At 62.9% G+C, this 55,221-nt stretch carries 57 protein-coding genes (2 of these 57 cut by a window edge); 41 read left to right on the top strand and 16 right to left on the bottom strand.

All coding sequences use genetic code 11. The annotated features are described in order from the left end of the window. The 5 genes in view from tsaD to ACVTFQ_RS16365 are tightly spaced (at most 10 nt apart) and all read left to right on the top strand, a layout consistent with a single transcriptional unit that may run on beyond the window. Positions 1–622: the 3' portion of a tRNA (adenosine(37)-N6)-threonylcarbamoyltransferase complex transferase subunit TsaD gene (gene tsaD / locus ACVTFQ_RS16385; protein WP_111562574.1), read on the top strand. It extends 473 nt beyond the left edge of the window; 622 of the gene's 1,095 nt are visible here — the last part of the coding sequence; the start codon falls outside the window, past its left edge; the stop codon is at positions 620–622. Continuing rightward, positions 619–1,611 (top strand): NAD(P)H-dependent glycerol-3-phosphate dehydrogenase, encoded by a 993-nt coding sequence (locus ACVTFQ_RS16380; RefSeq protein ID WP_111562573.1) that lies wholly within the window; start codon positions 619–621, stop codon positions 1,609–1,611. Before tsaD ends, ACVTFQ_RS16380 begins: the two co-directional genes overlap by 4 nt. Before the next feature lie 10 nt (positions 1,612–1,621). Beyond that, positions 1,622–1,915, top strand: coding sequence for a YciI-like protein (locus ACVTFQ_RS16375; protein WP_111562572.1), 294 nt, complete (start codon positions 1,622–1,624; stop codon positions 1,913–1,915). 4 nt (positions 1,916–1,919) lie between these two features. Then, on the top strand, positions 1,920–2,351 hold the full coding sequence (locus tag ACVTFQ_RS16370) for an EVE domain-containing protein (RefSeq protein WP_111562571.1): 432 nt from the start codon (positions 1,920–1,922) through the stop codon (positions 2,349–2,351). 4 nt (positions 2,352–2,355) lie between these two features. Further along, positions 2,356–3,003, top strand: a complete 648-nt coding sequence (locus ACVTFQ_RS16365) for a class I SAM-dependent methyltransferase (protein ID WP_111562570.1) — start codon at positions 2,356–2,358, stop codon at positions 3,001–3,003. A 9-nt stretch (positions 3,004–3,012) separates the two neighbouring features. Here the strand turns inward: ACVTFQ_RS16365 and ACVTFQ_RS16360 are convergent, their stop codons facing one another. Continuing rightward, on the bottom strand, positions 3,013–3,597 hold the full coding sequence (locus ACVTFQ_RS16360) for a hypothetical protein (protein ID WP_111562569.1): 585 nt from the start codon (positions 3,595–3,597) through the stop codon (positions 3,013–3,015). Between the two features lie 314 nt (positions 3,598–3,911). Here ACVTFQ_RS16360 and sdhC point away from each other — a divergent pair, with 314 nt between their 5' ends. The 18 genes from sdhC (at position 3,912) to ACVTFQ_RS16270 (ending at position 21,992) form a co-directional block, all read left to right on the top strand. Further along, positions 3,912–4,307: a succinate dehydrogenase, cytochrome b556 subunit gene (gene sdhC / locus ACVTFQ_RS16355; RefSeq protein WP_026283703.1), complete on the top strand. Its 396-nt coding sequence runs from the start codon at positions 3,912–3,914 to the stop codon at positions 4,305–4,307. An 11-nt stretch (positions 4,308–4,318) separates the two neighbouring features. Further along, positions 4,319–4,699, top strand: coding sequence for a succinate dehydrogenase, hydrophobic membrane anchor protein (sdhD, locus tag ACVTFQ_RS16350; protein WP_047508738.1), 381 nt, complete (start codon positions 4,319–4,321; stop codon positions 4,697–4,699). An 8-nt stretch (positions 4,700–4,707) separates the two neighbouring features. Beyond that, positions 4,708–6,564 (top strand): succinate dehydrogenase flavoprotein subunit, encoded by a 1,857-nt coding sequence (gene sdhA, locus ACVTFQ_RS16345; RefSeq protein WP_047508736.1) that lies wholly within the window; start codon positions 4,708–4,710, stop codon positions 6,562–6,564. 51 nt (positions 6,565–6,615) lie between these two features. After that, complete coding sequence (locus tag ACVTFQ_RS16340; RefSeq protein WP_111562568.1) at positions 6,616–6,849, top strand: hypothetical protein; 234 nt, start codon at positions 6,616–6,618, stop codon at positions 6,847–6,849. Continuing rightward, on the top strand, positions 6,849–7,304 hold the full coding sequence (locus ACVTFQ_RS16335; RefSeq protein ID WP_111562567.1) for a type II toxin-antitoxin system VapC family toxin: 456 nt from the start codon (positions 6,849–6,851) through the stop codon (positions 7,302–7,304). The genes ACVTFQ_RS16340 and ACVTFQ_RS16335 overlap by 1 nt, the downstream gene beginning before the upstream one ends. After that, positions 7,297–8,076 (top strand): succinate dehydrogenase iron-sulfur subunit, encoded by a 780-nt coding sequence (locus tag ACVTFQ_RS16330; RefSeq protein WP_018902314.1) that lies wholly within the window; start codon positions 7,297–7,299, stop codon positions 8,074–8,076. The genes ACVTFQ_RS16335 and ACVTFQ_RS16330 overlap by 8 nt, the downstream gene beginning before the upstream one ends. Positions 8,077–8,380: 304 nt before the next feature. Then, positions 8,381–8,902 (top strand): protease inhibitor Inh/omp19 family protein, encoded by a 522-nt coding sequence (locus ACVTFQ_RS16325; RefSeq protein ID WP_111562566.1) that lies wholly within the window; start codon positions 8,381–8,383, stop codon positions 8,900–8,902. Positions 8,903–8,950: 48 nt separating this feature from the next. Further along, a complete protein-coding gene (zapE, locus tag ACVTFQ_RS16320; protein WP_111562565.1) occupies positions 8,951–10,114 on the top strand; it encodes a cell division protein ZapE in 1,164 nt (387 codons plus the stop codon). Between the two features lie 180 nt (positions 10,115–10,294). Next, the gene (mdh, locus tag ACVTFQ_RS16315) at positions 10,295–11,257 is read left to right on the top strand and encodes a malate dehydrogenase (protein ID WP_112950619.1); all 963 of its coding nucleotides are present in this window, start codon (positions 10,295–10,297) and stop codon (positions 11,255–11,257) included. 39 nt (positions 11,258–11,296) lie between these two features. After that, positions 11,297–12,490, top strand: coding sequence for an ADP-forming succinate--CoA ligase subunit beta (sucC, locus tag ACVTFQ_RS16310; RefSeq protein WP_111562564.1), 1,194 nt, complete (start codon positions 11,297–11,299; stop codon positions 12,488–12,490). A 240-nt stretch (positions 12,491–12,730) separates the two neighbouring features. Further along, a complete protein-coding gene (gene sucD / locus ACVTFQ_RS16305; RefSeq protein WP_018902319.1) occupies positions 12,731–13,633 on the top strand; it encodes a succinate--CoA ligase subunit alpha in 903 nt (300 codons plus the stop codon). A gap of 159 nt (positions 13,634–13,792) precedes the next feature. Then, on the top strand, positions 13,793–16,777 hold the full coding sequence (locus ACVTFQ_RS16300) for a 2-oxoglutarate dehydrogenase E1 component (RefSeq protein ID WP_047508723.1): 2,985 nt from the start codon (positions 13,793–13,795) through the stop codon (positions 16,775–16,777). Between the two features lie 118 nt (positions 16,778–16,895). Further along, positions 16,896–18,149 (top strand): 2-oxoglutarate dehydrogenase complex dihydrolipoyllysine-residue succinyltransferase, encoded by a 1,254-nt coding sequence (gene odhB / locus ACVTFQ_RS16295; protein ID WP_111562562.1) that lies wholly within the window; start codon positions 16,896–16,898, stop codon positions 18,147–18,149. 165 nt (positions 18,150–18,314) lie between these two features. Then, positions 18,315–18,758 carry a hypothetical protein gene (locus ACVTFQ_RS16290; protein WP_313760726.1) on the top strand — a complete coding sequence of 148 codons (444 nt, stop codon included), beginning with the start codon at positions 18,315–18,317 and terminating at the stop codon, positions 18,756–18,758. Continuing rightward, complete coding sequence (locus ACVTFQ_RS16285; RefSeq protein WP_111562560.1) at positions 18,755–19,507, top strand: SDR family oxidoreductase; 753 nt, start codon at positions 18,755–18,757, stop codon at positions 19,505–19,507. Before ACVTFQ_RS16290 ends, ACVTFQ_RS16285 begins: the two co-directional genes overlap by 4 nt. 31 nt (positions 19,508–19,538) lie before the next feature. After that, positions 19,539–20,177: a LysE family translocator gene (locus tag ACVTFQ_RS16280; RefSeq protein WP_047509208.1), complete on the top strand. Its 639-nt coding sequence runs from the start codon at positions 19,539–19,541 to the stop codon at positions 20,175–20,177. A 26-nt stretch (positions 20,178–20,203) separates the two neighbouring features. Continuing rightward, the gene (lpdA, locus tag ACVTFQ_RS16275; protein WP_111562559.1) at positions 20,204–21,610 is read left to right on the top strand and encodes a dihydrolipoyl dehydrogenase; all 1,407 of its coding nucleotides are present in this window, start codon (positions 20,204–20,206) and stop codon (positions 21,608–21,610) included. A gap of 121 nt (positions 21,611–21,731) precedes the next feature. Beyond that, positions 21,732–21,992 carry a type II toxin-antitoxin system ParD family antitoxin gene (locus tag ACVTFQ_RS16270; RefSeq protein WP_181459260.1) on the top strand — a complete coding sequence of 87 codons (261 nt, stop codon included), beginning with the start codon at positions 21,732–21,734 and terminating at the stop codon, positions 21,990–21,992. Between the two features lie 302 nt (positions 21,993–22,294). Here ACVTFQ_RS16270 and ACVTFQ_RS16265 read toward each other — a convergent pair whose 3' ends face one another. The 3 genes from ACVTFQ_RS16265 to ACVTFQ_RS16255 all read right to left on the bottom strand — a co-directional run bounded on the left by ACVTFQ_RS16265 (position 22,295) and on the right by ACVTFQ_RS16255 (position 25,590). Next, complete coding sequence (locus tag ACVTFQ_RS16265) at positions 22,295–23,362, bottom strand: IS5 family transposase (protein ID WP_162718251.1); 1,068 nt, start codon at positions 23,360–23,362, stop codon at positions 22,295–22,297. Between the two features lie 117 nt (positions 23,363–23,479). After that, complete coding sequence (locus ACVTFQ_RS16260) at positions 23,480–24,568, bottom strand: TraB/GumN family protein (RefSeq protein ID WP_111565149.1); 1,089 nt, start codon at positions 24,566–24,568, stop codon at positions 23,480–23,482. A gap of 86 nt (positions 24,569–24,654) precedes the next feature. Next, complete coding sequence (locus ACVTFQ_RS16255) at positions 24,655–25,590, bottom strand: tyrosine recombinase XerC (RefSeq protein ID WP_112437162.1); 936 nt, start codon at positions 25,588–25,590, stop codon at positions 24,655–24,657. Positions 25,591–25,732: 142 nt separating this feature from the next. On the opposite strand from ACVTFQ_RS16255, the gene ACVTFQ_RS16250 reads away from it, so the two are divergent. The 11 genes from ACVTFQ_RS16250 (at position 25,733) to ACVTFQ_RS16200 (ending at position 37,199) form a co-directional block, all read left to right on the top strand. Continuing rightward, entirely contained in the window at positions 25,733–26,680 is a 948-nt protein-coding gene (locus ACVTFQ_RS16250) for a GNAT family N-acetyltransferase (protein WP_111565147.1), read from the top strand. A gap of 22 nt (positions 26,681–26,702) precedes the next feature. Next, positions 26,703–27,848, top strand: a complete 1,146-nt coding sequence (locus ACVTFQ_RS16245) for an AAA family ATPase (RefSeq protein ID WP_111565146.1) — start codon at positions 26,703–26,705, stop codon at positions 27,846–27,848. Positions 27,849–27,902: 54 nt separating this feature from the next. Continuing rightward, the gene (locus ACVTFQ_RS16240) at positions 27,903–30,116 is read left to right on the top strand and encodes a primosomal protein N' (RefSeq protein ID WP_111565145.1); all 2,214 of its coding nucleotides are present in this window, start codon (positions 27,903–27,905) and stop codon (positions 30,114–30,116) included. Positions 30,117–30,196: 80 nt separating this feature from the next. After that, positions 30,197–30,586 (top strand): AGROH133_08824 family phage infection protein, encoded by a 390-nt coding sequence (locus ACVTFQ_RS16235; protein ID WP_111565144.1) that lies wholly within the window; start codon positions 30,197–30,199, stop codon positions 30,584–30,586. A gap of 254 nt (positions 30,587–30,840) precedes the next feature. Further along, positions 30,841–31,407, top strand: coding sequence for a F0F1 ATP synthase subunit delta (locus ACVTFQ_RS16230; RefSeq protein ID WP_026283540.1), 567 nt, complete (start codon positions 30,841–30,843; stop codon positions 31,405–31,407). Further along, complete coding sequence (gene atpA / locus ACVTFQ_RS16225; protein ID WP_018901475.1) at positions 31,407–32,936, top strand: F0F1 ATP synthase subunit alpha; 1,530 nt, start codon at positions 31,407–31,409, stop codon at positions 32,934–32,936. Before ACVTFQ_RS16230 ends, atpA begins: the two co-directional genes overlap by 1 nt. 26 nt (positions 32,937–32,962) lie before the next feature. Next, positions 32,963–33,847, top strand: coding sequence for a F0F1 ATP synthase subunit gamma (locus ACVTFQ_RS16220; protein WP_018901476.1), 885 nt, complete (start codon positions 32,963–32,965; stop codon positions 33,845–33,847). A 23-nt stretch (positions 33,848–33,870) separates the two neighbouring features. Beyond that, on the top strand, positions 33,871–35,319 hold the full coding sequence (gene atpD / locus ACVTFQ_RS16215; RefSeq protein WP_018901477.1) for a F0F1 ATP synthase subunit beta: 1,449 nt from the start codon (positions 33,871–33,873) through the stop codon (positions 35,317–35,319). Positions 35,320–35,396: 77 nt separating this feature from the next. Then, entirely contained in the window at positions 35,397–35,804 is a 408-nt protein-coding gene (locus tag ACVTFQ_RS16210) for a F0F1 ATP synthase subunit epsilon (protein ID WP_018901478.1), read from the top strand. 172 nt (positions 35,805–35,976) lie between these two features. Continuing rightward, complete coding sequence (locus ACVTFQ_RS16205) at positions 35,977–36,747, top strand: SDR family NAD(P)-dependent oxidoreductase (protein WP_112437161.1); 771 nt, start codon at positions 35,977–35,979, stop codon at positions 36,745–36,747. Between the two features lie 104 nt (positions 36,748–36,851). Next, positions 36,852–37,199, top strand: coding sequence for an ArsR/SmtB family transcription factor (locus ACVTFQ_RS16200; protein ID WP_111565142.1), 348 nt, complete (start codon positions 36,852–36,854; stop codon positions 37,197–37,199). Positions 37,200–37,206: 7 nt separating this feature from the next. Here the strand turns inward: ACVTFQ_RS16200 and ACVTFQ_RS16195 are convergent, their stop codons facing one another. Next, the gene (locus ACVTFQ_RS16195) at positions 37,207–37,629 is read right to left on the bottom strand and encodes a cupin domain-containing protein (RefSeq protein WP_111565152.1); all 423 of its coding nucleotides are present in this window, start codon (positions 37,627–37,629) and stop codon (positions 37,207–37,209) included. Between the two features lie 14 nt (positions 37,630–37,643). Continuing rightward, the gene (gene gloB, locus ACVTFQ_RS16190) at positions 37,644–38,414 is read right to left on the bottom strand and encodes a hydroxyacylglutathione hydrolase (RefSeq protein WP_026283543.1); all 771 of its coding nucleotides are present in this window, start codon (positions 38,412–38,414) and stop codon (positions 37,644–37,646) included. A 53-nt stretch (positions 38,415–38,467) separates the two neighbouring features. On the opposite strand from gloB, the gene ACVTFQ_RS16185 reads away from it, so the two are divergent. The 3 genes from ACVTFQ_RS16185 to ACVTFQ_RS16175 all read left to right on the top strand — a co-directional run bounded on the left by ACVTFQ_RS16185 (position 38,468) and on the right by ACVTFQ_RS16175 (position 41,573). After that, on the top strand, positions 38,468–39,244 hold the full coding sequence (locus ACVTFQ_RS16185) for a class I SAM-dependent methyltransferase (protein WP_026283544.1): 777 nt from the start codon (positions 38,468–38,470) through the stop codon (positions 39,242–39,244). Between the two features lie 293 nt (positions 39,245–39,537). Continuing rightward, entirely contained in the window at positions 39,538–40,647 is a 1,110-nt protein-coding gene (hisC, locus tag ACVTFQ_RS16180; RefSeq protein ID WP_111565141.1) for a histidinol-phosphate transaminase, read from the top strand. Then, entirely contained in the window at positions 40,644–41,573 is a 930-nt protein-coding gene (locus ACVTFQ_RS16175) for a prephenate/arogenate dehydrogenase family protein (RefSeq protein WP_047508689.1), read from the top strand. Before hisC ends, ACVTFQ_RS16175 begins: the two co-directional genes overlap by 4 nt. 277 nt (positions 41,574–41,850) lie before the next feature. Here the strand turns inward: ACVTFQ_RS16175 and ACVTFQ_RS16170 are convergent, their stop codons facing one another. Next, positions 41,851–42,852, bottom strand: coding sequence for a DUF2125 domain-containing protein (locus ACVTFQ_RS16170; protein ID WP_111565140.1), 1,002 nt, complete (start codon positions 42,850–42,852; stop codon positions 41,851–41,853). Positions 42,853–42,903: 51 nt separating this feature from the next. Here ACVTFQ_RS16170 and ACVTFQ_RS16165 point away from each other — a divergent pair, with 51 nt between their 5' ends. Next, positions 42,904–43,434, top strand: coding sequence for a gamma-glutamylcyclotransferase (locus tag ACVTFQ_RS16165; protein ID WP_111565139.1), 531 nt, complete (start codon positions 42,904–42,906; stop codon positions 43,432–43,434). Positions 43,435–43,488: 54 nt separating this feature from the next. On the opposite strand, the gene ACVTFQ_RS16160 is transcribed toward ACVTFQ_RS16165, so the two are convergent. The 4 genes from ACVTFQ_RS16160 to ftsE form a co-directional block, all read right to left on the bottom strand. Then, on the bottom strand, positions 43,489–44,289 hold the full coding sequence (locus tag ACVTFQ_RS16160; RefSeq protein ID WP_111565138.1) for a lysophospholipid acyltransferase family protein: 801 nt from the start codon (positions 44,287–44,289) through the stop codon (positions 43,489–43,491). Positions 44,290–44,373: 84 nt separating this feature from the next. Next, the gene (locus tag ACVTFQ_RS16155; protein WP_313760158.1) at positions 44,374–45,069 is read right to left on the bottom strand and encodes a YdcF family protein; all 696 of its coding nucleotides are present in this window, start codon (positions 45,067–45,069) and stop codon (positions 44,374–44,376) included. Between the two features lie 83 nt (positions 45,070–45,152). Next, a complete protein-coding gene (locus ACVTFQ_RS16150; RefSeq protein WP_111565136.1) occupies positions 45,153–46,163 on the bottom strand; it encodes a cell division protein FtsX in 1,011 nt (336 codons plus the stop codon). After that, entirely contained in the window at positions 46,156–46,815 is a 660-nt protein-coding gene (ftsE, locus tag ACVTFQ_RS16145; RefSeq protein ID WP_047508673.1) for a cell division ATP-binding protein FtsE, read from the bottom strand. Before ftsE ends, ACVTFQ_RS16150 begins: the two co-directional genes overlap by 8 nt. A 205-nt stretch (positions 46,816–47,020) precedes the next feature. Between ftsE and ACVTFQ_RS16140 the strand changes: the two genes are divergently transcribed. The 3 genes from ACVTFQ_RS16140 (at position 47,021) to ACVTFQ_RS16130 (ending at position 48,960) form a co-directional block, all read left to right on the top strand. Further along, positions 47,021–47,695: a hypothetical protein gene (locus ACVTFQ_RS16140; protein WP_313760159.1), complete on the top strand. Its 675-nt coding sequence runs from the start codon at positions 47,021–47,023 to the stop codon at positions 47,693–47,695. A gap of 166 nt (positions 47,696–47,861) precedes the next feature. Then, entirely contained in the window at positions 47,862–48,404 is a 543-nt protein-coding gene (gene hpt / locus ACVTFQ_RS16135) for a hypoxanthine phosphoribosyltransferase (RefSeq protein ID WP_018901493.1), read from the top strand. A gap of 196 nt (positions 48,405–48,600) precedes the next feature. Then, the gene (locus ACVTFQ_RS16130; RefSeq protein WP_026283548.1) at positions 48,601–48,960 is read left to right on the top strand and encodes a response regulator; all 360 of its coding nucleotides are present in this window, start codon (positions 48,601–48,603) and stop codon (positions 48,958–48,960) included. A 46-nt stretch (positions 48,961–49,006) separates the two neighbouring features. On the opposite strand, the gene ACVTFQ_RS16125 is transcribed toward ACVTFQ_RS16130, so the two are convergent. From ACVTFQ_RS16125 to argH, 5 genes are all read right to left on the bottom strand, one after another. Beyond that, the gene (locus tag ACVTFQ_RS16125) at positions 49,007–49,459 is read right to left on the bottom strand and encodes a hypothetical protein (protein ID WP_111565151.1); all 453 of its coding nucleotides are present in this window, start codon (positions 49,457–49,459) and stop codon (positions 49,007–49,009) included. A gap of 125 nt (positions 49,460–49,584) precedes the next feature. Continuing rightward, a complete protein-coding gene (locus tag ACVTFQ_RS16120; protein WP_111565133.1) occupies positions 49,585–52,335 on the bottom strand; it encodes a TIGR02302 family protein in 2,751 nt (916 codons plus the stop codon). A 178-nt stretch (positions 52,336–52,513) separates the two neighbouring features. Next, entirely contained in the window at positions 52,514–53,782 is a 1,269-nt protein-coding gene (lysA, locus tag ACVTFQ_RS16115) for a diaminopimelate decarboxylase (protein ID WP_111565132.1), read from the bottom strand. Between the two features lie 12 nt (positions 53,783–53,794). Then, positions 53,795–53,989 (bottom strand): LPS translocon maturation chaperone LptM, encoded by a 195-nt coding sequence (lptM, locus tag ACVTFQ_RS16110; RefSeq protein WP_018901498.1) that lies wholly within the window; start codon positions 53,987–53,989, stop codon positions 53,795–53,797. A 136-nt stretch (positions 53,990–54,125) separates the two neighbouring features. Further along, positions 54,126–55,221: the 3' portion of an argininosuccinate lyase gene (gene argH, locus ACVTFQ_RS16105; protein WP_111565131.1), read on the bottom strand. 305 nt of this gene lie beyond the right edge of the window; the window shows 1,096 of its 1,401 coding nt (coding positions 306–1,401); the start codon falls outside the window, past its right edge — the gene reads right to left on this strand; its stop codon occupies positions 54,126–54,128.

The raw sequence follows: 55,221 nt of genomic DNA, 5'->3' as shown, positions 1-55,221 counted from the left end.
CGAGCGCTGGGGCACGACGATCGACGACGCGCTGGGCGAGGCCTTCGACAAGACGGCGAAGCTGTTGAGCCTGCCCTATCCGGGTGGGCCGGCTGTCGAGCGGGCGGCAAAAGCGGGCAATCCTCAGCGGTTCAAGTTCCCACGGCCGCTGGTCGGCGAGGCGAAGCTCAACTTCTCCTTCTCCGGCCTGAAGACGGCCGTGCGGCAGGCGGCAACCGAGATCGCGCCGCTGACCGACCAGGACGTGGCCGATATCTGCGCCTCGTTCCAGGATGCCGTGTCGCGGACGCTGAAGGACAGGATCGGGCGCGGGCTGGAGCGGTTCAAGACGCTCTATCCCGATGTCGAACAGCCGGCGCTGGTGGTGGCGGGCGGCGTTGCCGCCAATCTCGTCGTGCGCGGCACGCTGCAGGCGCTGTGCGACAAGAACCGTTTCCGCTTCGTGGCGCCGCCGCTGCATCTGTGCACCGACAACGCGGTCATGATCGCCTGGGCAGGGCTGGAGCGGATGGCGACGGGTGTTGCGCCCGATGATCTCGACGTGCAGCCGCGCTCGCGCTGGCCGCTCGATTCGAACGCCGAGACATTGCTGGGCTTCGGCAAGCGGGGAGCAAAGGCATGAGCGGAGAAAGCGAAACGATTGCCGTCATCGGCGCCGGCGCCTTCGGGACTGCATTGGCGGCCGTGATCGCGCTGACGGGGCGGCACAAGGTGACGCTGATCGGTCGCGACCCCGGTCTGATGGCCGATCTTGCTGCCGAGCATCTGCACGACGCGGCGCTTCCCGGTATTCCGTTGCCCGAGACGCTGCAGTTTTCCGCAGAGCCGGATGCAATCAGCGATGCCGGCATCGTGCTCTTTGCCATGCCCTCGCAGGCGCAGGCCGATGCGGCGCGCCAGTATGAACCTTACCTGGCTAATGATGCCGTTGTCGTCACCTGCGCCAAGGGCATCGAGAAGACCACGGGCAATCTGTTGACCGACATGCTGGCCAAGGCGCTGCCTGGGCATGCGATCGCGGTGCTGTCCGGGCCGGGCTTTGCGGCGGATATCGCCAAGGGCTTGCCGACCGCGATGGTGGTCGCGGCCGAGAATGGCGAGATTGCCGAGCGGTTGGCGCAGGCGATTTCGGGGCGCACCTTCCGGCTCTATCCGTCGTCCGACAGGATTGGCGTGCAGCTGGGCGGCGCCTTGAAGAACGTGCTGGCGATTGCCTGCGGCATCGTCGAGGGCGCCGGCATCGGCGATTCGGCGCGGGCGGCGCTGATTGCGCGCGGGCTTGCCGAGATGTCGCGCTTCGTCGTCGCCAAGGGCGGACAGGCGGATACGGTGCCGGGTCTGTCTGGTCTCGGCGACCTCGTCTTGACCGCCACCAGCCATCAATCGCGCAACCTGCGTTTCGGGATCGCGCTCGGGCGCGGCGAGACGCGCGACCCCGCGCATGGCGAGCTCGTCGAGGGGGCGTTTGCCGCCGCCGTCGTGTCGCGGCTTGCCAAGTCGCTTGATATCGACATGCCCGTCACCGATGCGGTATCCGCAATCATCGAGGGCAAGCTTGGCATTGCCGCCGCCATCGACCAGCTGATGACGCGTCCGATCACGACCGAATAGGAGACCTCACATGTTTTTCGCCTTTGTCTGCAAGGATAAGCCTGGCCACCTCAATGTCCGCATGGAGACGCGGCCGACGCATCTGGAGCATCTCAACGCGCTCAACGAAGCCGGCACGGTGAAAATGGCCGGTCCGTTTCTCGATGCCGAGGGCAAGCCCTGCGGCAGCCTCGTGATCGTCGAGGCCGAGACCATCGAGGCGGCCACGGAAATCGCCAATGCCGATCCCTATGCCAAGGCGGGCCTGTTCGAAAGCGTCGAGGTGAAGCCCTTCAACTGGGTCTTCAACAAGCCGGAGGCGTAAGCAAGTGGCGCACTGGCTTTACAAATCCGAACCGTCCGCATGGTCCTGGGAGCAGCAGAAGGCTGCCGGCGAAGAGGGCACGGAGTGGACCGGCGTTCGCAACTATCTGGCGCGCAACAACATGCGGGCGATGCAGATCGGCGACAAGGGCTTCTTCTACCACTCCAATGACGGGCTGGAGATCGTCGGCATCGTCGAGGTCTGCGCGCTGTCGCATCCCGATTCCACCGCCAAGGGCGACCCCAAGTGGGACTGCGTCGATATCCGCGCCGTCCGCGACATGCCGAAGCCGGTGACGCTGAAGGATGTGAAGGCGAGCGAGAAGCTGTCGAAGATGTCGCTGGTGACGTCGATGCGGCTGTCCGTGCAGCCGGTGACCGACGAGGAATGGGCCGAGGTCTGCCGCATGGGCGGGCTCGACAACCCGCCGCGCTGATATCGTGAAGACCGACCCTGCGCTCTTCATCCGCGACAATACCAGCCCGATGACGCCGCCGCATGTGCCGGAGATCCGGCTCAATCTGGCGAGCGAAGCGCATGAGCTGTGGCTGAAGACGGAAGAGGAGCTCGCCGAAATCGGCCTGCCGCCGCCGTTCTGGGCTTTCGCCTGGGCGGGCGGGCAGGGGCTGGCGCGCTATGTGCTCGATCATCCCGAGACGGTTGATGGCAAGCGCGTGGTCGATTTCGCCAGCGGCTCCGGGCTGGTGGCGATCGCGGCGAAGATGGCGGGCGCGGGCAGCGTGCTTGCCGTCGATATCGATCCATGGGCGAAAACGGCGGTGGCGCTCAATGCCGAGCTGAACGGGGTCGAGATCGGCTTTACGGGTGACAACCTGATCGGCTCGGAGATCGATGCCGATGTGCTCTTGGCCGGCGACGTGTTCTATGATCGCGACTTCGCCATGGCGCTGGTGCCGTGGTTCGAGCGGCTGGCCGCCCGTGGGGTGACCGTGCTCGTCGGCGATCCCGGGCGGGCCTATCTGCCGAAGGATCGGCTGTCGGCCTGCGCGGTCTATCAGGTACCGGTGACGCGGGCGCTCGAAGACAGCGAGGTCAAGAAGACCACGGTCTGGCGCTTCAACGGCTGATGACCTCTATCAAGGGCGAATGACGCAGACGCCCTGTTCGTAGGAGCAGGCGTTGCGACGATTGTTCACGTGGATGACCTTGGCCATCGGCGCCAGCCGGACGGCCGGCTGATATCCGTAGGCGGCATAGCCGTAACCGCCGATATAGGTGCCGCCATCCGTCTCATAGGCATAGGACGAGCCGGCATAGGTGCCAGACGGCGCGCGCGCTTCGCCGCGCTGGTCGATGATGACGATGTTGCTACGGGCGAAATTGGACGTGGGCGAGGAGAAACGCTGGATGAAGCGGCCGCGGCCCGGATGCGGGCGGTAGCCGTCATAGCCGCCGGCGATCTGCCGCGGGCCGTTGTTCCAGCCGCCGTAATTGCCGATGATCGACGTGCCGCGATGACGGATGACCGAGCCGGATGCGAAGCCGTTTGCGATGCCGCGATGGCCGATACCGTGTCCCGCATTGCCATAGCCGATGCCGCCGCCATGGCCGCGATCGTGGTGGCGCGAAACGAAATTGCTGCCGAAATCGCCGGCTGCTGCGGGCAGCGCGATCAGCACTGCTGCGGCGAGCGAAACGAGTTTCGAGGATGTCTTGAACATCGCGTTGGTCTCCGGAAACGGAATGCTTAACAAAGCGTTAACGCGAAAATGCGCCAAAAGCGCAGGCTTGTCCACCAAAGCTTGGAAATTCATCCGCAAGGGGTAATGGCGCGGCCGGACCTGCCTAAGTCTAAAGGGGCGTCAAGACCCAAATCGATTAAATTCCCCGGGTGCGTCAATTATACTTGTCGTTAGGTGTTTCCGTGATTAAACGTCGCCAATGATGCAACGCACGCACAGCTTTGTGACCATCGTGTGTTTGCTTGGATGCTTTCCGGATCCCGGGGAGCGAGAAAGACCGCCGCGAGGTTCTGATGGCGAACGTGACAAATAATCGGCCCCTGTCGCCGCATTTGCAGATTTATAAACCAATCCCCACCATGGTTATGTCGATCGTCCACCGTATCACCGGTGGGGCGCTCTATGTCGGTACGCTTCTGGTCGCCTGGTGGCTGATCGCGGCCGCAACCGGCGTCGGTGCTTACGACTGGGCCAACTGGGTGCTCGGCAGCATCATCGGCAAGCTCGTGCTGCTCGGCTACACCTGGGCGCTCATCCATCACATGCTCGGCGGCTTCCGCCACTTCATGTGGGACCTCGGTCACGGCTTCGACAAGCAGTTCTCGACCAAGCTCGCCATCGCCAACATCATCGCCTCGCTCTGTCTGACCTTGCTGGTCTGGGTGATCGGCTTTCTCATTCGCTTCTAAAGGTTGATCACATGGATATGCGTACCCCCTTGGGTAAGGTTCGCGGCCTCGGCTCGGCCAAGGACGGCACCGAACATTTCTGGCGCCAGCGCGTGACGGCCGTTGCCAATGTGCCGCTCTTCCTCTTCTTCATCATCTTCATGATCATCCATGCCGGCCAGCCCTATGCGGAAGTGGTCCACGCGCTGTCGAACCCCTTCGTCGCCGTCGTCATGGGCCTGATGGTCGTGTCGGGCGTCATCCACATGAAGCTCGGCATGCAGGTCATCATCGAAGACTACGTGCACCATGAAGTCACCAAGATCGCGCTCGTGATGCTCAACACCTTCTTTTCGATCCTGATGGCAGGGCTCTGTCTCTTCGCCATTCTGAAGATCGCCTTCGTAGGATAATTGATATCATGGCATCGAATTCATCCGCTCAGAATGGCCCCGCTCAGAACGGGAAGGCCTACAAGTACATCGATCACTCCTATGACGTGATCGTCGTCGGCGCCGGCGGCGCCGGCCTGCGCGCCACGCTCGGCATGGCCGAGCAGGGCTTCAAGACCGCCTGCATCACCAAGGTGTTCCCGACCCGCTCGCACACCGTTGCGGCGCAGGGCGGCATCGCGGCTTCGCTGCGCAACATGACGCCCGACAGCTGGCAGTGGCACCTCTACGACACCGTCAAGGGTTCCGACTGGCTCGGCGACGTCGACGCCATGCAGTATCTCACCATGGAAGCGCCGAAGGCGGTCTATGAGCTCGAGCACTACGGCGTTCCCTTCTCGCGCAACGAAGAAGGCAAGATTTACCAGCGCCCGTTCGGCGGCCACATGCAGAACTACGGCGAGGGACCGCCGGTACAGCGCACCTGCGCCGTTGCCGACCGTACCGGCCATGCCATCCTGCACACGCTTTACGGCCAGTCGCTGCGCCACAACGCTGAATTCTTCATCGAGTATTTCGCGCTCGACCTGATCATGTCGGATGACGGCAGCCGCTGCACCGGCGTCGTCGCCTGGTGCCTCGACGACGGCACGATCCATCGCTTCGCCGCCAAGATGGTGGTGCTGGCGACCGGCGGCTACGGCCGCGCCTATTTCTCGGCGACCTCGGCACATACCTGCACCGGCGACGGCGGCGGCATGGTTGCCCGCGCCGGCCTGCCGCTCCAGGACATGGAGTTCGTGCAGTTCCACCCGACCGGCATCTACGGCTCCGGCTGTCTGATCACCGAGGGTGCGCGCGGCGAAGGCGGCTACCTCGTCAACTCCGAGGGCGAGCGCTTCATGGAGCGCTACGCACCGTCGGCCAAGGACCTTGCCTCGCGCGACGTCGTTTCGCGCTGCATGACGCTCGAGATCCGCGAAGGCCGCGGCGTCGGCAAGAACAAGGACCACATCTTCCTGCATCTCGACCATCTCGATCCGGCCGTTCTGCACGAGCGCCTGCCGGGGATTTCCGAGAGCGCCAAGATCTTCGCCGGCGTCGACGTGACGCGCGAGCCGATCCCGGTTCTGCCGACCGTTCACTACAACATGGGCGGCATTCCGACGAACTACTGGGGCGAGGTGCTGAACGCCGACAGCTCCAATCCGGAGCGCGTCATTCCGGGCCTGATGGCCGTCGGCGAAGCCGGCTGCGCCTCGGTGCACGGGGCCAACCGTCTCGGTTCCAACTCGCTGATCGACCTTGTGGTCTTCGGCCGCGCCGCCGCCATCCGCGCCGGTGAGGTCATCGACCGCGCGGCACCGGTGCCGCATCTGAACGTCGCCGCCTGCGACAAGATCATGGACCGTTTCGACGGTCTGCGTCACGCCTCAGGGTCTACGCCGACTGCCAATCTTCGCGAGAAGATGCAGCGCGCCATGCAGGAAGACGCCGCCGTGTTCCGTACGCAGGAATCGCTGGAATCGGGCTGCCAGCGCATCTCGGCCATCTGGCAGGAAATGCGCGACATCAAGGTCACCGACCGCTCGATGGTGTGGAACTCCGACCTCGTCGAGACGCTTGAGCTGCAGAACCTGATGGCCAACGCCATCACGACGATCTACGGCGCTGAAGCGCGCAAGGAGAGCCGTGGTTCGCACGCCCGCGAGGACTACACGGAAGGCGCATTCGCCGGCCGCGACGACGTCAACTGGCGCAAGCACACGCTCGCCTGGGTCAACGAGACAGGCGACGTCAAGCTCGACTACCGCCCCGTGCATACCGAGCTGATCGCGGAAGGGATCGACCCGCAGAAGATCGCGCCCAAGGCGCGTGTTTACTGATGGGGAATGTGGCAAGGTAGAACTGGCTGAGCCGCTTTAAGGAGCGAAATCATGGGTGAAATGCGCATCAGGATCGATGAAAGCCTTTTGACCAAGCTGGAAAGCCTTGCCCGTGCGCACAAGCGGACGTTGGAGGAGGAGGTCAACGAACGCTTGAGCGCATCCGTCGCGGACACACCTGCGGAGTCACTCTACGACGCTGCCGTTCGTATCGCTGCAATGACGCCGAAGGGCGTCGTGCAGACCGACAGCGTCGAAATCCTTCGCGAATTGCGGGATCGCTGATGATTGTCGTCGATGCATCGGTTGTGGTGAAATGGTTTGTCGATGAGGGAGATCATCTCGACGCCATTCAGTTGACCAAGGCTGAAGCGGCGTTGAAGGCACCCGATATCGTTCTGGCTGAGGTGGTCCATGTTCTTCGTAGGAAAATCCGCACCGGCATCATCTCAACCGCGCAGGCTTCGGAGGCTGTTGCAAGGGTGAAGACGGCCTTCAAGCACCTTGTGCCATCGATAGACCTGATCGATGTCGCATTCGATCTTTCTTCCACGATGGATCACTCCATCTATGACGCGATGTATCTCGCCTGTGCGCTCGACGATGCCGACGATATTCTCGTGACTGCCGACCGAAAATTCGCCGCCAAGGCTTCCGCGGCTGGATTTGACAACAAGATTCGTATTTTGGGAGCGGCCTTGCCCGGCTCCACGTCGCCACAGGAAAATAACCATGGTTGAACTCGCACTTCCCAAGAATTCCCAGATACGCGAAGGCAAGGTGTGGCCGAAGCCGGCCGGTGCCACCAATACGCGCGAATTCCGCGTCTATCGCTGGAGCCCTGACGATGGCCAGAACCCGTCGATCGACACGTTCTACATCGACGTCGACGATTGCGGCCCGATGGTGCTCGACGGTCTGCTTTACATCAAGAACAAGATCGACCCGACGCTGACGCTGCGCCGTTCCTGTCGCGAGGGCATCTGCGGTTCCTGCGCGATGAACATCGACGGCACGAATACGCTGGCCTGCACCAAGGGTCTCGACGACATCAAGGGCTCGGTGAAGATTTATCCGCTGCCGCACATGCCCGTCGTCAAGGACCTCGTGCCCGACCTCACCAACTTCTACGCCCAGCACCGCTCGATCGAGCCCTGGCTGAAGACGGTGTCGCCGGCTCCGGCGACCGAGTGGAAGCAGAGCCACGAAGACCGTCAGAAGCTCGACGGCCTCTACGAGTGCATTCTGTGCGCCTGCTGCTCGACCTCCTGTCCGAGCTACTGGTGGAACGGCGACCGTTATCTAGGTCCGGCCGTGCTGCTGCAGGCCTATCGCTGGCTGATCGATAGCCGCGATGAAGCCAAGGGTGAGCGCCTCGACAATCTCGAGGATCCGTTCCGCCTCTATCGCTGCCACACGATCATGAACTGCGCGCAGACCTGCCCGAAGGGTCTGAACCCGGCCAAGGCGATCGCCGAAATCAAGAAGATGATGGTCGAGCGCCGCGTCTGACGCGATGCCATCCATCCGGCGGCCCTTGTCGGGCCGCCGATGCCTGCCGGTGCGAGATGATCATCGTTCAATCGTGAAACAGGCGACAGCATTTCCAGAAGAAATGACTGGTCATCACCTTGCTGACAAATTCTATCTTCAGGAAGTTCTCAGCCGTAAAGGTTGAATTGCGCTGTCACAGACCTAGCTCCGTCAGGCAATTCACGGCCATTACGGCTTGATTAACCAAAGTGAAACACGTTCATTCGAAAATAAGCTAATTACTATTTTCATGCGACAAAAGCGGACATTCGGGAGCATTCAGATGCAGTTGCGATATGCGATGACAGGTATGGCGGTTGTTCTGTCACTCGCCGGTTGCCAGCGTACAGCCTATAACGACGCGAGCTACAGCGCAGCACCGGCGCCTTTGACGGCACAGCCGGTGCCTTCGGTGCAGGGCGGTCAGCTGCCTCCTCCCGGTGGTTCCTCGCAGTTTCCGGCCGCTCCGACCTCGACGGCGCCGATGGGCGGCGTGCAGGGCGGCGGCGCAATGGCGGCCAATGGCGGCGGTCTCGACGTCACCAAGGAATCCCTGGTCGGCAGCTGGCGGGTCAACGGCTCCTGCGACATGTTCCTGACGCTCACCAACCTCGGCAGCGGTTCGCGCGGCGGCACACGCGGCTGCGTCGGCGAGCTGACGGCGATGGGCTCCTGGGAAGTGTCGGGCAAGCAGGTGCTGCTCAAGGACCGCAACGGCACTCAGATCGGCAGCGTCTACAAGACCGCCGACAACGCCTTCAGCGGCCAAACCAGCAGCGGCCAGCCGATCGCGCTCAGCCGATAAGCGAGCCGGCGGCTCGCTCCGCCGATCTTTTCCAGGCGGATTATCTCAATGCAACCGATGCCAGACTACAGCTTGAGCGTCAGCGAACAATTGAAGTCGCTGACGACCTCAGGCTCGCTTCAACTCGACTCCGCCCAGATGCATGTGGCGAAGTGCCTGGATCGGGTGCTGTCGGAGCTCAAGCAGAAGCGTCCGGCGGCGAAATCGAGCGCGCTTGGATGGCTGTTCGCTGCCAAGAAGAAATCCTCCGAGCCGGTCAAGGGTCTTTACATTCACGGCAGCGTCGGCCGCGGCAAGACGATGCTGATGGACATGTTCTTCGACATGGCGCCCTGCTCCAAGAAGAGACGGGCGCATTTTCACGAGTTCATGGCCGATGTGCATAATCGCATCGCCGCCCACCGGCTGCGGCTGAAGAACGGCGAGACCAAGCAGGCCGATCCGATCCCGGTCGTGGGCGCAGCACTCTATGACGAAGCCGAGCTTCTGTGCTTCGACGAGTTCACGGTCACCGATATCGCCGATGCGATGATCCTGTCGCGGCTGTTTTCCGACCTGTTCGGTCGCGGCTGCGTGCTGGTTGCCACCTCCAACGTCGAGCCCATCAATCTCTATCGTGACGGCCTCAACCGTGGTCTCTTCCTGCCGTTCATCGATCTCCTCAACAAGCACGTCGAGACCGTGACGCTGGATTCTCCGACGGATTACCGGATGGAGAAGATCGACAGCCTGCCCGTCTATATCACGCCGCTCGATCGCCATGCCGACATGGCCATGGACGCCGCCTGGAACCAGGCGTTGCACGGGCGCAAGGCGCAGCCGATCGAGCTGCCGATGAAGGGGCGCTCGATCCATGTGCCGCTCGCCGTCGACCGGCTGGCGCGCTTCACATTCTCCGATCTCTGCGACAAGCCTCTGGGTGCAGCCGACTTCCTTGTCATCTCCGAACGCTTTGATGCCATATTTGTCGATCACGTTCCCATGCTCGGACCCGAGAAGCGGAACCAGACGAAGCGCTTCATCATTTTGGTCGATACGCTCTACGACCATGCGGTGAGGCTCTATATCTCGGCGGCGGCCATGCCTGAGAACTTGTTGACACAAGCGCGTGGTACCGAAGGTTTCGAGTTCGACCGGACGGCATCGCGCCTTTTCGAGATGCGGAGTGCGGAATATCTGGCTCTGCACCACGAGAAACGAGCCGCCGAGTAGCAGTTTCATGACAAAAACTCTTACGTTTACGTAAGTAATTTGTCTTCTAAACGATTGAAATTGCTGGTCTCAAAATAATCAGTTGCCATTTTTGGCCTTAGGGTCTATGCGATTGCGGCAATTGGGCGCAGCCCCTCAGTGCGTCGCCCGACGAATTTTGGTCGCAAAGGAAACACCGAAATGGCGCGTAACAAAATCGCTCTCATTGGTTCTGGCATGATTGGTGGCACGCTGGCGCATCTCGCCGGCCTCAAGGAGCTGGGTGACATCGTTCTCTTCGATATCGCCGACGGCATCCCGCAGGGTAAGGGCCTCGACATCGCGCAGTCCTCGCCGGTTGAAGGCTTCGATGCCAATCTGACCGGCGCAAGCGACTACTCCGCAATCGAAGGCGCAGACGTCTGCATCGTCACCGCCGGCGTCGCCCGCAAGCCGGGCATGAGCCGCGACGACCTGCTCGGCATCAACCTCAAGGTCATGGAACAGGTCGGCGCCGGCATCAAGAAGTATGCCCCGAACGCCTTCGTGATCTGCATCACCAACCCGCTCGACGCCATGGTCTGGGCGCTGCAGAAGTTCTCCAGCCTTCCGGCCAACAAGGTCGTCGGCATGGCCGGCGTTCTGGATAGCTCGCGCTTCCGCCTGTTCCTCTCCAAGGAGTTCAACGTTTCCGTACAGGACGTCACCGCCTTCGTTCTCGGCGGCCACGGCGACACGATGGTTCCGCTCGCACGTTACTCCACCGTTGGCGGCATCCCGCTCACCGACCTCGTCACCATGGGTTGGGTCACCAAGGAACGCCTCGAAGAAATCATCCAGCGCACCCGTGATGGCGGCGCCGAAATCGTTGGTCTGCTCAAGACCGGCTCGGCCTACTACGCACCGGCCGCTTCGGCGATCGAAATGGCTGAATCCTACCTCAAGGACAAGAAGCGTGTCCTGCCTTGCGCAGCGCAGCTCTCCGGCCAGTACGGCGTCAAGGACATGTATGTCGGCGTTCCCACCATCATCGGTGCCGGTGGCGTCGAGCGCATCATCGAGATCGACCTGAACAAGGCCGAAAAGGAAGCCTTCGACAAGTCCGTCGCCGCTGTCGCCGGCCTGTGCGAAGCCTGCATCAACATCGCGCCGTCGCTGAAATAAGCCGCCGACCGCTGACGCAATCCAAACAGGAATAGATCCATGAACATTCATGAATATCAGGCCAAGGCTCTGCTCAAGGGCTATGGTGCGCCGGTCGCCAAGGGTGTGCCGATCCTCAAGGTCGAGGAAGCCGAAGCCGCCGCCAAGTCGCTGCCGGGCCCGCTCTACGTGGTCAAGAGCCAGATCCACGCTGGTGGCCGCGGCAAGGGCAAGTTCAAGGAACTCGGCCCCGACGCCAAGGGCGGCGTTCGCCTCGCCAAGTCGATCGAAGAAGTCGTCGCTCACGCCAAGGAAATGCTCGGCAACACGCTGGTAACGGCGCAGACGGGCGAAGCCGGCAAGCAGGTCAACCGTCTCTACATCGAAGACGGCGCCGACATCGACCGCGAACTCTATTGCTCGCTGCTGGTCGACCGTTCGGTTGGTCAGGTTGCCTTCGTGGTTTCGACCGAAGGCGGCATGGACATCGAAGCTGTCGCCCACGACACGCCCGAGAAGATCCACACGATCGCCATCAACCCGGAAGCCGGTGTAACGGCTGACGACGTTGCCAAGATCGTCAAGGCTCTGGAACTTTCCGGTGCCGCTGCCGAAGACGCCAAGTCGCTGTTCCCGGCGCTCTACAAGGCGTTCGGCGAAAAGGACATGGCGCTTCTCGAAGTCAACCCGCTGATCGTCATGAAGGACGGCCACCTGCGCGTCCTCGACGCCAAGATGTCCTTCGACGGCAACGCGCTGTTCCGCCATGACGACGTCAAGGCGCTGCGCGACGAGACCGAAGAAGACGCCAAGGAAATCGAAGCCTCCAAGTGGGACCTCGCCTATGTCGCCCTCGACGGCAACATCGGCTGCATGGTCAACGGCGCCGGTCTCGCCATGGCGACGATGGACATCATCAAGCTCTACGGCAAGGAGCCGGCTAACTTCTGCGACGTCGGCGGTGGCGCCGGCAAGGAGAAGGTCGCGGCTGCCTTCAAGATCATCACTGCTGACCCGAAGGTCGAGGGCATCCTCGTCAACATCTTCGGCGGCATCATGAAGTGCGACGTCATCGCCGAAGGCGTTGTCGCTGCGGTTCAGGAAGTCGGTCTCAAGGTTCCGCTCGTCGTTCGCCTCGAAGGCACCAATGTCGAGCTCGGCAAGAAGATCCTCAACGAATCCGGTCTCGCGATCACGGCAGCTGACGATCTCGACGATGCCGCCAAGAAGATCGTCGCGGCGATCAACGCGTAGGTAAGTGTATGCTGAGGGTCGTACTTGCATTCGCGATTACGGCTCTCATCGGCTGCTGGTTCTGGTGGCTTGAGGAAGAAAAGTGGTGCGCTGCCTTTGAGGAAAATGCGTCACCGGCGGCACTGACAATGTGCATGCAGCTTTCGCCTCTCGTCGCTGGCGGCATTGTTTTGATTAGTAGCGGCGTCCTCTTGTGGACGAAGTTTCGCAGGCGCTAAAGCTAGAGATCGGGATTAACGGATGTCTATTCTCGTCAATAAGAACACAAAGGTCCTCGTGCAGGGCCTGACCGGCAAGACCGGTACTTTCCACACCGAACAGGCGCTCGCCTATTACGGCACTCAGATGGTCGGCGGTATTCACCCGAAGAAGGGTGGCGAAACCTGGACGGGCTCGAAGGGCGAAAGCCTGCCGATCTTCGCTTCGGTTGCCGAAGCCAAGGAGCGCACGGGTGCCGACGCTTCGGTCATCTACGTTCCGCCGGCTGGTGCCGCTGATGCGATCATCGAGGCGATCGACGCCGAGATCCCGTTCATCACCTGCATCACCGAGGGTATCCCTGTTATGGACATGGTTCGCGTCAAGGCTCGCCTCGACCGCTCCAAGTCGCGCCTCCTCGGCCCCAACTGCCCGGGTATCCTGACGCCGGAAGAATGCAAGATCGGCATCATGCCGGGCTCGATCTTCCGCAAGGGTTCGGTCGGTATCGTTTCGCGCTCCGGCACGCTGACCTACGAAGCCGTGTTCCAGACGTCGAACGAAGGCCTCGGCCAGACGACGGCTGTCGGCATCGGCGGCGACCCGGTCAAGGGCACCGAGTTCATCGACGTGCTCGAGATGTTCCTGGCCGACGAAGCCACGACCTCGATCATCATGATCGGCGAAATCGGCGGCTCGGCTGAAGAAGACGCGGCGCAGTTCCTGATCGACGAAGCCAAGAAGGGCCGCAAGAAGCCGATGGCCGGCTTCATCGCGGGCCGTACGGCTCCGAAGGGCCGCACCATGGGCCACGCCGGCGCTGTCGTTTCCGGCGGCAAGGGCGATGCGGAATCCAAGATCGCTGCCATGGAAGCAGCCGGCATCAAGGTTTCGCCTTCGCCGGCACGCCTCGGCACGACGCTGGTTGAAGTCCTCAAGGGCTAAGCCAATCTATACACCGGGCAGGATGCGCTTTGCGTACTGCCCGGTTCGAACCAAGACTGAGCCGCGGACAGGCGGCTGAACATGAAGATGCGGCAGCCGGTCGATGGGATCGGCAAAATCACAAAGTCAGGAGGCGGGCGGAAGCGTCCGCGTAACACCATGGCACGGCAAGAAGCCAACGAGCAGTTTCAGATCACCTCGTTCCTGGATGGCGCCAACGCTGCTTACATCGAGCAGCTTTATGCGCGCTACGAGGACGACCCGGCATCGGTCAACGAAGAATGGCGCGCCTTCTTCAAGGCGCTGGAAGACAATCCTGATGATGTGAAGCGGGCCGCCAAGGGCGCATCCTGGCGCAAGAAAAACTGGCCGATGCAGGCCAGCGGCGACCTCGTTTCGGCGCTCGACGGCGACTGGGGCGTGATCGAGAAGGTCGTCGAGACCAAGGTCAAGGCCAAGGCTGAAGCAGCCGGCAAGCCGACCGAAGGTGCAGACATCCTGCAGGCGACGCGCGACAGCGTGCGCGCTATCATGATGATCCGCGCCTACCGGATGCGCGGCCACCTGCACGCCAAGCTCGACCCGCTCGGCATCGCGGCACCCGTTGAAGACTACAAGGAACTGTCGCCGGAAAACTACGGTTTCTCCGAAGCCGACTACGACCGCAAGATCTTCATCGACAACGTGCTCGGCCTGGAATACGCCACCGTTCGCGAGATGATCGAGATCCTTGAGCGCACCTATTGCTCGACGATCGGCGTCGAGTTCATGCACATTTCGAACCCCGAGGAAAAGGCCTGGATCCAGGAACGGATCGAAGGTCCTGATAAGGGTGTTGCCTTCACCAACGAAGGCAAGAAGGCGATCCTGTCGAAGATCATCGAAGCCGAAGGCTACGAGCAGTTCCTCGACGTCAAGTTCAAGGGTACCAAGCGTTTCGGCCTCGACGGCGGTGAATCGCTGATCCCGGCGCTCGAGCAGATCCTGAAGCGCGGCGGCCATCTCGGCCTCAAGGAAGCCGTGTTCGGCATGGCCCACCGCGGCCGTCTGAACGTGCTTTCCCAGGTCATGGGCAAGCCGCACCGCGCCATCTTCCACGAGTTCAAGGGCGGTTCCTACGCGCCTGACGAAGTCGAAGGTTCCGGCGACGTGAAGTACCACCTCGGCGCTTCCTCGGACCGCGAGTTCGACGGCAACAAGGTTCACGTGTCGCTGACGGCCAACCCGTCGCACCTTGAAATCGTCGACCCTGTCGTCATGGGCAAGGCCCGCGCCAAGCAGGACATGAGCGCCACCGTCTGGGACGGCGACATCATTCCCTTGTCGGAGCGCGCCAAGGTTCTGCCGCTCCTCATCCACGGCGATGCCGCTTTTGCCGGACAGGGCGTAATTGCCGAAATCCTCGGTCTCTCCGGTCTGCGCGGTCACCGCGTTGCCGGCACGATGCACGTCATCATCAACAACCAGATCGGCTTCACCACGAACCCGGCCTTCTCGCGTTCGTCGCCCTATCCGTCCGACGTCGCCAAGATGATCGAAGCACCGATCCTGCACGTCAACGGTGACGATCCGGAAGCCGTCGTCTACGGCGCCAAGATCGCCATGGAATTTCGCATGAAGTTCCACAAGCCTGTCGTGCTCGACATGTTCTGCTATCGCCGCTACGGCCACAATGAAGGCGACGAACCGTCCTTCACGCAGCCGAAGATGTACAAGGTCATCCGCGCCCACAAGAGCGTTCTGCAGCTCTACAGCGAGCGTCTCGTTTCCGAGGGCGTGCTGACCGAGGGCGAAGTCGAGAAGATGAAGGCCGACTGGCGCGCGCATCTCGAGCAGGAGTTCGAGGCCGGCCAGCACTACAAGCCGAACAAGGCCGACTGGCTTGACGGCGAGTGGTCGGGCCTGCGCACGGCAGACAATGCCGACGAGCAGCGTCGCGGCAAGACCGCCGTGCCGATGAAGCAGCTGAAGGAAATCGGCCGCAAGCTTTCCGAGATCCCGGAAGGCTTCCATGCGCACCGCACGATCCAGCGCTTCATGGAAAACCGCGCCAACATGATCTCGACCGGCGAAGGCATCGACTGGGCAACGGCGGAAGCGCTGGCGTTCGGCGGTCTCGTCACCGAAGGTCACAAGATCCGTCTCTCGGGTCAGGATTGCGAACGCGGCACCTTCTCGCAGCGTCACTCGGTTCTCTACGATCAGGAAACGGAAGAGCGCTATATCCCGCTCGCCAACCTGTCGGCGACCCAGGCGCGCTACGAAGTCATCAACTCGATGCTGTCGGAAGAAGCCGTTCTCGGCTTCGAATACGGCTACTCGCTGGCCCGCCCGAATGCGCTGACGCTCTGGGAAGCCCAGTTCGGCGACTTCGCCAACGGTGCGCAGGTCGTGTTCGACCAGTTCATCTCGTCCGGCGAACGCAAGTGGCTGCGCATGTCCGGCCTCGTCTGCCTGCTGCCTCACGGCTATGAAGGTCAGGGTCCGGAGCACTCGTCGGCCCGCCTCGAGCGCTTCCTGCAGCTTTGCGCGGAAGACAACATGCAGGTCGCCAACGTCACGACGCCGGCGAACTACTTCCACATCCTGCGCCGCCAGGTGAAGCGCGACTTCCGCAAGCCGCTGATCCTGATGACGCCGAAGTCGCTGCTGCGCCACAAGCGCGCCGTATCGGGCCTGGCCGAAATGGCCGGCGAGACCTCGTTCCACCGTCTCCTCTGGGACGATGCCGAGGTCATCAAGGACGGCCCGATCAAGCTGCAGAAGGATGCCAAGATCCGCCGCGTCGTGCTCTGCACCGGCAAGGTCTATTACGACCTGCTGGAAGAGCGCGAAAAGCGCGGGATCGACGATGTCTACCTGCTGCGCGTCGAACAGCTCTATCCGTTCCCGGCCAAGGCGCTCATCAACGAGCTCTCCCGCTTCCGCAACGCGGAAATGGTCTGGTGCCAGGAAGAGCCGAAGAACATGGGTGCATGGTCGTTCATCGACCCGTATCTGGAATGGGTGCTTGCCCATATCGATGCGAAGTACCAGCGCGTTCGCTACACCGGACGTCCGGCCGCGGCATCGCCCGCAACCGGCCTGATGTCCAAGCATCTGGCACAGCTCGCCGCGTTCCTCGAGGACGCGCTCGGCGGCTAACGAGAATGAGATCGGAGAGGGAGCGCGCCGCGCTTCCTCTCCGCATTAATTCAGATCCCGGCCGCTCGCGCCGGAATGCCGTCAAACATCACAAAGATCAAAATTCAGGATTTGAACAATGGCCACAGAAATCCGCGTTCCAACTCTCGGTGAATCCGTCAGCGAGGCAACCGTCGGTACCTGGTTCAAGAAGGTCGGCGATGTCATCAAGGCCGACGAGCCGCTGGTGGAGCTTGAAACCGACAAGGTGACCATCGAAGTTCCGGCACCGGCTGCCGGCGTACTCTCCGAAATCGTCGCGCAGGCCGGCGAAACCGTCGGTCTCGACGCGCTGCTCGGCCAGATCGCTGCAAGCGCTGGTGCCGCTGCCGCTGCTCCGGCTGCCGCTGCCGCTCCCGCCAAGGCCGCCGAGCCGGCACCGGCTGCTGCCGCACCGGTCGCAGCTGCCGCCTCTGCATCGGCTGCCGCTTCCTCGATGCCGCCGGCACCGGCTGCTTCGAAGATGCTCGCCGAAAATAACCTTTCGGCCGATCAGGTCGATGGCTCCGGCAAGCGCGGTCAGGTACTGAAGGGCGACGTGATCGCCGCCGTCGCCAAGGGCATTGCGGCTCCTGCCGCTGCTGCTCCGGCAGCGCCTGCCGCCGCACGCGGCCCGTCGACGGTCGAGGATGCCGGTCGCGAAGAGCGCGTGAAGATGACGCGCCTGCGCCAGACGATCGCCAAGCGCCTGAAGGACGCCCAGAACACCGCTGCCATGCTCACCACCTATAACGAGGTGGACATGAGCGCCGTGATGGCACTGCGCGCCAAGTACAAGGACGTGTTTGAAAAGAAGCACGGCGTGAAGCTCGGCTTCATGGGCTTCTTCACCAAGGCCGTTACGCACGCGCTGAAGGAACTGCCGGCCGTCAACGCCGAAATCGACGGCACCGACATCATCTACAAGAACTACTGCCACGTCGGCATGGCCGTCGGCACAGACAAGGGCCTGGTCGTTCCGATCATCCGCGATGCCGACCAGATGTCGATCGCCGAGATCGAAAAGGACCTCGGCCGTCTTGCCAAGTCGGCTCGCGACGGTTCGCTTTCGATGGCCGACATGCAGGGCGGCACCTTCACCATCACCAATGGTGGTGTCTACGGTTCGCTGATGTCCTCGCCGATCCTGAACGCGCCGCAGTCGGGCATTCTCGGCATGCACAAGATCCAGGACCGTCCCGTTGTCGTCGGCGGCCAGATCGTCATCCGTCCGATGATGTATCTCGCGCTCTCCTATGACCACCGCATCGTCGACGGCAAGGAAGCCGTTACCTTCCTCGTGCGCGTCAAGGAAAGCCTGGAAGATCCGGAACGCCTCGTTCTCGATCTCTAAGAGACCGACAGGGCCGCGCGAGCGGCCCTTTTCGCCTCAGCACCGGAACACCTGATGTCGCTGAAACCCGCCTTCCGCTCATCGCATACCACGCCCGCTTCCGGTCGCCCCGTGGCGCGTGCGGCTGCGCTCGTGCTTGCCGCCACGCTTTGCGGCCAGCCGCTGATGGCGGCGGAGTGCAATCAGGCCAATGCGGTCTATACCGATCGCGACGGCGCCTACGAGCTGCGCTTCACGCCGATCGCGACAGCCGCGGCCGCCGCCAGCAACCGCTTCACGGTCAAGATTTTAAAGACGCCGCTTACGCTCGATGGCTATGTCATGCCGTCTGAAGATCCGGCGCGGTCGCTTGCGATGGTCATGTTCAAATGCCCTGACGGGGACGCGACGGGGGCCGATCTCGAGGCCTGCACGATCTGGCAGGGCATGGTCTACGGCATCGACGCCAAGGGCACGCTCGACAACCTGCAGCCCGAAGCCGGGCAGGCGGCCGACAAGATCCTCTTCCCCGGCATCGGCCCGGCCATTCGCGCCTCCTCGATCTGGGGCAAGGGCAAGGCATCGGTGGCGCCCTGGGATGTGCTCGACTTCAAGGAATGTGCGTCATGAGTGACCAACCCGTTCTTCTCGTGACCGGCGGCAGCCGCGGCATCGGGGCCGCGATCTCATTGCTGGCCGCCGCCAAGGGCTGGCGTGTCGCGGTGAACTATGCCGCCAACAAGGCTGCGGCCGACGAGGTCGTGGCGAAGATCAAGGCCGGCGGCGGTGACGCTATTGCGATCAAAGGCGATGTCGGCGAGGCGTCCGATATCACGCAGATGTTCGAAGCCATCGACCGCCACTTCGGCCGGCTGGACGGGCTTGCCAACAATGCCGGCATCGTCGATGCGCCTGCTCGTATCGACGAGATGTCGGTGGCGCGCATCGAGCGGATGATGCGCATCAACATTACCGGCTCGATCCTTTGCGCGGCCGAGGCTGTGCGCCGCATGTCGACCAAACATGGCGGCAAGGGCGGGGCGATCGTCAATATTTCCTCGATGGCGGCAATCATCGGCTCACCCTCGCAATATGTCGACTACGCCGCCTCCAAGGCCGCGATCGACACCTTCACCATCGGTCTGGCCCGCGAAGTGGCGACCGAGGGCGTGCGCGTCAACGCCGTACGCCCTGGGGTCATCGACACCGAAATCCACGCTTCCGGCGGCCTGCCGGATCGGGCGCGCGACATGGCGCCGAGTATTCCGATGCAGCGCGCCGGCACGGCGGAAGAGATCGCCGACGCGGTGCTTTATCTGCTATCCAAGGACGCATCCTACGTCACCGGCGCGATCCTCAATGTCAGCGGCGGCCGATGATCGGATTCATCATTTCAAGGGCGGTATGAGCATGCAGTATGTTCTCGAATTTCTCGGCCTGATGGCCGTCTTCTCGATCTTCATCGTCGTGCCGGGCGCCGACTTCGCTGTCATCCTGCGCCAGAGCATCGTGCATGGCCGCCGCGCCGCGATCATGACCGGCATCGGCATGGGCTTCTCGCTGCTCTTCCACATCAGCTACACGATCCTCGGCCTCGGGCTGATCGTGTCGCAGTCGCTGATGCTGTTTGCGATGATCAAGTGGGCGGGTGTCGCCTATCTCGTCTATCTCGGCATCAAGTCGTTCCGCGCGCCGGGCTTCAACGTGGCCGAGATCAAGGTCAGCGAAGAGGATCGCAAGCCGATCTCGGCGCTGCGCTGCCTCGGCATGGGCTTCATCACCAATGCGCTGAACCCGAAGCCGGTGCTGTTCTTCCTGTCGCTGTTTTCGACGCTCGTTCATCACGACACGCCCGGCCTCATCCAGTTCAGCTACGGCATCGGCATGGCGACCGCTCTGGTCGCCTGGTTTGCCGCCGTCTCCACCTTCTTCACCGTCAAGGCCGTGCGCGATCGCTTCATCGCCAGCGGCAAATGGTTCAACCGCATTACCGGCGCCGCTCTGGTCGGCTTCGGCTTCCGCCTCGCGCTCGCCCGCGCGGCGGATTAAGCAAATAACGAAAAGGAAAAGCAACAATGTCCTATGATGTGATCGTTATCGGAACCGGCCCCGGCGGCTATGTCGCTGCCATCAAGGCGGCCCAGCTCGGCCTCAAGGTCGCCGTCGTCGAAAAGCGCGCGACCTTCGGCGGCACCTGCCTCAATGTCGGCTGCATTCCCTCCAAGGCGCTGCTGCACGCGTCGGAAATGTTCCATCAGGCCGGCCACGGCATGGACGCGCTCGGCATCGAGGTCGCGGCGCCGAAGCTGAACCTCGACAAGATGATGGCCCACAAGGACGCCACCGTGAAGTCGAACGTCGACGGCGTCGCTTTCCTGTTCAAGAAGAACAAGATCGACAGCTTCATCGGCACCGGCAAGATCGTCTCGGCCGGTAAGGTCTCGGTTACGGCCGAGGACGGCAAGGTCCAGGAAATCGAAGGCAAGAACATCGTCATCGCCACCGGCTCCGACGTCGCCGGCATCCCCGGCGTGAAGGTCGATATCGACGAGAAGGTGATCGTTTCCTCCACCGGCGCGATCGCGCTCGACAAGGTGCCTGAGACGATGATTGTCGTCGGCGGCGGCGTCATCGGCCTCGAGCTCGGCTCTGTGTGGTCGCGCCTCGGCGCCAAGGTCACCGTCATCGAATATCTCGACAAGATCCTCGGCGCGATGGACGGCGACGTCTCCAAGCAGTTCCAGCGCATGCTCGCCAAGCAGGGCGTCGACATCAACCTGAGCTCCAAGGTGACGGGCGTCGAAAAGGGTGGCAAGGGCGCGAAGGTGACCTTCGAGCCGGTCGCCGGCGGCGCCGCGCAGACGGTCGAAGCCGATGTCGTGCTGATCTCCACCGGCCGCATTCCCTACACGGCTGGCCTCGGTCTCGAAGAAGCGGGCGTTGCGCTCGACAATCGTGGCCGCGTCGAGATCGACGGTCACTTCCGCACCAATGTTGCCGGCATCTACGCGATCGGCGACGTGGTGAAGGGCCCGATGCTGGCGCACAAGGCTGAAGACGAAGGCGTGGCGCTTGCCGAAATCCTCGCCGGCCAGCATGGCCATGTGAACTACGACGTGATCCCGAGCGTCGTCTACACGCAGCCCGAAGTCGCCTCCGTCGGCAAGACCGAGGAAGAGCTGAAGGCTGCTGGCGTCGCCTACAAGGTCGGCAAGTTCCCGTTCACGGCAAACGGGCGCGCGCGCGCCATGCTGGCGACGGATGGCTTCGTGAAGATCCTGTCGGACAAGACCACCGACCGCGTCCTCGGCGGCCACATCGTCGGCTTCGGCGCCGGCGAAATGATCCACGAGATCGCCGTCCTGATGGAATTCGGCGGCTCCGCCGAAGACCTCGGCCGCACCTGCCACGCGCACCCGACCATGTCGGAAGCGGTGAAGGAAGCGGCGCTGGCGGCGTTCTTCAAGCCGATCCATATGTAAGGCTTTGCCATAAGTTTCGAAGAGGCCGTGGTTCGAGAGGACTGCGGCCTTTTTCGCTTGGCTAACAATAATTGTTAGGCCTTGTTGGGTGTGTTACTCTTTCATCATGAAAGCCACCAACATGCGCACCCTTACCATTTCGCTCACGCCGCATCAGGCTGCAAAAATGCAGGATGCGGTCGATAGCGGCGGCTATGCGTCCAACAGCGAAATCGTTCGCGACGCCCTTCGCCTTTGGGAACAGCGCGAGGAAATCCGGCAGCTGGAAATCGCGCGACTGAAACGAGCCTATGACGAGGGGATTGCCAGCGGCGAAGGACGTGAAGTCGACGCCGATGTTCTGCTGGCCGAACTCAAGGCGGAAAAGCGATCACGTGGGTAAGTAAACGCTCAGCCCTCTTGCGGTTTGGTGTTTGCCATAGAAGCGCAAGTTCAGCGGTAATCGCCGAGCTCGTGGCCCCCTCATCCGCCTGCCGGCACCTTCTCCCCGTTGGGGAGAAGAGATTCGTGGTGGGTCGCTCGCGCCAACCTCCCCTTCTCGCCAACGGGAGCCGTTGCAAAATACGCGATCGCGGCAGCTCTATGGCGAACCGACCTGCCCTTTTCCCCGCTCAATGCCTTGAGCGGGGTTTTTGTTGGCTTCAGGCTGGCGTTTTCAGGTTTGCGGGCGCAGTTCGGCCTTGGTCACGTCGCCATCGTCACCCAGCGGCGCATGTTGAAGGCGATCGTCGCCATCAGCACCTGGGCCCGCGCCTTGACGAGCCCGCGATAACGGATCAGCCCGAGGCCCATGCGATGCTTGAGCGTGGCGAAGGTCGTCTCAACGGCCGCACGACGTTTCGATATCATCCGGTTGAGGCGGGCAAGCCTTGGCGGCAGGACGCGGTGATGCCGGTTGGGCCGGCGCATCAGCCGCGGCTTGATGCCCTGGCTCCTCAGGGCCTTCTCGCGTGCATGGGTATGATAGGCGCTGTCGGCCAGCACGCAGGATTCGTCGCCGGTAATCAGAAGGTCGGCGACGACGGTGTCGTTGACATTGGCCGGCGTGGTCACGACCCTCAGGATCAGGCCGGATCCTTCATCGACCCCGACATGAGCCTTGTAACCATAGGCCGAACCTGCCTTGCCCTTGCGCTGCGTGAACCGCGCATCCGGATCGCTCGGTGCCTGACGCGGCAACCGCTCGCCCGGCTCGTCCCCGTCCGAACCGGACGCGTCGGCATCGAGATTGGCATTGGCATCAAGGTCGCCATTGCGACCGCGAGGCGGGCGGGCCGCCGTCGTCTCGATCACCGTCGCATCCAGCATCGTGCCACGCCGCAGGATCAGACCGGCGGCATCCAACTGCCGGTCGAGCTCGGCAAACAGCTTGTCCAGCAGCGCTTCGCTGATCAAAAGGTTGCGAAATCGGCACAGCGTTGAGTGATCCGGAAAAGCTTCATCCAGAGCAAGGCCGACGAAACGCTTGAACGACAACCGGTCGCACAACGCTTCCTCAAGCTCCATGTCCGAGAGGCCGTATAGCGACTGCAGAAGCAGCGCCTTGAACATCACCAGCGGTCTATAAGCGGGCCGACCGGCGCCCTTGCCCGTGTCATCACGCAGCCGCGCAAGGTGCTTCTCGAAACGGTACCACCTCACCAGCGACGACAACTTGTCCAGCCGACCCGACCCTTTGCCCTGAGGGATCAACGCATCGGCGAAACTGAACTGGCCACCATCCCGAACCGACATCGCATCATCTCCGCTCATCGCTAAGACAGAGAATCACAACGGTGAGATTTTGCAACGGCTCCCAACGGGGAGAAGGTGGCCCGAAGGGTCGGATGAGTGGGCTACACGGTAGGACGTTTGCCTGCCTCAGTGCCCTCAATTCACCGCCGTCACCGTAAAGCCTTGCTTGCGCAAGAGCTCGATCACGCCACCTTCGCCGGGAAGATGCAAGGCGCCGACGGCCATGAAGACGTTGCCGGTGGCCAGGATCGGGGCGGCGCGTTCGGCCATGATCTTGTTGCGGTCGAGGATGATGCGCTGCTCGAAGGCGGCGTAGTCGCTGCTGTCGTCGGCGCCCTCGGGCGTGACCGTCTTCAGCATCGGCATGGTCATGCCGATATCGCCGGAGAGGTAGAGATCGGTCATGGTCTCGACCACGTCGTTCATCTTCGAGCCGAGTTCCAGTGTTTCGATCAGCGACTTCATGTGGAATTCGGTGGGCAGTTCGGCCATGGCCTGAAGCTGTTCGGCGAGCGTTTCCAGGCCCTTGACCTGCTTGCCCTGGGCGGCCGCGTCGGTGGCGATCTTCTGGTCGAGGAACTGGACGCCCTTGGCCTTGCGGGCCATTTCGCAGGCGGGTAGCGCAACGACGCTCGAGATCATCCATGGGCGCATGCGTGAGACGGCTGCGAGCGGAATGCCGCGGGTCTTCAGGCCGGCCTCGAGGCGGGTGTAATCCTCGGGCGAGAGCAGCTTGTCGATGGTCGTGCCGTCGGTGAACATCATCAGGTCGGGCTTCATCATGAGCGCCGCCGAGGCCTTCTTCTCGTCGAGGATCTCGTCGGATTCAATCACGATGGTGTCGGCGGCATCATGGGCGGCCTTCGTGCGCGGCGGCAGGTCGAGGACGCGCGGATCGGTGACGTGCATGCTGCCGAGCAGCCAGGACGGCTTGATGCCCGGCTTTTCGATCTTCCAGAAGATGCCCTTGCCGTTCGGCACGGCGTCGGCTTCCTTCACCGCCTGCTCGTAGCGCGCGGGATCGCTGACCTTCAGGTCGTCGAGGATGTTGCGGCCGGTGCAGCTTGCGTCGTCCGCGGCTGACGCCGGCGAGATGGAGACGAGGGTGGCGATCAGCAGTGCTGCGGCCAGCACATGGACGGCAGCGATCAGCCATAGCACGATGTTGCCGAAGCGAGCCGGCAAGGCGGTGGAAAGGCTGCGGTGGCCGAGGGAGATCGTCATGATGGTGTTCCGGTCACAAAGGATTTGCCACAAGCTTTACGCGCGGGGCTCATCATATTCCTTTAAGGGAACAGGTTAACAAAGGATTACGCCCGAGGGTGGGCGCGGTCGTAAACGTCGAGAAGGCGCGAGGCGTCCACACCCGTATAGACCTGTGTGGTCGACAGGCTGGCATGGCCGAGCAGTTCCTGGATGGTGCGGAGATCGCCGCCGCCGGCCAGGAGATGGGTGGCGAAGGAGTGGCGCAGCGCGTGGGGGGTGGCGGTCTCCGGCAGGCCGAAGGCGCTGCGCATCGTGCGCATGGTGCGCTGGATGATCGCCTGTTGCAGCTTGCCGCCGCGCGCACCGCGAAACAGCGGCTGGTCGGCGGTGAGATGATAGGGGCAAAGCTTTCGGTATTTGTCGACCGCCTCGAAGACGATTGGAAGCAGCGGCACCAGGCGGGTCTTGTTGCCTTTACCTGTTATGCGCAGCGTCGTGGCGCCTGGCGTGATGTCACCGGGCAGGAGATCGAGCGCTTCGGAGATGCGCAGGCCGCAGCCGTAGAGCAGGGTCATGACGGCGGCGTCGCGGGCGGCGATCCAGGGTTCCTCGTGCAGTTGCGCTTCGTTGCTGACGACGGTGACGGCCTGGGTGTCAGAGAGCGGCTTGGGGAGCGATTTCGGCTGCTTCGGCGAGCGGATGGCGCCGGCGCCGGCGGCATTCACCAGTCCCTTCTTTTCGAGATAGCGCAGCAGTGATCGCAGGCCGGCGAGATTGCGGCCGAGCGAGCGGGCGCCTGTGCCGTCGCGGCGGCGGGCGGCGAGGAAGGCGCGGAAATCGGCGGGCCGCAGCGCCTCGATATCCTTGAGCGTCGTCGGGCCGGCGAGATGGCCGGTCAGGAAGGTCAGGAACTGGCGGGTGTCGCGCTCATAGGCGTCGAGCGTGTGCTGCGACAGACGTCTTTCGCCGGCTAGGCTTTGCAGCCAGGTGGCGCGTTCCGCCATCAGCCGCGCGTCGGCCATGATCAGGAGTTCATTCACGTTTCCGCCTCTTGAATTTGCCAGCCAGACCGCCAATTTTGCCTGAGGGACGGTTATGGAATCGCTAACATCGGCCAAGTGCCTGTCATGCTTCGATCATAATAATCGCGATAACTGGTTTCCCAACGAGGCAGGATCTTGCATGGCACGGCGCCAAAACACGACGGCATTCGGACAATTCGCAGAAACGATCGCGCTCGTTTCCCAAGGCAGACCCGGACATATCGTCGACACGCTGATCGCCGAACGCGGACAACGCATCGTCGGCCACCCGCTGTGGCCCGTCATGCGGCCGTTTCTCTATACGCTGCTGCGCTACAACAAGGCGATGACCTTCGCCAACGACATCGCCAACATGCCGGGCTTCCAGTGCTTCGAGTATATGAGCAATTTGCTCAATCTCGATATCGGCGTGACCAATGCCGAGCGGATTCCCGACAAGGGCGGCTTCATTCTCGTCAGCAATCATCCGACCGGGATCGCCGATGGCGTCGCGGTGTTCGATCTCCTGAAGACGCGGCGGCCCGACATGATGGTATTCGCCAACCGTGATGCGGTGCGCGTCAATCCGCGCTTTGCCGAGATGATCATTCCGGTGGAATGGCGCGACGAGCACAAGAGCAAGCTGAAAGCGCGCGAGACGCTGCAGCTGACGAACCATGCGGTGCGCGAGGGCAAGGCGACGGTGCTGTTTCCCTCCGGGCGCATCGCCTACTGGGCGAATGGCCGGCTCAACGAACGGCCGTGGAAGACCTCGGCCGTCGGGCTGGCACGCAAGTACAATCTGCCGATCCTGCCTGTCCATATGACGGCACGCAATTCCGGACTGTTCTACTGGTTCGCCAAGTGGTCGACGGAGCTGCGCGATATGACGGTGTTTCACGAGCTCCTCAACAAGCGCGGCGACCGCTTCGATTTTATCATCGGCGACATGATCCCGGTCGAGCATCTGGATGGCGATATCAACGACGTCACAAGGGCGCTGGAGACGCACACCGTCGAGGCGCTGAAGCGCGACGGCGACGCGCGGTTCCAGCCTCTCGTCGAGCCGAGCGTGCCCGAGATGGCCGATGCCCATTCATTTCGCTGAGCGGATGGGGTAAAGCGGGGTCATGCAACTCCGCTCCATGTTCGCCCAGAATTACCGGTCGCTCCGCTCGATCCGCATGGATCTGTCGGAGACCTCGCTGTTTCTCGGCGAGAACGGGGTCGGCAAATCCAATCTCTATCGTGCGCTGCAGCTGGTCCAGGCGGCCGTCACCGGGCGGCTGGTGCGCGAGCTTGCGGCCGAGGGCGGCATGTTCTCGGTGCTGTGGTCGGGCACGCGCAAGCAGAATGAAGGGCCGGCGCGGGTGCGGCTCGAGGTCGAGCTTCTGGACGAAGAGCGGGCCGTCACGTTTCGCTACAGGGTCGAGGTCGGGTTGCGTCCGCCAGAGGCGGCTGCCGGGTTTCCGCTGGAGCCGCAGGTGAAGGCCGAGGAGCTGATCGTCGATCACGGGCGGCCGGTCACCATGATGAAGCGGGCGGGGCCTTCCATCCAGGTGCGCGATGGCGCCGGGCGGATGCAGGATTATCCGGACCAGGCGCTGACGTCGGAGACGGCGATGGCGCTGCTTGGCGATGCCGGGCATTTCCCTGAAATTGCCGCCTTTCGCCGGGTGGTGGCCAACTGGCGCTTCTTTCATGGCTTCCGCACCGACCGCGCCTCGCCGCTGCGCCAGCCCTGCCTTGCCGTGACCGGGCCGATGCTGGATGAGGACGGCGCCAATCTGGCGGCGGTGTTCGCGACGCTGAGGCACACCAGGCAGGATACGGTCGATCTCGATCGTGTGGTCGCCTCGGCCTTCGGCGGCGCGCGGCTCGTGGTGCCGGAGCCGGAGGAGACGGCGTCGTTCGGGCTCGCCTTTCCCGATTTTCCGCACCGGGTGTTCCAGCCGCGCGAACTGTCGGACGGGCAGATCCGCTTTCTCGGGCTGGCGGCGGCACTGCTGTCCTATCGCCTGCCGCCGCTGATCGCGCTCAACGAGCCCGAAGCGAGCCTGCATCCCGACATGCTGGAGCCGCTGGCGGACATGATCGCGACGGCATCGAAGAGCAGCCAGGTGTGGATCGTCACCCACTCCTCCCAGCTGGCGGAAGCCGTGCGCGAGCGCTGCGGGGTCAGGCCGCGCAAGGTGATCCGCGAAAACGGCGCCACCTGGATCGAGGGCATGCGGCTTACCGGCACCATTGCCGGCGAGGACGATGATGACGATTGATAGCGCGATGTCGCGGGTTTCATTTTGGTCTCGTTGCGGGCATGTTCGCGCCCGATGAGCATAGATTCGTCCGACCTCTTTGGCCCGATCGAGCCGCCGCCAGCCGTGCGCACGGTGTCGGTGCTCGTACCCATGCCGGCGCCCCGGCCCTATTCCTACTCGGTGCCCGAGGGCATGGCGGTGGAGCCCGGCTCCGTGGTGCAGGTGCCGCTTGGGCCACGCCAGGTGATGGGCGCCGTCTGGGAGGGAGGCGACGAGGGCGTTGATCCGAAGAAGCTTCGGCCGATCACCAAGGTGTTCGATTGCCCGCCGCTCTCCAAGGACATGCGCGATTTCGTCGATTGGGTCGCGAGCTACACGCTGTCGCCGCCGGGGCTGGTGGCGCGCATGGCGCTACGCGTGCCGAACGCGTTCGATCCGGAACCGATGGTCGAGGGGTTGCGCTTCGTGGGCGGCGAGCCGGAGCGGATGACGCCGGCGCGCGCCCGGGTGCTGGATACCGCCGGCGACGGGCTGTCGTGGACGCGCATCGGCCTGGCGCATGCAGCCGGCGTTTCGACCAGCGTGGTCGATGGCTTGATTGCGCAGGGGATCTTCGAGACGATCTTCTTGCCGCCGCCGCCGATCGTGGCGAAGCCGGATCCGGATTTCGCGCCGTCGCGGCTCGCCGGTCCGCAGAAGGAGGCGGCCGACGAGATCCTTGAAGAGGTCCGCAACGGGCAGTTCGCGGTGTCGTTGATTGATGGCGTTACGGGGTCGGGCAAGACCGAGGTCTATTTCGAGGCGATCGCCGAGACGCTGAAGCGCGGCAAGCAGGTGCTGATCCTGTTGCCGGAGATCGCGCTGACGGCCAGTTTCCTCGAGCGCTTCCAGGATCGCTTTGGGGCAAAGCCCGCCGAATGGCATTCCGATCTGGCGCCGAAGACGCGTGAGAAGGTCTGGCGCCAGGCTGTGACGGGGGAGGTCCGGGTCGTGGCGGGGGCGCGTTCGGCGCTGTTCCTGCCGTTCGAGGATCTCGGGCTGATCATCGTCGATGAAGAGCACGATCCCGCCTACAAGCAGGAAGACCGCGTCTATTACAATGCCCGCGACATGGCTGTGGTGCGCGCCCGGATCGGCGATTTCCCGCTCGTGCTGGTCTCGGCCACGCCGTCGGTGGAGAGCCAGGTCAACGGCCAGAGCGGGCGCTATACGACAATTCATCTTCCCACCCGCTTCGGCGACGCGGCGCTGCCGGACCTGCATCTGGTCGACATGCGCCGGCATGCGCCGGAGCGCGGAGGGTTCCTGTCGCCGGTGCTCTTGCGGGCGATCGGCAAGACGGTGGAGAAGAAGCAGCAGGCGCTGTTGTTCCTGAACCGTCGGGGCTATGCGCCGCTGACGCTCTGCCGGGTCTGCGGCCATCGCTTCCAGTGCCCGCAATGCTCCAGCTGGCTGGTCGAGCACCGGTTCAAGCGGCAGCTGCAGTGCCACCAGTGCGGTTATCACCAGCATACGCCCGAGGCCTGCCCGGAATGCGGCACGTTCGACCATCTCGTTGCCTGCGGGCCGGGGGTGGAGCGGATCGCGGAAGAGGTGGAGCGGCATTTTCCCGAGGCGCGGACCATCGTGCTCTCTTCCGATATCATGGGCGGGGTGAAGCGGCTCAGGCTGGAGCTCGACGCCATCGCCAAGGGCGAGGCGGATATCGTCATCGGCACGCAGCTGGTGGCCAAGGGGCATAACTTCCCGCTGATGACGCTTGTCGGCATCATCGATGCCGATCTCGGGCTGGCGAACGGCGATCCGCGCGCTGCCGAGCGGACCTTTCAGCTGTTGTCGCAGGTGACGGGCCGCGCCGGGCGTACGGGTCTGAAGAGCCACGGCTTGCTGCAGACCTACCAACCGCAGCACCCCGTGATGCAGGCGATCGTCTCGGGCGACGCGGGGGCCTTCTACGAACGCGAGATCGCCGAGCGCGAGCGGGCGATCCTGCCGCCGTTCGGGCGGCTGGCGTCGATCATCGTCTCGGCGGAAACCAGGCAGGATGCTGAGGGGCATGCGCGCAGCATGCGCAACGCAGCGCCTCAGGTGACGGGGATTTCCGTGCTCGGGCCGGCCGAAGCGCCGCTGGCGCTGGTGCGCGGACGCTATCGCTTCCGGCTCCTCGTGCATGGACGCCGGAACTCCGACATGCAGGCCTACCTGCGCACCATGCTGGCGCAATCGCCGAAAGAGCGCGGCTCCATTCACGTGCAGCTCGATATCGATCCGCAGAGCTTCCTTTAGAGTCCACTGATCTCGGGCGTTTGCGGCCTGCCGATATCATGGCATAAGGGCTGCAAATCACAGTGATTTGGGGTCACATCATGGAATTCTACTTTCCGACGGAGCTGGGCGAGCAGCTTGCCTTCGGTGCCGCCGCGTTTACCGCGCTTGCGGGCTTCATCATCATGTTCGCGCCGGGCTATGCGATGCGGCTCTTCGGGATGCAGGTGCGCGAGGGTCGTCGCGACGGTTATGCCGAGCTGCGCTCGATGGGCGGCTTCTATCTCGGCACCGGGCTGGCGGCGATCATGCTGGCGCAGAACTTCACCTATCTGGCGCTTGGCGCGGCGTTTGCGATGGCCGCATTCGCGCGCATCATCTCGCTGCTTTCCGACCGGGGAGGCACCATCATGAATTATGTACTTCTGGTTGTGCAGGTGATTTTGGCGGCGCTTCCGCTCGGCTATGTCTTCGGTTTCTTTTCCGCCTGAAACACGCCGATTTCGGAGTGACGGTCTGTGGACCGTGAACGGTTTCGGCATTTTTGCGGCAGAAATCGATGCTAAAATAGGATTACGGCGTTACGCGTGTTGCGAGTCCCGATATCCTATGTTAGACGGACCCCGAATTTCGGAAGAAGCAAGAGGCTTCTCTTGCGATTTCTGGGGGAAATCATAACGAATTCAAGAATTTAAATCAGGCGCCCGCCGGAGGCCGGATTCTTGGGTTGAAATCAGGGAAATTTGTGCCCGTGGCAGACACGTCCCAGCTTACATCTGGTGTTGCAGAGCGATATGCCTCGTCGCTGTTCGAACTGGCGCTCGAGGAGGGTGCAGTCGCGAACGTGACCGCCGATCTCGACCGTTTTCAGGCGATGTTGGACGAGAGCGACGATCTGAAGCGCTTCATCTCCAGCCCGGTTTTCTCGGCTGAAGATCAGCTGAAGACGATCATCGCGATCAGCGAAAAGGCTGGCATCAGCGGGTTCGTTGCAAACTTCCTGAAGGTCGTGGCGCGCAATCGCCGCCTGTTTGCTCTCCCGGGCATGATCAAGGCCTTCCGTGTCATCGCTGCCAAGCAGCGTGGCGAAATTACCGCCGAGGTTACCTCGGCCCATGCGCTCGACGCAGCGCAGGAAACTGAATTGAAGGCGGCGCTGAAGGGCGTCACCGGCAAAGACGTGGCGGTCAACGTCACGGTTGATCCGTCAATTCTTGGTGGTCTGATCGTGAAGGTCGGGTCCCGTCAGATTGATACGTCTCTTCGTACCAAACTCTCTACCCTTAAGCTTGCATTGAAAGAGGTTGGCTGATGGATATCCGCGCCGCGGAAATTTCCGCAATTCTCAAAGATCAGATTAAAAACTTCGGCAAAGAGGCGCAGGTCTCGGAAGTCGGTCAGGTGCTCTCCGTCGGTGACGGTATCGCTCGCGTATACGGTCTGGACAACGTCCAGGCCGGCGAGATGGTCGAGTTCCCGGGCGGCATCCGCGGCATGGCGCTGAACCTTGAAGCCGACAACGTTGGTGTCGTTATTTTCGGTTCTGACCGCGCCATCAAGGAAGGCGACACCGTCAAGCGTACGGGCGCCATCGTTGACGTTCCGGTTGGTCCGGAACTGCTCGGCCGCGTTGTCGACGCTCTCGGCAACCCGATCGACGGCAAGGGCCCGATCAACGCGACCCGCCGTGCGCGCGTCGACGTCAAGGCTCCGGGCATCATTCCGCGTAAGTCGGTTCATGAGCCGATGTCGACCGGCCTCAAGGCCATCGATGCGCTCATCCCGGTTGGCCGTGGCCAGCGCGAGCTCGTCATCGGCGACCGCCAGACCGGTAAGACCGCGATCATTCTCGACGCGATCCTGAACCAGAAGGCCATCCACGACAACGGCCCGGACAGCGAAAAGCTGTACTGCGTCTACGTCGCTATCGGCCAGAAGCGTTCGACCGTTGCCCAGTTCGTCAAGGTTCTCGAAGAACGTGGCGCAATGAAGTATTCGATCGTCGTTGCCGCGACCGCTTCGGACGCTGCTCCGATGCAGTACCTGGCACCGTTCGCCGGTTGCGCCATGGGCGAATACTTCCGCGACAACGGCCAGCACGCCCTGATCGGTTACGACGACCTTTCGAAGCAGGCTGTCGCCTATCGCCAGATGTCGCTTCTGCTGCGCCGCCCGCCGGGCCGCGAAGCTTACCCGGGCGACGTTTTCTACCTGCATTCGCGTCTCCTCGAGCGCGCTGCTAAGCTCTCCGACGAAATGGGCGCTGGCTCGCTGACGGCTCTGCCTGTCATCGAAACCCAGGGTAACGACGTTTCGGCGTTCATCCCGACCAACGTGATCTCGATCACCGACGGCCAGATCTTCCTCGAAACCGACCTGTTCTACCAGGGCATTCGTCCGGCCGTTAACGTCGGTCTGTCGGTTTCGCGCGTTGGTTCCGCCGCTCAGATCAAGGCCATGAAGCAGGTTGCCGGCTCGATCAAGGGCGAACTCGCCCAGTATCGCGAAATGGCCGCCTTCGCCCAGTTCGGCTCCGACCTCGATGCCTCGACGCAGCGCCTGCTGAACCGCGGCGCACGCCTGACCGAACTCCTGAAGCAGCCACAGTTCTCGCCGCTGAAGACGGAAGAACAGGTCGCGGTGATCTTCGCCGGCGTCAACGGTTACCTCGACAAGGTCGCGGTCAACCAGGTCGGCAAGTTCGAGCAGGGCCTGCTGTCGTACCTCCGTTCCGAAGGTTCGGCGATCCTCGACACGATCCGTAGCGAAAAGGCCATCAGCGACGATACGAAGGGCAAGCTCACCGCTGCCATCGACAGCTTCGCGAAGTCTTTCTCGTAATCGGACCCAGTTAGGACGGATCACGGATGCCTTCACTTAAGGATCTGAAAAACCGGATCGCCTCCGTCAAGGCGACGCAGAAGATCACCAAGGCGATGAAAATGGTCGCCGCGGCGAAGCTTCGGCGTGCGCAGGAGGCGGCCGAGGCCGCCCGGCCCTATTCGCAGCGGATGAGTGCGGTCTTGGCGAACATCGCCAATGCCGTCACCGATGCGGATGGTGCGCCGGCTCTCATGACCGGTACAGGCAAGGATCAGGTTCACCTGCTCGTTGTCTGCACGGCTGATCGCGGCCTCTGCGGCGGTTTCAACTCGCAGATTTCCCGTTTTGCCCGCGATCATGCCCGCAAGCTGACCGCAGAAGGCAAGACGGTAAAGATCTTCACTGTCGGCAAGAAGGGCTACGACAGCCTGCGCCGCGAATTCCTGCCGCTCATCGTCGAGCGCAAGGAACTCCGCGACGTCAAGCGTGTCGCCTTCGAAAACGCCGACAGCATCGGCAAGCGCATCATCGAGATGTACGAAGCCGGTGAATTCGACGTCTGCACGCTCTTCTATTCCGAGTTCAAGTCGGTGATCTCGCAGGTTCCGACGGCACAGCAGCTCATCCCGGCTTCGGCTGGCGAGGCGGTTGCCGAGGACGCGGCACATGCGGGCGCGGTCTACGAATACGAGCCAGATCCGGCATCGATCCTCGAGGATCTGATTCCACGCAACATCTCGGTCCAGATTTTCCGCGCGCTCCTTGAGAACGTCGCCGGCGAAATGGGCGCCAAGATGAGCGCGATGGACAATGCGACGCGTAACGCTGGTGAAATGATCAACAAGCTGACGCTTTCCTACAACCGTCAGCGCCAGGCTCAGATCACCAAGGAACTCATTGAAATCATTTCGGGCGCGGAAGCGCTCTGAGGTAAGGGAAAGAGGGTAAGAAGATGGCTAAGGCAGCTACCCCCAAGAAGGCCGCGGCAGGCTCCGCCGGCAAGGTTACGCAGGTTATCGGCGCCGTCGTGGACGTTGCCTTCGAAGGCGAACTGCCGGCGATCCTGAACGCACTCGAAACCACGAACGGCGGCAACCGCCTCGTGCTCGAAGTCGCTCAGCACCTGGGTGAAAACGAAGTTCGTACGATCGCCATGGACTCGACCGAAGGTCTGGTTCGCGGTCAGCCGGTCTCCGACACCGGTGAGCCGATCACGGTTCCGGTCGGCCCGGAAACGCTCGGCCGTATCATGAACGTCATCGGCGAACCGGTTGACGAAGCCGGCCCGCTGGTCACTTCGGGCAAGCGCGCCATCCACCAGGACGCTCCTTCCTACGTCGACCAGTCGACCGAAGGCCAGATCCTCGTCACCGGCATCAAGGTCGTCGACCTGCTCGCTCCTTACGCAAAGGGCGGCAAGATCGGCCTGTTCGGCGGCGCCGGCGTCGGCAAGACCGTTCTGATCATGGAACTGATCAACAACGTCGCCAAGGCGCACGGTGGTTACTCGGTATTCGCAGGCGTGGGTGAACGTACCCGCGAAGGCAACGACCTTTACCACGAAATGATCGAATCGGGCGTCAACAAGCACGGCGGCGGCGAAGGCTCCAAGGCTGCGCTCGTTTACGGCCAGATGAACGAACCGCCGGGCGCACGCGCTCGCGTTGCTCTCACCGGTCTGACGATCGCTGAAGACTTCCGCGACAAGGGCCAGGACGTTCTGTTCTTCGTCGACAACATCTTCCGCTTCACGCAGGCAGGTTCCGAAGTGTCGGCTCTGCTCGGCCGTATTCCTTCGGCCGTTGGTTATCAGCCGACGCTGGCCACCGACATGGGCGCGATGCAAGAACGCATCACCACCACGACCAAGGGCTCGATCACCTCGGTTCAGGCGATTTACGTCCCTGCCGACGACTTGACCGACCCGGCTCCGGCCACCTCGTTCGCCCACTTGGACGCAACGACGGTTCTGTCGCGCTCGATCGCCGAAAAGGGTATCTACCCGGCCGTTGACCCGCTCGACTCCACGTCGCGCATGCTCGACCCGATGGTTGTCGGCGAAGAGCACTACGAAGTGGCTCGTAAGGTTCAGACGACGCTGCAGCGCTACAAGGCTCTGCAGGACATCATCGCCATCCTGGGCATGGACGAACTGTCGGAAGAAGACCGTCTGGCTGTTGCCCGCGCCCGCAAGATCGAGCGCTTCCTGTCGCAGCCATTCTTCGTCGCCGAAGTCTTCACCGGTTCGCCGGGCAAGCTCGTTGCGCTCGAAGACACGATCAAGGGCTTCAAGGGCCTCGTCAACGGCGAATACGATCACCTGCCGGAAGCAGCCTTCTACATGGTCGGCTCGATGGAAGAAGCCATCGAAAAGGCCAAGAAGCTCTCCGCAGCCGCTTGATGCATTCACTTACGGCGCGCAGGGACCGTCCCCGCGCGCCGTCTCTCGTTTCAAAGACAATCAAGAAGTGAAACGTCATGGCTGACAATTTCAATTTTGAACTCGTATCTCCGGAGCGCCTGCTCTTGTCCGAGATGGTGACCGAAGTTGTCATTCCGGCAACCGAGGGCGAGATGACCGTCATGGCGAACCACGCGCCGACGATGACGACCATCAAGCCGGGCGTCGTGAGCGTTCGCTCCGCCAGCGGTGTCAAGAAGGACTTCGTGGTGTTCGGCGGCTTCGCCGACATCCTGCCGACCGGCTGCACGCTGCTCGCGGAATCCGCGATCCCCGTCGAAGACGTCTCCAAGGACGAACTCGACCGCCGCATCGACGCCGCCAAGTCTGAGCTCGAGGATGCCCAGCATCACGAGCACAAGTCCAAGCTGGAACACTTCATCATGGAAATGACGCACCTCCAGGGTGTCGTCAACAAGGACTGAGCCTTTAAGCTCTGACTGTCATCGAAGCGGCCGCAAGGCCGCTTTTTTGTTGCGCGGTCGCGGCTCTTCGCTGCCATCTAAGAGCGGTAGCGGTTGATCATTGGCGGATGCAGAGGCTATCTTCTCATCATGTCGGATCCGCATCGGTTCGGCCGCTGATGGGGAGGGTTTGATGTTTCATCCGAAGTTGTTCGAAAACCGCAATGTGGTGGTCACGGGTGCCGGTCGCGGGATCGGGCTCGAGGTCGCGAGACAGTTTCTCGATTGCGGCGCGCGGGTGCTGGTTCACACCGGCCGCGACGGCGAGCGCACCTTGCCGGATTTCCTGCTGACGGCGGAAGAAGATCGCCGCGCCATCCTGATCGCCGGAGATTTCTCGACGGGCGAGGGATGCCAGGTTTTCGCGAACAAGGTGCTCGGCCACTTCAAGACGATCCACGCGCTCGTCAACAATGCGGGAACAATGTTCGGCCGGTTTCCGGCGGGCACGCTCACCGACGAGCAGTATGGCCAGGTGGTGCAACTGAACCAGACGTCTGTCGTCGAGGTCACCAGGGCGCTGCTGCCGGCGCTGAGGGCCGCTGGCGAGGCTGCGATCGTCAACACGGTGTCGATCTCGGCGCTGACGGGCGGCAGCCCGGGCTCGGCGATCTATTCGGCCTCCAAGGCGTTCGTCTCGACTTATTCGAAAGCGCTGGCGCGCGAACTCGCGCCGGATGGCATCCGCGTCAACTGCATCTCGCCGGGTACGATCGAGACCGATTTCCACCAGCGCTATTCGTCCGCCGAAAAGCTCGAGCAGACCCGCAAGGGGATACCGCTGCAGCGGCTGGGGACTGCCGAGGATTGCGCGCCCGCCTATCTCTTCATGGCGGCGCCGTCGTTGTCTGGTTATGTGACCGGCCAGGTGCTGGAGGTTAACGGCGGCCAGCTTATCTGCTGATCAAGTGACTTTTTTTGGCACTTTAGGAGATCCAAATTATCACGCGTTGCGTACGTGTTATGAGCACTTGTCATTTTTGATATATATGCAAGCAGAGACATAACATGCACTTGCCGACACCTCGATCGGGTATGGCCGATCACGAATTGCAGGGGTTTTCGACCAAAGCTCGGGCAGCAAGTGAACTTCTGAAAGCGCTGGCTCATCATACGCGGTTGCTCATCCTGTGCATTCTCGCGGAAGAGGAGAAGACCGTCAGCGAGATCGAGGACATTCTCGGCATGCAGCAGGCCATGGTCTCGCAACAGCTCGCCCGTCTACGTCTCGAGGGACTGGTCAATACCCGCCGCGAGGGACGCATGATCTATTACAGCGTCGGCCATTCAGGCACCGTGTCGCTGCTCAAGTCGCTTTTCGTGATGCTGCCCGAGGTGGTCGAGCAGCAGGGGTAGGGCGCTTTCAGGCGTCCGGCGACCAGCCGGGCGGGGCCATCTCGAAGCTCGAGAATTCGAAGCCGGGCGAGACCGTGCAGCCCACCAGCGTATAGTCGCCCAGCGTCTCGGCCGATTGCCACCAGTTGGCGGGGATGATTGCCTGCGGGCGCTGGCCGCCGAGGATATCCGCGCCAAGCATCAGCGTCTCGCTTCGCCCGCCATCTTCGGCGCGGTGCAACGCCAGCGGTGCGCCGGCATAAAAGTGCCAGACCTCGGCCGCGTCGTGGACGCGGTGCCAATGCGAGCGCTGGCCGGCTTTCAGCAGATAATAGATCGCCGTCGAGTGCCCTCGCTCCTCACCTTCGCTGTCGCGGAAGGTCTGGATGTAGAAGCCGCCCTCGGGGTGCGGCTCCAAGTTAAGTTCGCGGATGATGTCGTCGGCGGAAATCGGCGCCGGCGCCATCAGAAATTATCCTTGCGCTTGCGGATCTCGGCGAAGACCTCTTCGTTGGTCTTGGTTTCCATCAACAGGTTGCGGCGAATGGCGGGGTCGCCGGCGCGCAGGAAGGGGTTGGTTTCCTTCTCGAGAGCCAGCGTCGTCGGGATGGTGAACTTGCCCTCGGCGCGCAGTGCCTCGATCTCGGCGGCGCGGGCCTTGAGCCGTTCGTTATCCGGGTCGATGGTCAGCGCGAAGCGGGCGTTGGAGAGCGTATACTCGTGACCGAAATAGATCGCGGTCTCATCGGGCAGCACGGCGAGCTTCTGCAGCGAATGCCACATGTCTGCCGGCGGGCGTTCGAACAGCCGGCCACAACCGAGCGCGAACAGCGTGTCGGCGGCAAAGAGCAGCTTGTCGTCGGTGAAGTGGTAGCAGATATGGCCGGCGGTGTGGCCGGGGGTCTCGATAACGCGGACGGGGTGTTCGCCGAACAGGAAGGTATCGTCGTCGGACATCGTCATGTCGAGACCGGGGATCGCCACCGCCTCGTTGATCGGGCCGATGATCTCGCAGCCGTACTTCTCCTTCAGCGCCAGGTTGCCCTCGACGTGGTCGGTGTGGTGATGGGTGGTGAAGATGTGGCTGATCGTCCAGCCGCGACGGTTCGCGGCGGCAATGACGGCGTCGGCATCGGGGGCGTCGATGGAGGCGGTGTGGCCGGTCTCGGGATCATGAACAAGCACGCCGAAATTATCGGTGCGGCAGAGAAAAACGTCTAAATCCAAAGGTTTCATAATCTAAAGTGCCTCTTTATCTCGGACTGACCCCGAATGTAGAGGCTGCGGCCTTGAAGTCCAACCGCTCACTGATAACATTTATCGCAATGCACGCAGATATCGTCGACCTACGCCAGTTCTATCATTCCGACCTCGGCCGCATCGCCGAGCAGTCGATCGCCATGGCGCTTTCGTCGCTCTGGGTGCGGCTGCCGCAGGAGCGGCTGGTGGGCATCGGCTATGCCGTGCCGTTCCTCGATCGCTTCCAGGCCGATACCGAACGCACCTTCGCCTTCATGCCGGCGGGGCAGGGCGCCGTGAACTGGCCGATGGGATCGTTGTCGTCGACGGCGCTGATCTTCGACGAGGAACTGCCGCTGCCGGATTCGTCGATCGACCGGGTGCTGATGGTCCACTCGCTGGAGTTCGCGGAAAACCCGCGCGAAACGCTGAAGGAGCTCTGGCGGGTGCTGGCGCCGGGCGGGCGGCTGGTCATCGTCGTGCCCAACCGGCGCGGCGTCTGGGCGCGGCTGGAGCACACGCCTTTCGGCTCCGGGCGGCCGTATTCGCGGGGTCAGCTGACGCATCTGTTGCGCGAGACGAATTTTACGCCCGGCGCCTCGGCAGAAGCGCTTTTGTTTCCGCCGTCGAAGCTGCGGACGATGATGCGGCTGCGCGGCGCATTCGAATATGTCGGGCGGGCGCTCTGGCCGGCCTTTTCGGGGGTCATCATCGTCGAGGCGCAGAAGCGGCTCTATCAGGGCCTGCCGGTGGCGGTGCGCGCGTCGCGGCGCGTGTTCGTGCCGGTGCTGTCGCCGCATGGGGTGCCGACGACGCGGACGCGGTAGGTCCGCAGCGGTGCGGTATTCCCTTCTCCCCAACGGGGAGAAGGTGGCCCGAAGGGTCGGTTGAGGGGGCTCCGGGCTCTGAGTCCACCTCGTCGTCTTATTGCTGGCAATTGGTGAGGGTTGTGCCGTTGGCCCCCTCATCCGCCTGCCGGCACCTTCCCCCGTTGGGGGGAAGAGACTCGTGGTGGGCGCTCGCCCTATCTCCCCCCACCACTCGACAACGCGCCATTTCCGTTCTATTGCCTCAAGGCAATTTCCAGCCGGACACCCCGGCCTTTTCCAAGGTTGATCCCATGAGCGTAGAGACGAGCAAGCCTGTTCCCCGTGCCGGTATTCTTGATATCGCGGCCTATGTGCCCGGCAAGGAACATGCGCCGGGCGTGGCGCGCGTCTACAAGCTGTCGTCGAACGAAACGCCGCTCGGCGCCAGCCCGAAGGCGATTGCGGCCTATCGGGCCGCGGCCGACAATCTTGAGCGCTATCCGGATGGACAGGCCGTCGAGCTGCGCGAGGCGATCGCGGCGGTGCATGGGCTTAACCCGGCTAACATTCTCTGCGGCAACGGCTCGGACGAGCTGCTCGGCCTGCTCTGCCACGTCTATCTGGCGCCCGGCGACGAGGCGATCATCACCGAGCATGGCTTCCTGGTCTACAAGATCCAGATCATGGGCGCCGGCGCTACCGTCGTCACGGTCAAGGAGAAGGAGGCGACCGTCGATGTCGACGCGATCATCGCCGCCGTCACCGAGAAGACCAAGATGGTGTTCATCGCCAACCCCGGCAATCCGACGGGCACCTATGTTCCGGTCAGCGAGATCCGCCGCCTGCATGCCGCCCTGCCGAAGAATGTCGTGCTGGTGCTCGACGCGGCCTATGCCGAATATGTGCGCCGCAACGATTATGAATCCGGTATCGAGATCGTGTCGTCGAACCCGAACGTTGTCATGACCCGCACCTTCTCGAAGGTCTACGGCCTGGCGGCCCTGCGCGTCGGCTGGATGTATGCGCCCGCCGATATCGTCGACGCGCTGAACCGCGTGCGCGGACCGTTCAACATGAACATGGCGGCGATCTCGGCCGGTGCTGCTGCCATCCGCGACCAGTCCTTCATGCAGGAAGCCGTCGCCTTCAACCAGATGTGGATCGACAAGCTCACCGGCGCCTTCGAGGCGATCGGCCTGAAGGTCACGCCATCAGTCACCAATTTCGTGCTGATCCATTTCCCCGATGTGGACGGCAAGCGCGCCGACGAGGCCGATGAGTTCCTCACCAGCCGCGGTTATATCCTGCGCGCCGTGAAGGGCTACGGCTTCAAGAATTCGCTGCGCATGAGCGTCGGCCCCGAAGAGGCCAATCGCGGCGTCATCGAAGCGCTCGGCGAGTTTATGGGACGGAAGGCATGACGGTCCAGTTCGATCGCATCGCGCTTATCGGCATCGGCCTGATCGGCTCGTCGCTGGCGCATGACATCAAGCGGCTGGGCTTGGCGAAAGAGGTGGTCATCGCCACCCGCAGCGCCGAGACGCTGAAGCGGGCGGAAGAGCTTGAGCTCGGCGATCGCTACACGACGTCTTCGGCCGAAGCGGTCAAGGATGCGGACCTCGTCATCGTCTCGGTGCCCGTCGGCGCGTCGGAGGCGGTGGCCAAGGAGATCGCCGGTAGCCTGAAGCCGGGCGCCATCGTCACCGATGTCGGCTCGACCAAGGCGTCGGTCATCGCGCAGATGCAGCCGCATATGCCTGGCAACGTCCACTTCATTCCCGGCCACCCGCTGGCGGGTACGGAAAAGTCGGGGCCGGATGCCGGCTTCCCCGGCCTCTTTGCTGGCCGCTGGTGCATCTTCACGCCGCTCGAGGGGACGGATGAGACGGCGCTCAAGGCACTCAGCCGGTTCTGGGAGACGCTGGGCTCGAAGATCGATGTGATGGACCCCGAGCATCACGACAAGGTGCTCGCCATCGTCTCGCACCTGCCGCACCTGATCGCCTTCAACATCGTCGGCACGGCCGATGATCTGGGTACGGTGACGGAATCGGAAGTGATCAAGTATTCCGCCTCCGGCTTCCGCGATTTCACGCGTCTGGCGGCCTCCGATCCCACCATGTGGCGGGATGTGTGCCTGCACAACAAGGATGCGATCCTCGAGATGCTGGCGCGGTTTTCCGAAGACCTCGCCTATCTGCAGCGGGCGATCCGCTGGGGCGAGGGCGACAAGATCTTCGACCTCTTCACCCGCACCCGCGCCATCCGCCGCTCGATCATCGAGGCCGGCCAGGATGTCGACGCACCGGACTTTGGGCGGCCGCATACGCTTGATAAGAAGGGGTGAGGTCCGAGGCGGCGCGTCCTTGGGGCGAAAGTACCGCTCTCCGCAACGCTCTCTTTTGGGGCGGCAGGCACCACCATTTCCACCCTCATCCCGGCCTTGTGCCGGGATCCAGCGCGATCAAGTCCTTGATCGCAATAGACTCTCTTCGACGCGCGGACGCGCGTCGGCTGGATCTCTGTGACAAGCACAGAGATGAGGGAGTGTGGGGAGGGCCGCGTACCTTCATGCCGCGCAGGGCTGCGCACCCAGCACCGCGCCACGCGCCCAGCAGAAAACCTCAAATCGGCGGGATCTGACCTAGCGGGATGAAGCCGCTGACGGTGGCGTTGCCGCGTTGGACGACGAGGTCGACGGAGACGGTTCCACCGCCGCCGGCCATTGCCTTCAAAAGCTTGGCGGCGGTGTCGACGGTCTTGGCGATATCGGGGAAGCCTTGCTTGATGCTGTCGCGCCAGGCGTTCACATCCTCGATCTGCAGCTTGAACTGGGCGGTCAGATAGCCTTCCTCGTCGAAGGAGAAGGGGCCTGACAGTGTCATCACCTTGCCGTTGCCCATGTCCGCCACCGCCTTGCGGAGCTCGCCGCTGGCGCCATAGAGGCCCTTCTCGTCGCTGCCGTCGATCATGCCGGCTTTGCCCTGAAGCGTCACGTCGGCGCTCGTCGAGAGCTTCGGGAAGACCTGCGGCCAATCCTTGATCACCGTCTGCGCATCGGTCAGTGAGATCGCGCCGTCGAGGTCGGCGCCGTTCTGGCGCAGGTGCAGCTCGGTATGGGCGGCGTCGAAGTTGATGGTCTGGCCGGTGGCGGAGGAGACGGCGGTCGCCTTCAGGCCGTCGATAATGGTCGACGAGTGGTCGATGCCCTTCAGCTTGGTGACGAGGCTCGACTGCAGGTTCGTCCACTCGGCGTTGACGGAGAGGCCATGCGCGGTGCGGATCTCGGCGGGCGAATCAAGTTCCCAGACGATATGGCCGGGGGCGTAGACCTGGGCTGCCGAGCGCAGGGCGCCGAAGCTTGCAGATACGCCGTTGACGTTGTCGTCGACATCCACCTTCGAGCAGAAGAGGCCGATGCGGAAGGGGAAGCCGCGGAAGTCGATATCGGTGCATTCGCCTGATACGCCGGCCTTGTTGCCGGGGCCGATCGCCGCCAGAACCGTGCTCTTCAGCGTCGAGGCGGCGTAAAACCAGCCGCCGGTATAGAGTGCGACCACGAGAACGATGCCTGCCCCCAGCAACCAGAATTTCCTGCCGCTACGAGATTGGCTTGACGCTGCCATGATGTTCTCCAATGGTTGTCCGCAAATTAGAATCTCGGTCTGGCTTGGGATATGGACGAATTTTGGGTGTTTGGCTACGGATCGCTGATGTGGAATCCGGGCTTCGCGTTTGTTGAACGGTCACAAGCGCTTATTCATGGCTATCGGCGATCTCTCTGCGTTCGCTCGTGGGTGCATCGGGGCACCGAGCAAAATCCGGGGCTGGTGCTGGGGCTCGATCGCGGGGGATCATGCCGCGGCATGGCGTTTCGCGTCGCAGGCGAGGATTGGGACGAGGTCATCGGCTATCTCAGAGAACGCGAACTGGTGACCAACGTTTATCTGGAGCGTCAGGTTCCGCTGCAGCTTGCAGGCGGGCGCGGGGTCAAGGGCGTCGCCTACGTCGTCGACCGCGACCACACGCAATATGCGGGTTCGCTGGATACGATGGCTGCGGCGCGCATCGTGCATCAGGCGCAGGGGAAGTCCGGGCCGAACGACGCCTATGTGTTCAACACGCTGGCGCATCTGAAAGAGATGGGCATTCGCGACCACTGGCTGGAAGGCGTGGTCGACGAGGTGGAGCGGCTGCGGGCGGCTTAGCGCGGCGTAGGCCAAGGCGCTATGCGCCTCAGCCGGGTTAAAGCGCTATGCGCCTCAGCTGGCCGTTGCCGCGTTCTGCTTGCGCAATTCTTCCAGGCGCTGGAGTGTCGTGGGCGGCAGCGGCAGGTCGGGGTTGCGCGCGGCGTCGCCGATCAGGATTTCGTCGCTGGCGCGTTCGGTCACCTCGATCAGATGCGCGAAGAAGGCGTCCGGGTCCATGCCGGGTTCGATCGGCTTCAGGATGCGGACCTTGTAGTGGCCGGGATAGCGCATGGTCGAGCGGCGCGGCCAGAAGAGGCCGGGCTGCATCGCCACAGGCACGACCGGCAGCTGCAGGTCGCGATACATGCGGGCGATGCCGTATTTGTAGACCGGCTCGGCGCCCGGCGGACGGCGGGTGCCCTCTGGATAGATGATCAGCTGGCGGCCGGTGGCGAGCTCTTCCTTGGTGCGGCGCAGCGCCTCGACCATGACCTTGCCGCGGGCGCCGCGATTGATCGGGATCATCCGCTGCTTCTTGGCGTACCAGCCGAAGAGCGGGATCCACATGAGTTCGCGCTTCAGGATATAGACCGGATCCTTCAGCCAGGGGAGCAGCGCATAGGTGTCCCAGAAGGACTGGTGCTTGGGCGCCAGGATGTAACCGCCCTCCGGCAGGTTCTCCAAGCCCTCGATCTCGAAGGTGGTGCCGACGATCTTTTCCATCAGCCAGTGGTTGGAGAGCGCCCAGTTCTTCGGGATGCGATAGGCGCTCCGGCGCGGCGCCAGGAAGTAATAGGGCGAGAACACGATCATTCGCAGGATGAGATTGGCGTAGAAGATCGTGTTGAAGAGAACGGAACGCAGGGCGATCATGAAGTTTCCCGAGGCCTAAATCCGCCAGACGGGCGGCACAGCCGTCCTACACGATATTGAGCGGCAGAAAAAGCGCTGATCGGCTCAGCTATCGCCTTCGGCGGAGCGCAGGCCCGGGTGGCGGAAGAGGCCGGTCAGGTTGCGGGCGCCGGCAAAGAGCAGCTTGCCGTATTCGGCCAGCATGACGCGCATGGCGTTGGGATCGGTGAACCAGTTGCTGTTCTTCAGGTCGGTGTTGACCACGGGATAGGGCACGAACTGGGTTTCGGGATCGACATAGGCGAGTTCGGCGAGGCTGCGCGGCATGTGGTAGTTGTTGGTGACAATCAACACGCTCTTGTAGCCCTTGGCGTGGATCCAGTTGGTCGCTTCCTCGGCATTGCCGATCGTGTCGAGCGCATCGTAGCCGATGTCGACGCAGCAATCGAAGAGATCGGGCGCTGCCTGCGTCATCTTGCGGATCTGGTTGCGGGTGGTGGTCGGGTGGACACCGGAGATCAGCAGGCGCTTGCCGGCGCCCTTCTGCAGGAGTTCCACGGCTTGGTCGATGCGCTGGTAGCCGCCTGTCAGTACGACGATGGCGTCCGCATGCGGATCGAGCGGCGGCTTCAGTGTGGTGACCGAATCCGCGAAGAACAGAAAGCCGCCGAAAACCAGGGCGATAGCGAGCACGAAGGCAACGCCGCCCCAGCGCAGCATGCGGCGCACGGGGCCACGGCGCGCGGGCTCGCTCTCGGAGCGGGAAAGCTCCGTTTTCGGGCGAATCGGGTCGTGCGACATGCGGCTCATGCTCATGAATCAAAAAATATACGCAGATTAGGGCGGCGAACAGACGCTTTCATGGCAAAATGCAGCCCGTAATCTTAATTCGGAAGGCCGTCGGCGCGAGTGGGATCGGAGCGCAGCGTGTCGATTTCGTAGATGGTGCGCATGACCGTTAGCCGGGCAGTGAAGGTGGTCAGGAGGGCGATGACGATCATCGTCGCGAAGATGCCGGCATAGCCGAGCGCGCCGACCGAGAAGGTGCCGAACAATGCTGTCGCCTGGTCGGTCTGCGGGGTGGCGAGCGTGCGGCTCTGCAAAAAGCCGGCGCACACGAAGAAGAGGGCGGCGAGTGCTGAGCCGACGGCCGAGCCCTTGAGGCTGATCTTCAGGAAATGCTTCTGGAACTCGTTGGCGACGAAGGAACTCTCGGCGCCGACAAAGTGCAGGACTTCGACGATGTGCCTGTTGCCGGACAATGCGCCACGGGTGGCGAAGACCACGGTCAGGACCATGGCGGAGAAGACCAGCAGCAGCACGCCGGTGCCGATCATGACCGTCGTGTGGGCCATCGAGACCAGGCGGTCGACCCAGGTGCGGTGATCGTCGAGCGAGGATTGCGGAATGCTCTCCTTCAGCATGGCGCGCATCGCGTCGAAATCGGGCGGGTTGCTCTCGTCGATGGTGATGATGACCAGGCGGGGGACGGGCAGCTCCTTGATGTCGAGGCCGGTGCCGAGCCAGGGTTCGAGCAGGCGCGCGGTGGCGGCCTCGTCGACAATCTGGCCATCCTTGGTGCCGACGAAGGTGAGCGCGATGCGGCGGGCGTCATTCAGCGCCTTGTCCATGTCGAGCCCGTCGTCGGGCTTGATCTGGATGGTGATCTCGCGGGAGATCTGGCTTTCCCAGCTTGCGGCTGTCGAGCGCACCATCGAAACGCCGCCGAGCGTCAGGCAGGCGAGAAAGGCCATGATCGCGATCACGACCATCAGCGCGTTGCCCTGGATGTTGGCGGACGGCAGGATCGGCGCGGTCGGGCGCACCTTCATCTCCGGGCGTTTCTGACCCTTGGAGGCTGCTGGCGCTGCGGGGCGGGCGGTTGGCTCAGTCATGGATGTCGAGGTGCCCTTCCGAGAGGATCATCCGGCGGGCGTCCACCTGGTCCATCAGCGTCAGATCGTGGGTGGCGATCACGACGGCGGTTCCGAGGCGGTTGAGTTCGAGGAAAAGGTTCAGCAGGCGGCGGGCCATCGGCGGATCGACGTTGGCGGTCGGCTCGTCGGCGAGCAGGATCTCGGGGCGGTCGATGAGGGCGCGGGCGATCGCGGCGCGCTGCTTCTCACCGCCCGAGAGCACCGGGGGCAGCACGTTGATGCGCTCGCCGAGGCCGACCCATTTCAGCAGTTCCAACACGTCGGTCTTGTAGGAGGCCTCATCCTTGCCGCGCACGCGCAGCGGCAGCGCCACGTTCTCATAGGTGGTGAGATGGTCGAGCAGGCGGAATTCCTGGAAGATGATGCCGACGCGGCGGCGCAGGAGCGGCAGCTCGGTACGGGGTATATCGGTGATGTCGCGCCCGAACATGCGGATCAGCCCGCGTGTCGGCTGCAGCGAAAGGAAGAGAAGCCGAAGCAGCGTGGTCTTGCCGGCGCCGGAAGGGCCGGTCAGGAACTGGAAGGATTTCTTCGGGATGTCGAAGGTCAGGTCCCGGAGGATTTCCGGTCCCATTCCATAGCGCAAACCGACATTCTCGAAGTGGATCAACGGGCCGCTCAGTTTCTTGTTGTTTCACCGCATGACTTGTTAACCAGATCCGTTAACAACGGGTAAATTTCGCCGGAAAGACGCCTGTTTGATGGCGGCATTTGCGAAGCATTAACCAATAAAATTTACGAGTAGAGAGGATTCGTTTCAATGCCCGCCTCTAAGGTTGGGCGTGAAAGCAGTGGATACCGGAAAGGCGGTCGTCATGACATCCTCCTCGTTCAAGCGCCAGGCACCCGGGCGGGCCTACGATTTCCTGCCGCCGGAGGCCGTGAAGCGCGAGCACCGGCAAAGCCGTCCCGCCGATATCGCCGACGCCGAATTCGTGGTCATCGGCAAGCAGCGCGGGCCTGATTTCAACGATCGTAGCTTCAAGGGCCGCAGCTTCAACGACAACAGCCGCAGTGCTGGCGCTCGTCCGTCGCCGCGTACAGCGCAAGCAGCGCCGGTTCTCGCGCCATCCTTCGTTCAGGCCGCCGAGGCCTGGCTGCAGCAGGCCTCGCTCAAGCATTTCTCCGTGCTTGTGGTGGCGCTCTGCGTGCTCGTCTTCGGTCTCTCCGGCGGGTTCTCCGGTCTGTCTGCGTCCAATGCGGCGGTCGATACCGATCCGCTGCACTTCACCCATGTGACGGCGACGCCGCGCGATGCCAATGGCATGCGGGTGCTTCTCATCAACGGCATCATCGACAATGTCAGCGGCACGACGCAGATGGTGCGGCCGATCCGCGCCAATCTCTATGCCGACGAGAAACTGGTCGCCAGCGTGGTGATCAATGCACCCGCCGACGTGATCTATGGCGGCCAGAGCCGCGGCTTCTCCTCCAGGATACAGTATCCCGGTGGAAAAACGCCCGAGGTTCGGCTCTCCTTTATGCCCTAAAGCGTGTCGCGATCCTACGGATTCGCTCTTCACGCTTTAGATCTCTGCTCTAGCGCATGTCAGCAGCGCAAAACCGCGTCACACTTTTGCGCGACATGCTTTATGGGGTGTTTCGCGGCGCCGTTTGTGCTAACGGCTTGTGCTTGTTTTCAGGGAGCAAGCCTTCATGCCTGTGGTGCGCGGTAAGAATATCGATCCTCTTTTCACGGCCGAGATGATTGCCGAGCGCAATCATGCCATCGCCCGGGAGATCGCCAAGGGACCGACCAAGGACCTGCTCGTCATCGCCGTCCTCAAGGGCTCGTTCATTTTCGCGGCCGATCTCATCCGCGCGCTGCACGACAGCGGGCTTGCGCCCGAGGTCGAGTTCATCACGCTGTCGAGCTACGGCACCGGCACGGTTTCGCAAGGTGTCAGGATCGTCAAGGATATCGATAGCGAGGTGAAGGACCGCGACGTTCTCCTGATCGACGATATCCTCGAATCCGGCCGCACGCTGAAGTTCGCCAAGGAACTGCTCTACGAGCGCGGCGCCCGCAACGTCACCATCGCCGTGCTGCTCGACAAGAGCGTGAAGCGTAAGGAAAAGCTGGAAGCGGATTATGTCGGCTTCGAATGCCCCGACTATTTCGTCGTCGGCTACGGCATGGACGTGGCCTATGCCTTCCGCGAGCTTCCCTTCGTTGGTGTCGTCACCGGCGACGCGTAACACGTCTTTTTATTGTCGCATGTCGTTGCTGCAAAACCGCTGCACACTTTTGCGCGACATGCTCTAGACGTGTCATTTCAAGACGGGTTGTTAACCATCCCGTCCATCGCCCGGATCATTGCCTTCGGCCGTTTACCACTCGCAAAGGAAAGTCGTGTGATTTGCGGGTAGGGCATGAAACGGAGCAATGCACACCATGGCAAGAATTCTGATTACGGAAGACGAAGATTCCCTGCGTTCTTTCGTAGCCCGCGCTTTGCGCCTCGACGGTCATGAGACCGAAGAAGCGGCTGACGGTGCGGAAGGGCTGGAGAAGCTCAACATCGGCGGCTACGACCTGCTGCTGTCGGATATCCGCATGCCCGTGATGGACGGCATCGAGCTCGCCCACCAGGCGAAGTCGGCCTTTCCGGCGCTGAAGATCCTTTTGATGACCGGCTATGCCGAACAGCGCGAACGCGCCGATGACCTCGCCGAGAAGATCGTCGACGTCGTGTCGAAGCCATTCGCGCTTCCCGATATCCGCAAGGCGGTTGCCCGCGCTCTGGCGGCCTGAGACAGCTCGGTAATGCCATTCAAAGCCGGCGCTCTCGCCGGCTTTTTCAGTTCTGTGGCTGAATGAACTTGCCCTCGAAGCGCACGCGAAAATTCCGGCGCTGCGGGTCTTCCTTGAAGCAGACGAAGATCAGTTCGATATCTTCGGCATGGTCGCGCTTGTCGAGCAGGCTGAGCGTGACGACGAGCACGCCGTCATAGGCGCGCGTCAGCCTGAAGGCGGCGTTGCGGATATCGTTGGCGTCGGGATCCTTGCGATCGTCGCGGCGCTCATACACCACCCAGAAAGGGCAGATGTCCCAGGTGGCGCGAAAGATCTCCGTCATTTCGGCCTGGAACTGCTCGGCATGCATGTTCGGGCCCCAGGTCAGCGTCTGCTCACCTTCGTCGGCGACGACGTTCAGATAGCCGTCATAGTCGTTGCCGTGCTCGGACAGGGCATTGCCGATCATCTCGAATGCCGTGTTTTCGTCGATTACCGTCTTGAAGAGAATTGCCATCGAATCGCTATCGTTCGTCGCCTGCCGCCGCGACATTACGAAGCTTCCGCGGTTTTGGAATAGCCCCATACGGGTGAAAAGCCGCTGTTCGGGGCAGGTTTGAAATCAAGAATATATCCTGCGTCTTATTGAATATCGAGCAGGCGTTCAAGATAGCGCCGTTCCATCTCCTGTGAAGGGTTGTTGCCCAGCTTTTCTCTGATGGCATCGAGGATTTCGCGGGCGCGCTGCACGTCGATCTCGTCGGGCACCTTCACCTGATCGCCGAAGTCGGGACCGTCGGCGCGGCGCGGACGGCCGAGCGGATCGCGGCCGTTCTGGTTGCCCTGGCCGACCTGGCCCTGCGGTCCCTGACCCTGGCCTTGCTGACCCTGCTGCGCCTGCATCATCTGGTTCATCATGTCGCGAGCGCCCTGGCGCAATGCTTCCAGCGCGCGGCCCTGGCCCTGTATGGCCGGCTCGCCGCGACCCTGGCCGAGCTCGCGGCCGGCGCCTTCCATCTCGCGCTGCGCCTGGCCGAAGCCCTGGCCGGGCTTCATGCCCATGTCGCCGAGGCTCTTCTGCATCTCGCCGAGCTGCTTGCCGAGCTGGTCCTGACGCTCGCGCAGCTGCTTCAGCGCCTCGCGCAGCTGTTCGGCCGTCATTTCGTCGGAGGGGTTCTGGCCCTGCTGGCCTTGCTGACCCTGTTGCTGCTGGCCCTGCTGGTTTTGGCCTTGCTGGCCCTGTTGTTGCTGCTGATCCTGCGGCATGCCGTCATTGTCCATCGGCATGTCGTTCAGAAGCGGGTCGTTCATCCCGAGGTCGGGGTTCATGTTGTTGGGGTCGCCGCGCTGCATGCGGTCCTTCAGCTGCTGGTCGAGCTTGAAGGTCTCTTCCATCAGCTTCTGCTGGTCGCGCAGGATCTGGCCGAGCTTGTCCATCTGCTGGCGCATCTGGCTGTTGTCCTGGCCCTGCTGCTGCTGGCCACGCTGCGGCCGGCCGGCCTGCATGTTGTTCATCATCCGCTGCAGCTCCGACAGCATCTGCTGGGCGGCGTCGCGGTTGCCGGAGCGGGCGAGATTTTCGATCTGGTCCATCATCCGCTCCAGATCCTGCTGACGGATGACGTTCTGGGCGTTCTGGTTGGGCTGCATCGGCGCATTTTGCATGCGCTGTGCCAGCTCCTTCATGTAGTCCTGCATCGCCTTGCGCAGTTCGTCCATGAGCTTCTTGACCTCGGCGTCGGGCGCGTTGCGCTGCAGGGCGTCGGCGAGGTTCTGCTGGGCGTTGCGCAGGTTGCGCTCAGCCTCAGAGAGGTTGCCGTCCTCCATGCCGATGGCGATGTCCCACAGATAGTCGGCCGTGTCCTTCAGCGCCTCGTCGCCCTTGGCGAGCTTCATGCGCTGGCGGGCGGATTCGATCAGCAGGTAATTGGTGAGATTGGGTATCGTCTCTTCCGGGCGCAGTGTCAGCGCCTCGTTGAGCGCGATCGCCTCGGGCATCTTGCGGGTGTCGAGCGCGAAGGTCTGGCGCTGTTCGGCGACGGCGGCTGCGAGCGGCTCGCTGAAGGGGCGGGCGGGCAGCGTCATCTCGTGCGGCGGGCTGCGGCCCGTCTGGCCGGCGGCGTCCTTGGCGATCAGCGTGATGCGCACGCGCTTGCCCGCGAGCGGATGCTCGGTGAGGTTCTTGCTGGCCACACCCTTGGCGTCGCGGGCGTTGCGGCGCGGAATGTCGAGCTTGTATTCGGGCAGCGGATAAAGCGGCGTGGCGCTCGTGTCTGTCTCGACAGGCACGATTTCGGCCGTTGCTTCCTGGACGCCGTAGTCGTCCTTGATGGTGTAGCCGATCTCCAGCGCGCCGTTGACCGTCGGTTTCGGCAGGCCGTTGAAGGCGATCTCGGGCGCCTTGTCCGGGATGACGTCGAAGGCCCATTTGCGGCCGTTGACCTCGAGCGTGCCGTTTTCCTCGAGCTTCATCAGATGCGTGGAGGCGGTCTGCTGCTGGGGCGTTGCCGCTGCCGGCTGCTGACCCTCGGCCGTTGTCGGAGCAGGTGTCGTTGAAGCGGGGGCGTTCGGCGTGGTGGCGGGGTTTTCGGCGGCGGCGATCTCGATGCGTTGGCCGTCCTCGCGGGCGAAGATCACCTTCTCGTCGGCCTTGCCGCCGGAGACGCGCACGGTGAGGTTCGACGATTGCGGGATCTTGATCGCGCCCTGCTCGCTGCCGGTCGCGGTGAGATAGACGGGGGCGCGGCCGGTATAGGCGGGCGGGGTGATCCAGGCGTCGATGCGCACGGCCGGGTCGGTTGCCTGCGCCTGCGGGCGCGGCTGCAGCGCATCGCCGATCGAGCCGCCGTTCGTCGACAGCGAATAGCCGAAGGCGACGACAATCAGAAGGGCTGGGATGGCGCGCAACGCCCAGCGGTCATGCGAGGCGATATCGGGCTGCGGGAAGCCGGCGTCCAGCGAGGCGATCTTCTCGGCCATGCGGGTCTGGTGCTCGCGCCACAGCGCGCGGGCGAAGGGGGTGTCGAAGGCCGGCTCGTCTTCCTGCACGGCGACCGGCTGATGAGAAAGGCCGTTGCGCTCTTCCAGCAGCCGGTCGGCGGCGGCCGAACCCGGCCAGTGCAGCTTGCGGAAGGGATAGAGCGTTGCCAGCAGCCCAAGGCCGAAGCCAGCGAGCAGTACGACACGCAGCCAATCAGGAACGATGCGGAAGACGCCGAACCAGGAGGCGGCCAGATAAAGTGCCGCGAGCGACAGGATGGGCAGGGTGAGAGGCAGCACCTGCTCGAACAGCAACACGCATTGGGCGGTCAGGCGCTTTGCCGCCACCAGCCGCGCGAGCGACGGCTTCAGGGCAAAGGCACCTTTCTTTTCGCTCTTGGTGCTGTTCTTCAATCCGGTCTCCGCGATCTGGCGTTGAGGGCCTGGCGTTAAAGGGCAGAGAGGGCTTGCGCGGCGGTGACCGGGCAAGACGGTATGCGGAAAGGATAACACTCTTTGTGGCGAAGACGAGGGCAGGGGCCGGTCAATGCCGGTTTTTCCCGCGTCTTCGCCAAAAAGTGATTGCCGTTGATCAGTCGAGCCAGGAGGGGACGCTGTCGAGCGCGATCAGCTCTTCATAGGTCCGGCGCGGACGGATGACGTGGAAATCGCTGCCCTTGACCAGCACCTCAGGCACCAGAAGGCGGCTGTTGTATGTGCCGGCCTGTACCGCGCCATAGGCTCCGGCGGAGCTGACGGCGAAGAGATCGCCCGATTTCGGCATCGCCATTTCGCGGTCGAGCGCCAGGTAGTCACCGGTCTCGCAAACGGGGCCGACGACATCGGCCTTGATGCGCGGCGCGTTGGCGGCCGAGATCACCACGGGGCGGATCTCGTGATAGGCCTCGTAGAGCGTCGGGCGGATGAGGTCGTTCATGGCGCCGTCGACGATGACGAAGGTCTTCTCGCCGCCGTCCTTCACGTAGAGTACTTCGGTGACCAGAATGCCGGCATTGCCGACGATCAGGCGACCGGGCTCCATGACGATCTTGCAGCCGAGTTCGCGCAGCTGGTTCTTGACGATCGCTGCATAGGCGTCGGGCAGCGGCGGCGGGTTGTTGTCGTCCTTGTAGGGAATGCCGAGGCCACCGCCGATATCGACATGGTGGATATCGTGGCCGTCGGCGCGCAGCGTGCTGACCAGCTCGCGCAGCAGCTTGAAGGCGTCGTCGAAGGGCTGCAGCTCGGTGATCTGGCTGCCGATGTGCATGTCGATGCCGGTGGCTTCGATGCCGGGCAAGGTGGCGGCGCGGGCGTATACGGCGCGGGCGCGTTCCCAGGAAATGCCGAACTTGTTTTCCTTCTTGCCGGTCGAGATCTTGGCGTGCGTGCGGGCGTCGACATCGGGGTTGATTCGGAAGGAGACGGGCGCCTTCTTGCCGGCCTTGACGGCGCGCTGGTTGAGAATCTCGAGCTCAGGCTCGGATTCGACGTTGAAGCAGTAGATGCCGGCTTCGAGCGCATAGTCCATCTCGTGCGCGGTCTTGCCGACGCCGGAGAACATGATGCGGTTGGCCGGGATGCCGGCTGCCAGAGCGCGGCGCAGTTCGCCCTCGGAGACGACATCGATGCCGGCGCCGAGATTGCCGAGCGTCTTCAGGACGGCCTGGTTCGAATTGGCCTTCATGGCGTAGCAGACCATGGAGTCTACATCGCTGAAAGCCTGCGAGAAGACCTTGTAGTGGCGCTCGAGCGTTGCCGTGGAATAGACGTAGAAGGGCGTGCCGACGGCCTTGGCAATCTCGGGAACGGGAACGTTCTCGGCGTAGAGGATGCCGTCGCGATACTCGAAATGGTTCACTTTAGTCGCCTGTTACAGAAGAGGATCGAGGAAGAAGTGGCGGTCCTTGACACCGGGCTGCTGCGTCGGTTTGGACGAGTCGCCCTCCTTCGTTGCCTGCACGCTCGGCGGATCGAGGTCGCCCTTGCGCCCGCATCCGGCGACGGCAAGGCCGATCACGGCGAAAACGACCGTCAGGCGGATGATCTGCGGGAAGCTGGTCTGCATGGAATTCCTCTTGGGAAGCGGCACGGATGGACACCTTCATAGCGAAGTTTATCCGCCTTGTGCACCCTGATTGTTGCGGTCTCGCGCTTTGCGAAATCGGAGGGGCGAAGCGGGTTGCGCTCCGCCCTTTTCGGGATCAGTTGCGGGCGCGCCAGTAGGTGATCTGCTTCCGGACTTCCGAAGGCGCCGTGCCGCCGAAGCTCTTGCGGCTGGCGACCGAGGCTTCGACGGTCAAGACGTCGTAGACCTTGTCCGTGATGGCGGCGTTGATTGCCTGCAGATCGGCGAGCGACAGGTCCGAGAGATCGCAGCCCTTGCTTTCGGCCAGCGCCACGGCGCGGCCGGTCACATGGTGGGCGTCGCGGAAGGGCAGGCCCGCCTCGCGCACCAGCCAGTCGGCGAGGTCGGTCGCGGTCGAGTAACCGGTGCCGGCGGCAGCCTTCATGCGCTCGGTGTTGATGGTCAGGTCGCGGACCATGCCGGTCATCGCCGCGATGGCGAGCTCCAGGCTTTCGGCGGCATCGAAGACCTGTTCCTTGTCTTCCTGCATGTCCTTGGAATAGGCGAGCGGCAGGCCCTTCATGATCGTCAGCAGCGCGATCAGCGAGCCGTTGATGCGGCCGGTCTTGGCGCGCACCAGTTCGGCGGCATCCGGGTTCTTCTTCTGCGGCATGATCGAGGAGCCGGTGGAGAAGGCATCCGACAGGCGCACGAAGCCGAACTGCGGTGTCGACCAGATGACGATCTCTTCGGCCAGACGCGACAGGTGCATGGCGCAGATCGATGCCAGCGCCAGGAACTCGATAGCGAAATCGCGGTCGGAGACTGTGTCGATCGAATTGCGGGTCGGCTCGCGGAAGCCGAGCGCCTTGGCCGTCATGTGGCGGTCGATCGGATAGCCGGTGCCGGCAAGGGCAGCCGAGCCGATCGGGCTCTCGTCCAGGTGCTCGATGGCGTGGCGCACGCGCGAGCGGTCGCGGCCGAACATTTCGACATAGGCCATGCAATGATGGCCGAAGGTGACGGGCTGGGCGGTCTGCAGGTGCGTGAAGCCGGGCATGACGGTATCGGCATGCTCTTCGGCGCGGTCGAGGAAGGCCGCAATCAGGCTGGTCAGCAGCTGTTCGGTCTTCTGCAGCTCTTCCTTGACCCAAAGGCGGAAATCGAGCGCCACCTGGTCGTTGCGCGAGCGGGCGGTGTGCAGGCGGCCGGCGGCCGGGCCGATCAGCGTC

This window comes from Rhizobium sp. O111 (assembly GCF_055616315.1).
The sequence above is the reverse complement of the archived record's forward strand: the minus strand, read 5'-3'. Positions and strand labels throughout refer to the sequence as shown.

Excerpts from the sequence above, each read along its gene's own strand:
- lptM (WP_018901498.1), bottom strand. The coding sequence starts at position 53,989 with ATGCAGACCAGCTTCCCGCAGATCATCCGCCTGACGGTCGTTTTCGCC.
- ACVTFQ_RS16125 (WP_111565151.1), bottom strand. The coding sequence starts at position 49,459 with ATGGCAATTCTCTTCAAGACGGTAATCGACGAAAACACGGCATTCGAG.
- zapE (WP_111562565.1), top strand. The coding sequence starts at position 8,951 with ATGCAACCGATGCCAGACTACAGCTTGAGCGTCAGCGAACAATTGAAG.
- mdh (WP_112950619.1), top strand. The coding sequence starts at position 10,295 with ATGGCGCGTAACAAAATCGCTCTCATTGGTTCTGGCATGATTGGTGGC.
- ACVTFQ_RS16160 (WP_111565138.1), bottom strand. The coding sequence starts at position 44,289 with ATGATCGCCCTGCGTTCCGTTCTCTTCAACACGATCTTCTACGCCAAT.
- ACVTFQ_RS16240 (WP_111565145.1), top strand. The coding sequence starts at position 27,903 with ATGAGCATAGATTCGTCCGACCTCTTTGGCCCGATCGAGCCGCCGCCA.
- ACVTFQ_RS16200 (WP_111565142.1), top strand. The coding sequence starts at position 36,852 with ATGCACTTGCCGACACCTCGATCGGGTATGGCCGATCACGAATTGCAG.
- ACVTFQ_RS16150 (WP_111565136.1), bottom strand. The coding sequence starts at position 46,163 with ATGACTGAGCCAACCGCCCGCCCCGCAGCGCCAGCAGCCTCCAAGGGT.
- sdhA (WP_047508736.1), top strand. The coding sequence starts at position 4,708 with ATGGCATCGAATTCATCCGCTCAGAATGGCCCCGCTCAGAACGGGAAG.
- hpt (WP_018901493.1), top strand. The coding sequence starts at position 47,862 with ATGCCTGTGGTGCGCGGTAAGAATATCGATCCTCTTTTCACGGCCGAG.
- ACVTFQ_RS16260 (WP_111565149.1), bottom strand. The coding sequence starts at position 24,568 with ATGACGATCTCCCTCGGCCACCGCAGCCTTTCCACCGCCTTGCCGGCT.
- gloB (WP_026283543.1), bottom strand. The coding sequence starts at position 38,414 with ATGAAACCTTTGGATTTAGACGTTTTTCTCTGCCGCACCGATAATTTC.
- ACVTFQ_RS16165 (WP_111565139.1), top strand. The coding sequence starts at position 42,904 with ATGGACGAATTTTGGGTGTTTGGCTACGGATCGCTGATGTGGAATCCG.
- ACVTFQ_RS16270 (WP_181459260.1), top strand. The coding sequence starts at position 21,732 with ATGCGCACCCTTACCATTTCGCTCACGCCGCATCAGGCTGCAAAAATG.
- ACVTFQ_RS16335 (WP_111562567.1), top strand. The coding sequence starts at position 6,849 with ATGATTGTCGTCGATGCATCGGTTGTGGTGAAATGGTTTGTCGATGAG.
- ACVTFQ_RS16205 (WP_112437161.1), top strand. The coding sequence starts at position 35,977 with ATGTTTCATCCGAAGTTGTTCGAAAACCGCAATGTGGTGGTCACGGGT.
- ACVTFQ_RS16325 (WP_111562566.1), top strand. The coding sequence starts at position 8,381 with ATGCAGTTGCGATATGCGATGACAGGTATGGCGGTTGTTCTGTCACTC.
- ACVTFQ_RS16380 (WP_111562573.1), top strand. The coding sequence starts at position 619 with ATGAGCGGAGAAAGCGAAACGATTGCCGTCATCGGCGCCGGCGCCTTC.
- sucD (WP_018902319.1), top strand. The coding sequence starts at position 12,731 with ATGTCTATTCTCGTCAATAAGAACACAAAGGTCCTCGTGCAGGGCCTG.
- ACVTFQ_RS16250 (WP_111565147.1), top strand. The coding sequence starts at position 25,733 with ATGGCACGGCGCCAAAACACGACGGCATTCGGACAATTCGCAGAAACG.
- ACVTFQ_RS16290 (WP_313760726.1), top strand. The coding sequence starts at position 18,315 with ATGGCGGCGGAGTGCAATCAGGCCAATGCGGTCTATACCGATCGCGAC.
- ACVTFQ_RS16245 (WP_111565146.1), top strand. The coding sequence starts at position 26,703 with ATGCAACTCCGCTCCATGTTCGCCCAGAATTACCGGTCGCTCCGCTCG.
- ACVTFQ_RS16265 (WP_162718251.1), bottom strand. The coding sequence starts at position 23,362 with ATGAGCGGAGATGATGCGATGTCGGTTCGGGATGGTGGCCAGTTCAGT.
- hisC (WP_111565141.1), top strand. The coding sequence starts at position 39,538 with ATGAGCGTAGAGACGAGCAAGCCTGTTCCCCGTGCCGGTATTCTTGAT.
- ACVTFQ_RS16140 (WP_313760159.1), top strand. The coding sequence starts at position 47,021 with ATGACATCCTCCTCGTTCAAGCGCCAGGCACCCGGGCGGGCCTACGAT.
- ACVTFQ_RS16175 (WP_047508689.1), top strand. The coding sequence starts at position 40,644 with ATGACGGTCCAGTTCGATCGCATCGCGCTTATCGGCATCGGCCTGATC.
- ACVTFQ_RS16210 (WP_018901478.1), top strand. The coding sequence starts at position 35,397 with ATGGCTGACAATTTCAATTTTGAACTCGTATCTCCGGAGCGCCTGCTC.
- ACVTFQ_RS16360 (WP_111562569.1), bottom strand. The coding sequence starts at position 3,597 with ATGTTCAAGACATCCTCGAAACTCGTTTCGCTCGCCGCAGCAGTGCTG.
- sdhC (WP_026283703.1), top strand. The coding sequence starts at position 3,912 with ATGGCGAACGTGACAAATAATCGGCCCCTGTCGCCGCATTTGCAGATT.
- ACVTFQ_RS16130 (WP_026283548.1), top strand. The coding sequence starts at position 48,601 with ATGGCAAGAATTCTGATTACGGAAGACGAAGATTCCCTGCGTTCTTTC.
- odhB (WP_111562562.1), top strand. The coding sequence starts at position 16,896 with ATGGCCACAGAAATCCGCGTTCCAACTCTCGGTGAATCCGTCAGCGAG.
- ACVTFQ_RS16285 (WP_111562560.1), top strand. The coding sequence starts at position 18,755 with ATGAGTGACCAACCCGTTCTTCTCGTGACCGGCGGCAGCCGCGGCATC.
- ACVTFQ_RS16375 (WP_111562572.1), top strand. The coding sequence starts at position 1,622 with ATGTTTTTCGCCTTTGTCTGCAAGGATAAGCCTGGCCACCTCAATGTC.
- ACVTFQ_RS16170 (WP_111565140.1), bottom strand. The coding sequence starts at position 42,852 with ATGGCAGCGTCAAGCCAATCTCGTAGCGGCAGGAAATTCTGGTTGCTG.
- ACVTFQ_RS16155 (WP_313760158.1), bottom strand. The coding sequence starts at position 45,069 with ATGTCGCACGACCCGATTCGCCCGAAAACGGAGCTTTCCCGCTCCGAG.
- sdhD (WP_047508738.1), top strand. The coding sequence starts at position 4,319 with ATGGATATGCGTACCCCCTTGGGTAAGGTTCGCGGCCTCGGCTCGGCC.
- lpdA (WP_111562559.1), top strand. The coding sequence starts at position 20,204 with ATGTCCTATGATGTGATCGTTATCGGAACCGGCCCCGGCGGCTATGTC.
- ACVTFQ_RS16280 (WP_047509208.1), top strand. The coding sequence starts at position 19,539 with ATGCAGTATGTTCTCGAATTTCTCGGCCTGATGGCCGTCTTCTCGATC.
- atpA (WP_018901475.1), top strand. The coding sequence starts at position 31,407 with ATGGATATCCGCGCCGCGGAAATTTCCGCAATTCTCAAAGATCAGATT.
- atpD (WP_018901477.1), top strand. The coding sequence starts at position 33,871 with ATGGCTAAGGCAGCTACCCCCAAGAAGGCCGCGGCAGGCTCCGCCGGC.
- ACVTFQ_RS16330 (WP_018902314.1), top strand. The coding sequence starts at position 7,297 with ATGGTTGAACTCGCACTTCCCAAGAATTCCCAGATACGCGAAGGCAAG.
- sucC (WP_111562564.1), top strand. The coding sequence starts at position 11,297 with ATGAACATTCATGAATATCAGGCCAAGGCTCTGCTCAAGGGCTATGGT.
- ACVTFQ_RS16220 (WP_018901476.1), top strand. The coding sequence starts at position 32,963 with ATGCCTTCACTTAAGGATCTGAAAAACCGGATCGCCTCCGTCAAGGCG.
- ACVTFQ_RS16300 (WP_047508723.1), top strand. The coding sequence starts at position 13,793 with ATGGCACGGCAAGAAGCCAACGAGCAGTTTCAGATCACCTCGTTCCTG.
- ACVTFQ_RS16340 (WP_111562568.1), top strand. The coding sequence starts at position 6,616 with ATGGGTGAAATGCGCATCAGGATCGATGAAAGCCTTTTGACCAAGCTG.
- ACVTFQ_RS16235 (WP_111565144.1), top strand. The coding sequence starts at position 30,197 with ATGGAATTCTACTTTCCGACGGAGCTGGGCGAGCAGCTTGCCTTCGGT.